The following is a 55,279-nucleotide window of genomic DNA, read 5'->3' as shown; positions in this document are numbered from 1 at the left end:
GCTCCCACCCCCAGAGGGAGTGGGAAAAAGAGGCTCGCCTTGCTCCCACCCCCAGAGGGAGAGGGAAAAAGAGGCTCGCCTTGCTCCCTCTCCCTCTGGGAGAGGGCAGGGGTGAGGGTGAGCGGCGCACAAGCAGCCGAGTAGTTACTTCTATGGATCAATTTCGGCCTCCAGCCCTTGCCGATCGAGCGCCACCAGCTATCAATTCTGTAGCAGATGGCGTTTTGGCCGCGGCCTCCATCGCACCGCTCCAGGCGCGGATCACCGCATAACTGCGCCAGGGTTTCCAGGCCTGCGAGGCCTGCTCCGCTTCTTTGGCCGGGTTTTTCAGGCCCTGCACGCCCAGCGCCTTGTGCAGCGCGACGTCGCCGGCCGGAAAGGCATCGGGCCAGCGCAGCGCGCGCATGGCGATGTATTGCGCAGTCCAGTCGCCAATGCCGGGCAGCGCTTTCAGCGCGGCGATGGTGGCGTTGACATCGGCGCCGCCATGCAGCTGCACGCGTTTTTCAGCCACGGCTTTGGCGATGCCGACAATCGCGGTCTGCCGCTGCCTGACGATGCCAAGCTGGCCCAGTGCGTCGCCACTGGCCTGCGCCAGCACGGCGGCCGGGGGGAAGAGTCGCGTGAGGCCGGGCCAGGGCGTTTCAATCGGCTCACCCAGTTTGTCCACCATGCGCTGCGCCAGCGTGCGCGCCGCAGCTACCGTGATCTGCTGGCCCAGCACGGCGCGCACCGCCAGCTCGTAGCCGTCCATCGCGCCGGGCACACGCAGGCCGTCGCCAGCCGGAAAGCTGTGGTGCAGCACGCTGTTGATGGCCTGCGGGTCGGCGTCAAGGTCCAGCATGGCGCGCACCCGGCGTATCACCAGCGGCAGCACCTCACGCAGCGAGTCGCTGACGCGCAGCGCCACATGGCAGCGGCTGGGGTCAAAGCTGGCAAGCAGCCACCCGGCGTGGACTTTGCCGACGGTTTCAACGCGAAAGGTGCGGCCCATGCGGAGGCTGCCAGCGCGGTCGTCCACAAATTCAATCGCATGGATCTGGCGCTTTTTGAAGAAGCCGGTTATGGCGGCCACGTCGTAAGGCGGGCGGTAACCCAGCTTGACGGTGATGCCCTGGTCCGCTGGCGTGGTGCCCTGGCGCCGGAGCCCGGTCGGATTCAGTCCGTAGTGCTGGACAAAAGCGGCGTTGAAGCGCCGCACGCTGGCATAACCGCTGATCAGCGCCACCTGCGTGATGGGCAACGCCGTGTCGGCCAGCAGTTGCTTGGCCGTCAGCAGGCGGCGGGTTTGCAGGTACTGCATGGGCGAGACGCCGAACTGGGCTTCGAAAATACGGCGCACATGGCGATCGCTGATGCCCATTTTTGCGGCCAGCAGTTCGACGGAAGGTGCTTCGTCACCCCATGCCTCAGATTCATCGAGCAAACGCGCCGCCTGGTGCGCCAGGATGTAGCTGGCGTCCTGAATGGACCACACCACCGAGTGCGGCGCCAGCTCAGGCCGGCAGCGCAGGCAGGGCCTGAAGCCCGCGTTTTCGGCTTGGGCGGCGTGGCCGAAGAAGCGGCAGTTTTCGCGTTTGGGTGTCTTGACGCTGCAGACCGGCCGGCAATAGATGCCGGTGGAGGTTACGCCGGTAAAAAAGCTGCCGTCAAACCGTGCGTCCCGCGTCTTCAGCGCGAGGTAACAGGCGTCATCGGCGAGCAGGGTGTTATCAGCAGTCATGGGGGGGATGATACGGCGCAGCTCACTTGAGACTAGCCGTTTTCGGACATCTTCCCTGCAGGCCCCGCGCCTACAATAAGCGCCGTACTCAACCCCAGGAAGGCCCCGTTCCATGCAGGTAAACCCCTCAATTCTCAAGGCTTACGACATTCGCGGTGTTGTGCCTGCCACCATTGACGAATCCGTGGCCGAAGCGCTGGGACACGCTTTTGGCAGCAGCGCGCTGGCACAAGGCGAGGCCACGGTGGCCGTGGGCCGCGACGGCCGCGACAGCGGGCCAGCGCTCAGTGCGGCGCTGATCCGTGGCTTGCTTGCCAGTGGGGTCGATGTGATCGACGTCGGCATGGTCACCACGCCCATGCTTTATTTTGCAGCCAGCAAGCTGGCCGGCTCGGGCATCCAGATCACCGGCAGCCACAACCCCAAGGACTACAACGGCTTCAAGATGGTGATGGGCGGCCGCGCGATTTATGGGGACGAGATTCAGGCGCTCGGCCAGGCCATGGTGCAGGAAAACTGGCCCGTGCCGACCCGCAGTGGCAATGTGCGCAACATCAATGTGCTGGCCCCATACCGCGACCGTATCGTCTCCGACATCAAATTGGCGCGGCCCATGAAAGTTGTCATCGATTCTGGCAACGGCGCTGCAGGCGCGTCGGCGCCTGGCATCTTCCGCGCGCTGGGTTGTGAGGTGACCGAACTGTTCAGCGAGGTGGACGGCAGCTTCCCCAACCACCACCCTGACCCGAGCAAGCCCGAAAACCTCAAGGACCTGATCACTGCGCTGCAGGCCGGCGACGCCGAACTCGGCCTGGCTTTCGACGGCGACGGCGACCGGTTGGGCATCGTCACGCGGGACGGCCAGAACATTTACCCGGACCGCCAGATGATGCTGTTTGCGCGTGATGTATTGTCGCGCGTGCCGGGCGGCACCATCGTGTACGACGTCAAATGTTCGCAGCGCCTGGCGCCTGATATCGAGGCTGCCGGCGGCGTGCCCATGATGTACAAGACCGGCCACTCGCTGATCAAGGCGAAGATGAAAGAGGTCAACTCCCCGCTGGGCGGCGAGATGAGCGGCCACATCTTCTTCAAGGAGCGCTGGTTTGGTTTTGACGACGGCACTTATGCCGGCGCGCGCCTGCTGGAGATCCTCAGCAAGGTGACCGATGTGGGCGCAATGCTCAACGGCCTGCCCACCAGTTTCAGCACGCCCGAACTCAACGTGGCCTGCAAGGAAGGCGAGCCGCACACGGTGGTGGCCAGGCTGGTTGAACTTGCCGATGAGGCCGTGCGCGGCGTGGGGGAACACGGTGCCTTGCGCGAAGCGATCACTGCGGGGGCAAAAATTTCGACCATCGACGGCGTGCGTGTGGACTGGTCCGATGGCTTTGGCCTGATCCGCGCGTCCAACACCACGCCCGTGCTGGTGCTGCGTTTCGAAGGGCACACCGAGGCGGCGCTCAAACGCATCCAGACCGACATGCTTGGGCTGCTGCACGGCGTCAAACCTGACGCGAGCTTCGCCGCGGCTTTACATTGAGCCAGTGGATTGTCGTCCCGGGCTCGACCCGGGATCCATGTTTCGAACGCCCGGCAGCGCCGCCATGGATTGCGGGTCAAGCCCGCAATGACAGACCATGAAAATACTTCTGGTCAAGCTCTCGTCCCTGGGTGACGTGGTGCACACCTTGCCTGTGGTGCAGGACATCCTGGCCGCGCGCCCCGATGCGCAGATCGACTGGGTAGTGGAGGCATCGTTTGCGCCGCTGCTGACGCCCTTGCTGGGCAGCGGGTTACGCAACGTTATTCCTTGCGAACTTCGCCGCTGGCGTAAATCGCCCTTCAGCCCGGCCACGCGCATGGCCTGGCGCGCGTTTATGCGCGAGTTGCAAAGCCAGCACTACGATGCTGTCATCGACCTCCAGGGCCTGACGAAATCGGCGCTGGTCGCCTGGCTGGCGCGGCTGGCCCCCGGCGGGCAACGCTACGCCATGGCCAACCAGACCGAAGGCTCGGGTTACGAGGCGCCGACGCGCTGGGTCGCCGACGTGGCCGTCACGCTGGCGCCGCATAGCCACGCTGTGCAGCGCGGCCGTGCGTTGTGCGCGCGCGCCTTGGGCTATACCCCGGCCGCGCTGCCGGACTATGGGTTAAATCGGGCTCCAGCCCTTGCTGGACAGGCGCCAGCAGCTCCTGAAATCATAGCGTTTGTACACGGCAGCTCACGCGCCGACAAGTTGTGGCCGCTCGAAAACTGGCTGGCGCTGGGCCGGCAACTGATGGCGCAGGGTTATCACATTGCGCTGCCGCACGGCAGCGACGCCGAGCTGGCGATGAGCCAGGCGATTGCCGCCGGGCTGAATGGCGAAGAGGGCGACGCCCGCGCAACGGTTTGGCCGCGCTTGCCGCTGGATACGCTGACCCGGCAACTGGCGCAGTGCGCCGGTGTCATTGGCGTGGACAGCGGCCTGAGCCACATCGCCGTGGCGCTTGACCTGCCGCATGTGCAGATCTACAACTTCGACACCGCCTGGCGCACCGGGCCGCTGCCGGCTGCACCTGATGCAAGCGTCGCGCGCCAGCTCAGCGTGTTTGCGCAGCCAACGCCGACGGTGCAGGCCGTGGTGAGGGCCTGGCAGCGCTGCAGCTCCGTGCCCTCGGACAAGGCGGCGTGATGGAGGCATTTATCCGCAAGCTCTACGCGCTGCTGATGTGGGGCGCCCAGCCTTTTTTGCGGCGCAAGCTGATGCGTCGCGGCCAGACAGAGGCTGGCTACCTGGAGGCGGTGGACGAGCGCTTCGGCTTTTACACGCAGCCGCCAGAGCCGCGCTCCGAGCTGGTGTGGGTCCACGCCGTGTCTCTGGGCGAAACCCGCACCGCCAGCGTTTTGCTTGACGCACTGCGCGCGCGCTGGCCCGGCTTGCGCGTGCTGCTGACGCATGGCACGGCCACCGGGCGCGCTGAGGGCAGCGGCCTGCTTCGCGCGGGCGACGTACAGGTCTGGCAGCCCTGGGACAGTGACGCCGCCGTGGGCCGCTTCTTTGCCCACTTCCAACCACGGCTGGGCCTGCTGCTGGAGACCGAGGTCTGGCCCAACACCGTGGCCGGCGCGCGGGCGCGCGGTGTGCCGCTGGCGCTGGTCAACGCCCGGCTGTCCGACAAGTCGCTGCAGCAGGCGGCGCGCATGGCGCCACTGTCACGGCCCGCGTATGCCGGTCTGGCAGCGGTGTATGCACAAACCGAAAGTGATGCCGCGCGCCTGCGGGAACTGGGGGCCACGGTGCAAGGCGTGTTTGGCAACCTCAAGTTTGACGCCGCGCCCGACGCGGCCCAGCAGGCGCAGGGCAGGCGCTGGCGCGAGGCGCTGGCCCAGCCGGTGTTGATGCTGGCCAGCTCCCGCGAGGGCGAAGAGGCTGACTTTTTAAGACAAATAGTGGCTCTGGCCCTTTCAGAACGTGCGCTACTAGCTATGAACAAGATAGCGGGCAAGAGCTTTCAGGTGCTCATCGTGCCGCGCCACCCGCAGCGCTTTGACGAGGTGCAGGCGCTTGCTGAAAAACACGGTCTCACGGTCTCGCGCCGCTCGGCCTGGAAAGGCGAGCCGCAGGCGGCCGATGTCTGGCTGGGCGATTCGCTCGGTGAGATGGCCCTGTATTACGCGATGAGCGACGTTGCCTTGCTGGGCGGCAGTTTTGCGCCGCTTGGCGGGCAGAACCTGATCGAGGCGGCCGCCTGCGCGTGCCCCGTGATCATGGGGCCGCACACCTTCAACTTTGCTGATGTCTCGGATCTGGCGCAAGCGGCGGGCGCCGCGCGCCGGGTGGCGGACATGGCCGAAGCGGTGCGCAGTGCCCGCGCCCTGTTGTCGCGTCCGGACACCCAGCAGGCGGGCGCAGCGGCGAGTTTGCGCTTTGCAGCGCAGCACCGCGGCACGGCCGCCAGCACGGTCGCGGCGCTTGCGCACTTTCTGGATGGCTGAGCGCGGTGGCCGAACCCCTGGTCAATCAATACGGCGCAGACGTGCCCCAAGCCATTGCGCGCATGGTCAGCGCCGTTCACCCGGCTTTTGATTCACGCGAATTTGTCGCTGATGTGCTGCAGGGGTATGACCACTACCGGGAGGACCTGGCACTCGCCCCGACCTCGACTGGCGGGATATGGCAGTTAGCGGGCGCTCCCAGTTTGGCCGGCTATGCCCGCTGCGGGCCACTTCCGGTCATTTGAACGCACAAGAAATTCGCGTCGCCAACGTCCGGTCTCAAAGTACAGACGTCACTGGATTTCCTCTATCCAGAGGGCTGACTGAAATGCACGCGAGCACGGAGTAAACAATGACGATGTCGCCAGTACAAGGCCCCGGCGATGGCAAATGGTTCGCGTATTACCCCAGTTCAACGCTTGGCTCTATCCTCCTTCTGACGCAGTTCTATCTCGACACGCCCGAGCCTGCGTTTCTCGGCGATGCCGGCCTTGAGCGCGGCCCCCCGATCGCGAACGTTGGCAACGTGGTTGATCGTGTTCGTGGCATGTTCCTCAAGCCGCGCTTCTAGTCCGTCGCGCGTGTGCCGCCAGCCTACACAGGCCGCGTTCGCATGGCGGTCGTGCTTGGCGCCGCAGCCGCCACAGCGTCCGCGCAGACTTGTCTCCAGTGACGGTGTCACACCGACCCTTGCGCAAACAGCGCATGTGCTGGTCGTCAGCCCCTTGAGTTCGAAGATGGCCGTGCCGCAGCGTGCGCAGGCCCATCGAATGGCTTGCTCCAACTCGTAGATTGCGACCACAACGCGGCCGGCGCGGGCATGGTGCGAAAACGCACTCCATCGACCTGTCGATTCAATGAAAGCCCTGCTGGCCGCCATCAGGTCCAGCGGTTCCATAACAACGGCACGGTGCTGGCGCGCGAGGTTTAGCGCGGCGCATCGATAGAAGTCTCGCCGCCGGCCACGGGCGCGCCGGGCCAGCATCCCCGCAGCTTGCCATTGCTTGCGGTCCTCGCGCACCCAGGTATCGAGTCGGGCCCAGCGCCGGCCTGTATCGGCCAGCGCCTTTTGCAGCAGGTAGATACGAGCGATCGCGACACGCTGCGCTGGCAAGGCCGCGATGCTGTCGAGTTCGGTCAGGAGGGGTACGGGCAGATCGACCTCCCCAATCGCTGGCGCGCAAATGCGGCAGCAATGCAGTTTTGGCCAGGGCGCGCTGCCCTTGCAAGGATGCGCAGTGTGTCAGGTCGGTCTCGATGGACGCAGGCATGACGAGTGTCTGAACAGCAGCGGGATCGGCTGATCGTGCGATCGTCACGACCCGGCGGCCCCCTCCACCGCAACCCAGCCGAAATGCACAGCAGCCAGATCGACTGGGTGCTCGCATTCAATGTGGATTGGTACTTCCAGCCGCAGCACGAGTTGCAGCGTCCATCAATCCTTGTCGGCCAAGCGCCGTCGGATCAGACGTGCGCCCGATACGTGCGCGCCTGTCGGAAATGGTCGGTGGTATTGCCGTGTGCCGGTGGCGTAGACCCCTTCGCGCGCCAGTCCGAGCCTGAACCGGAACTGTCCGCAGGCACGTCGATCTGCTGCGGCAGATGGCGTCAAGTGAACTTCCAGGCTGGAGCCATCGAATACACGCTCGGCCGGCAAGCCATTTTTGATCGTGAACTGCAGGAACAGGGAGTCCTGGTCCTTGCGGTCACCCACTGCAAACTTCGGCGCGCGACCCAGATCCAGGGACTTCTTCCAAGCTAGCAGTGCGCTGTCGAGCACGGCGTTTGCGGTCGCCCAGCCCAATCCGTCGTCGACGGCCTGACACCGAAGGCGATAGGTCAGCGTGGCTGTGGTGTTGCCGACCCGTGAGAAGAACAGGCTGCGGATATCGGTCCGGTGTGCCTGACGCACGGGGCGCAGCTGCGCGGTCAGTTCGGTACCCAGTGCGATCCGCTGCGGTGCGAGTTGGCGCAGAATCCCACCGTCGGCCGCCGTCCTGGCGGCAGCGATCACGTGTTCGAGCGCGGTGAGTTGATCATGCAATACCTGCGCGCGCGGTCCTGCACGCTCTAGCACCCAGGCATTCATTTGGCCGTGAACAGTCCGGATACTGCCGATCAGCGTGTTGTAGAGGGCGGGCCTTGTCAATCTGCTCGGTGGCTGCTGCGCGGCAATTGGCGTCCAGGCGAGCACCGTATTCGTAGACCACAAGGTCCGCAGGGCCGGCGATCCTGGCTTGGATCACCCAGGGCCGAGCGGCGGCGGCCTTCCCCTGGTTGGCGCCGGACCGGGTTTCGTTCAGGAAGTTGTCGACGACCTGCATGGTGGCAAAGTTGGTCCCTTGCGACTCAGCGTCTCGCCACCATCAGGTCGTCAATGACTGGCGCCGCGGTTATGACGGCCAGCGTGATGGCGAACGGCAGGATGGCCGCGAAGCCCACCTGCTCAAAGCCCAGCCATCCAACTGCGAGACCCAGAAAGAAATACAGCGCCAGCAAATTCAGCAATGCGAGGCGATCATTGCTAGGCGGGGGTTTGCTTTTCCCGGCTACCGCGTCGGTGTCGATGGCAATACGCTGGCCAAGCTCGGAGCCGATCGCGATGAGGAGCGGGAAGATGTTCGTGGTCCTGATCTCGGCGTTGGACATCAAGGTAACAGCCGCGTTTTGAATGCCCATCGAGAGACTCAGCACCATCAGCACAGCGAAGAGCTCAAACCCGTCGGCCGCAGTCCCCTGAGCATCAACGATACCGATCAATAGGAGCAGCAAGGCTTCAAGTAACAGCGGCAAGGCATATTCACTCTGCAACCTGCGATGCGCGCGATGCCTACCAGGCCAGTAGCAAGCACGGCCCCCGTCACGAAGCAAAACAGCCCGCCGGCGCACACGACGGCCAGGCCACCGAAAAAATCAGTCCGGGCGCCGCCAACGGTCGAGGCAGAGCCCGTTGCGTGATGGTTATATGCGAGCATCGCGGCAATGCCCAATGCGTGGACTGTGCCTGCAACGAAGCACAGGATGAAGCCCAGTTGCTGATTTGCATCAGCCGAACGCTTCGGTCCGACCAATCGTCTTGCGTAGTGGATGGGCATTAGGCTTTGCGAGCGCGTCGTCGTTGAGGTCAGCGTCCGGCCAGGGCCTGCGCGCGCTGGCGCACGGCACTCAGGATGCCGCGCAAAATGTCCATCGGCGGCGGCGGGCAGCCCGGCACGACTACATCGACTGGAATGACGTTTGAGACCCGCCCGCAACTGGCGTAGCTCTCGCCGAAGATACCGCCATCGCATCCGCAGTCCCCCACCGCGACCACCAGCTTGGGTTCCGGCGTGGCGTCGTAAGTGCGCTTCAACGCTTCTTCCATGTGCCGGGACACAGGGCCGGTCACCAGCAGCATATCGGCATGGCGCGGGCTGGCGACGAATCGGATGCCCAGGCCCTCGATGTTGTAGTACGGATTACCCAGCGCCTGGATCTCCAGCTCGCAACCGTTGCATGAGCCGGCATCTACTGCGCGGATGGCGAGTGCCTGGCCGAGAATTTCGAGTAGGCCGGCATGGATGCGATCAATCCGTGCGCGGTCGGCCTCCTCGATGCGCGGTGGCGGCTCGGTGAGAATACCGTGCCGTGCGACTTGTCTGAGGATATGCCACATCAGAGATCGTGCCCCGAGTAACTCAGGTTGAAGGACTTGTTGATTAACGGGAAGTCCGGAACGATGTTGCCCATCACCGCGTGCTCCAGCGCCGGCCAGTTTTGCCAGGACGGGTCGTGGCAATGGCAACGCACAATGTGGCCGGTGGCCGAAACTTCTAGTGCCACCTGCACCTCACCGCGCCAGCCTTCGACCCATCCGATCCCGACGCTTGGGACGCCCGGCGCCACCATGTCGACGCGAATCGCTCCGGCCGGTGCGCCTGCGCACAGCCTGCGCAGCAGCCGCAAGGATTCCAGAGTCTCGTCAAACCGGACCGCGACGCGGGCGGCAACATCACCATCACGCTGCGTGGCCATTTTGACTTCCAGTTGATCGTAGGGCGGCCAGACTTGGTCGCAGCGCAGGTCGAAAGCCTGGGCGCTGGCGCGCCCGGCGAGGCCGGTGAGGCCCAGTTGCGCCGCGAGTTCCGGAGACACGCGCCCAGTGGTCAGGAATCGATCCTGCAGTCCGGCGTGTTCGTCGTAGACCGTGCGCAAGGTGCGCACTTCACCCTCGATGGCATCGCATTGCTGGGTCAGGCGAAGTAGCAGGTCCGGCGTCGGATCAGTGGCAACGCCACCGGGCACCACGCTGTCCATCATGAACCGGTGGCCAAACGCCGCGCCAGACAGGCGTTGCCAGTCCTCGCGCAGCCGCGAGAACTGTGCCAGTCCGAAACCCAGTGCTGCATCGTTGCCAAGGGCGCCGAGGTCGCCGAGGTGATTGGCCACGCGCTCGCGCTCGAGCATCAATGCGCGCAGCCACACGGCCCGTTGCGGTATATCGCATTGCCAGGCGGATTCGAGCGCCATGCAGTAGGCCCAGGCAAATGCCACTGTCGAGTCGCCGGACACCCGCCCCGCCAGGCGGTATGCGTCCAACGGTGCCAGTTCGGTGAAGCGCCGCTCGATACCCTTGTGGGTGTAACCCAGGTGCTTTTCGAGCCGCAGCACTTTTTCTCCAACGACCGAGAAGCGGAAGTGGCCGGGCTCGATGATGCCGGCGTGCACGGGGCCAACGGCGATCTCGTGCACGCCGTCACCCTCGACGCGCACGAAGGGGTAGTCCGTTGGCAGCGTGCCGGGCGCGCTGCCCACTGGCAGCGTACCCGACTGCAGCGGTGCGCCGCCGGCCCACAGGCCATGGCTGAGCCAGGCGCGTGTGTCCGATTGGCCGTCAGCGCGCAGTCCCGACAGATCAGCGGCTGCACGTTGCATGCGACCGGCGCAGGGGAAGACACCCGACAGATCGGGGTAGGCGGCTGTGTGACCGACAGGAAGCTCCAGCCAGACCAGTCCTTCCAACACGCAATAGGTCGCGCAGACCACCATGCCGCCGCCAGATGCGCTGCGGTCGATGCCCCACAGGGAGATCAGCCGCCCACCCGACTCGGCTACAGTGTGTGCGGCGGCCAGCCACCGCGCCGCATCGACGCGTGCCCGCCATACGGGCAAGGGTGCCGGCAAACGCAACAAATCGAGCGTCAGTGTGCACAACGGGCGCAATTCTGGATCGGGAATTGGCATCGCCATGTCGTCAATTCCCAAGCATCGCGGCGGCCTGCCGGTACCAGGCATCCAGATAGGGCGGGATATACAGACCCAGCATGAGTCCGAGCGCAAGGTGGACGAACACCGGGATCAGTGCCGGGGGATGTGCCAGCGGCTTGACGTTGGTCTCGCCGAACACCATCGGCTGCACGCGACTGAATACCGAGGCAAAAGCCAGTCCCAGAGCCAGCAACAGGAACGGCGTGGCCCAGGGCTGCTCGCGCATCGCAGTGGTAACGATCAGGAACTCGCTGGCGAACACGCCGAACGGTGGCATGCCCAGAATGGCCAGTGAACCGAGCATCAGGCCCCACCCGACCATGGGGCTGACCTTGATGAGGCCGCGGATGTTCTCCATGACCTGTGTGCCTGCCTTCTGTGTGGCGTGCCCGACTGCAAAGAAGATAGCCGACTTGGTCAGCGAGTGCACGGTCATGTGCAGCAAGCCAGCGTAGGTGGCGATAGGCCCGCCCATGCCGAAGGCAAAGGTCATCATGCCCATGTGCTCGATCGACGAATACGCGAACATGCGCTTCACGTCTTTTTGTCGGATGATGAAGAATGTCGCAGCCACCACCGACAGCAGCCCGAAGCCCATCATCAGCTGACCCGACAGGTGGTTTTGCAGCGCACCGTCGGTCAGCACCTTGCAACGCAGGATGGCGTACAGCGCCACGTTGAGCAGCAGCCCGGAGAGTACCGCTGAGACCGGCGTGGGACCCTCCGCATGCGCATCGGGTAGCCAGTTGTGCACCGGCACCAAGCCGACCTTGGTGCCGTAGCCGATGAACAGGAAGGCAAAGGCCAGCGTGATGATGTTGGGGTCGAGCTGTGCCTTGACCGCATCAAGGTTGGTCCACAGCAGGGCGCCGCCCGAACCGCCACCGGGGCCGATGACCTTCTCTGCCGCCATGTACAGCAGCACGGTGCCGAATAGCGCCTGCGCAATGCCTACGCCGCACAGGATGAAGTATTTCCAGGCCGCCTCCAGGCTGGCGGCTGTGCGGTAGACGCTGACCAGCAGCACGGTGGTCAGTGTTGCGGCTTCCATGGCCACCCAGATGATGCCCATGTTGTTGGTGGTCAGCGCCAGCAGCATGGTGAAGCTGAACAGCTGGTACATGCTGTGGTAAAGCCGCATGCGCGGCGGCGTCATCTTGCCGTGGTCGCGCTCAATTTGCATGTAGGGCCGCGAGAAGATCGCCGTGGTCAGACCGACGAACGCTGTCAACGTCACGAGGAAGACGTTCAGCGCGTCGATGTAGAACTCCTTGCCCCAGACCAACATTGGCCCGCCGTCGATGATCTGCACGGTCAGGAAACACGCGGCGATGAAGGTGCCCGAACTGAAGGCGACATTGACGTCACGCGCCCGGTCGCGGTGGCCGATCAAACCCAGCACCATGCCGCCAAACAAGGGGATTGCAAGCAGGAAGGCCAGTGCAAACAATTCAGTCTTCTTTCAGTTTTTCGAGATTGCGGATATCCAGGCTGTCGAACTGCTCGCGAATCTGGAACATGAACACGCCCAGGATCAGAACACCGATCAACACGTCCAGCGCGATACCGAGTTCGACCACCATCGGCATGCCGTAGGTGGCCGAGGTGGCCGCAAAGAACAGACCGTTCTCCATTGCCAGGAAACCGATCACCTGCGGCACCGCCTTGGCGCGCGTGATCATCATCAGGAACGAGAGTAGCACGCAGGCCAGCGCAATGCCCAGCGTACCGCCCGCCAACGTGGTGGACAGCTGTGCGATGGGCTTGGCCAGGTTGAACGAGAAAATCACCACTCCGATGCCAATGAGCATGGTGGTGGGAATGTTGATGAGCGTCTCGACCTCTGAGCGGATGCCCAGGCGGTCGACCACGCGGTGCAGCAGGTAGGGAATCAACACGACCTTGAGCACGGCCGTCACTGCGGCCGACAGGTAGAGGTGGGGCTGGTTGGTGACATAGCCAACCACCGCCGTGGACAGTACCAGCGTCGCGCCCTGCAGCGTGAATAGGTAGATCAGCGTCAGGATGCGGCGCTGCGCAGTCATCGCGAAGGCCAGCATCAGCAGCACGGCGCCGAGCAGGTTGACGAACTGGGTGAGAAGTTCGGTCATATCAGTACCGCCCGGCCGTTCCGAAGGGACTGAACGCCCCAACGGGGGGCAGCGAACGCAGTGAGCGTGGGGGCCACATGCAGTAACGCCCGGCCGTTCCGAAGGTACTGGCGGCCCCCTCGGGGCTGAGTCCTGCGGCTCCGACTCTGCCTGCGCAGAGTCGGACAGGACGAAGAGCCGTGGCATCTGGCCGAGGCACGTACAGCGAAAGCATTGAGCGTGGGGGTTGTTTCATATCAGTGAGCCAGCAAAAGATGGACCAGCAATCCGATCACCGACAGCAGGAAAGCGGTGCCCAGGTACTCCGGCACACGGAAGATGCGCATCTTCGCGTTCAGTGTCTCCAGCAACGCCAGCAGAAAACCACCCAACGCGAGCTTGCCCATCAGCACCGGCAGCGCCAGCAGCATCTCCACCGGCGCCTGGGCCCTGGCCACGCCCCAAGGAAAGAACAACGCCAGGCCGATGCAGGAATAAGCGAACAGCTTCAGGCTCACTGCCCATTCAATCAGCGCCAGGTGGCGACCCGAATACTCCAGGATCAGCGCCTCGTGGATCATCGTCAGCTCAAGGTGTGTGGCTGGGTTGTCCACCGGCACCCGCGCGTTTTCGGCCAACGACACCATCGTGAACGCCACGCCGGCCAGGGCCAGCGCAGGGTAGATAGTGAATTCACGTTGAGCCAGAGTTTCGACGATGGTCGGCAACGAGGTCGACTGTGAGATCAGCGACGCCGAAAACAACACCATCAGCAATGCCGGCTCGGCCAGGAAGCCGATCAGCATTTCGCGACGTGCGCCCATGCTGCCAAAGGCCGTGCCGATATCCATCGCCGCCAGCGAGATGAATACACGCGCCAGGGCGAACAGGCCGACCAGCGCAATGGCGTCGGCTGCCGGTGCGAGCGGCAGGTCTGTGGACAGTGTCGGGATGATCGCGCAGGCCAGCAACATACAGCCGAACACCAGGTACGGCGCCGTACGGAACAGCGGCGACGCGTTGTTGGCGAGCACAGAGTCCTTGTTGAACAACTTGTGCAGCATGCGATAAGGCTGCAGCAGACTGGGCGCTGAGCGGTTCTGCAGCCAGGCACGCCATTGGTTGACCCAGCCAGACAGCAGCGGCGCCAGCGCGGCCGCGATGACGATCTCCAGGAACTGTGAGAGAAAGCCGGTCCAGGTCATGGCAGATTCATAGGGTGACCTTCGCACTCGACGCTGCGGTGCGAGCTTGCCTGGGACGGCCCGGCGCGGCGCTCATCGCATCACCACCAGCAGAGTGGCGACCAGCGTGACGAAGCTGTACATCAGATACACCGAGATGCGGCCCTGCTGCATCATGCTGGCCAGCCGGGCCAGATATGCCGAAAGTTCCATGATCGGCACGTAGACCCAGCGCCAGAAATGGTCCTCGACCACAACCCGATAGCGGGGCCGCTCGTCGAAGGGCGTGGGAAGTTCTCGCCGCATGACGAAAAACGGCTCGAAGATTTGCCGGATCGGTTGCCCGAATCCTTCGGCGGTATCCTGCATGCGGGCGGTGACCCAGGGGAAGCCACATGCCCAGGGCAAGCTGCGGCGCATCCGTCCGTGGTAAAGCAGCCGCACCAATAGGAAGGCCAGCGCAAAGCCGCCCAGGATGCCAAGCAGCAAGATGATCGGGCCGTAGCTTGCCTGCGCCACGCTGTTGGGCGCCAACAGCCAGCCGCTGCTCGCCACCTTCGGTCCCAGACCCGTACCGACCAGTTGCCGCGTCACCGGATCGATAAGCTGGATGAATAGCGTAGGCAGCAGGCCCAGAAGCACGCAGCCAATGGCCAGCCACACCATGCCAGCGCGTTCCCAATGACCCGCGTCATGCGCGTCGGCGAGCTTGGCTTCACGTGGCTGGCCAAGGAAGATGACACCAAAGAACTTGACCATGGTGTAACCGGCGAGCGCCGCGACGAGTGCGATCAATGCGGCCACCACGGGGATCAACATCGTCAGTAGTGGCAACGGCAGGCTGGGTGCGAACAGGAAGCTTTGCAGCAGCAGCCACTCGGAAACGAAGCCGCCCAGTGGCGGCAATCCGGCGCTGGCCAGCACACCAAGCAACGTCAACCAACCGACCCATGGCATGGCGCGGATCAGGCCGCCCAGTTTGCCCAGGTTGCGCTCGGATGTGGCGTGCAGCACGCTGCCCGTGCTCAGGAATAGCAGGCTCTTGAAGCAGGCGTGGCTGGCCACGTGATACAGCGTCGCGGTCAAGGCCAGAGCGGCCATCGGCAGCATGTTGAAGGATGAAAATATCAGCGTCAGGCCCACGCCGACGAATAGCAGGCCCATGTTTTCGATCGAGGAGTAGGCCAACAGCCGCTTCATGTCGGTCTGGATTGACGCGAACACGACGCCGAACAAGGCCGTGGCCATGCCAACTGCCAGCAGCAACCCGCCCCACCACCACAACCGCAGGTGCAGCAGGTCGTAAGAGATGCGCAACAACCCGTAGATGGCGGTGTTGAGCATCACCCCACTCATCAGCGCCGACACCGGCGAGGGCGCCGCCGGGTGCGCCTCGGGCAGCCAGACGTGCAGTGGAAGCACGCCGGCCTTGGCCCCGAAACCGAACACCGCGAGGAGGAATCCGGTGGAGGCCCAGAAAGTGCTGAGCTCCTGCGCGCGCATGTTGGCGAAGGTGTACAGCCCGGTGTTAGCCTGCAGCACACCGAAACAAAGCAAGATGGCGATGGCACCGATACGCGCCATTGTGATGTACAGGTAACCGGCGCTGCGCACTTCCGGCACGCGGTGATTGGTCGTGACCAGGAAGAACGACGACAGCGCCATCGTCTCCCACATCACCATGAAGGCGTAGGCGTCGTCGGCCAGGATGACACCCACCATGCTGGTCAGAAAGACGTGATACTCCAGGCACATCAGGCCGGGTGGCGTGCCCTCGCTCTTGCGGAAGTAACCGGCCGCAAAGGCCGAGATGCCGGCCGAGGCACCGCCGAGCACCATCAGGAAATAGGCCGACAAGCTGTCGAGTCGGAAGTGAAACGGCAGGTCCGGCAGGCCAATCGGCAGAACCGCCACTTCGGGCGTCCCCAGGATCGCGCCCAGTGCAATGCCAAAGAGTGCCAGACCCAGCAGGCCGCCGATCGGGAAGAGCACGTGGGCTACCAATGCCAGCCGGCGCAATGCGATGACGCCGACCACGCCGAGCACCAGCCAGAGCGCCATGACCACCAGCACCCAGTCCAGGTGCAACCATTGCGAGATGGGTGGCAAATAGTCCATGCCTTCAGGCCCGTTTGCGCTTCGGTGGTCTCGGCTTGAGGCGGGACGAGCGATCGGACCCCGCGCCTGGCATAGGAGGCGGGGTCATTTCCACAACGTCGGATAGCGCCTCCGGCACACCGCTGCCCACGTAATGCACGTCATGCTGGGCCAGGTAGTCCCGGGTCAGCTGCCGCACGATCTGCGACGGAGTCCGGTCCTGGCGCGCACACAGCCGCTCAAATGCCGCCTTTTTGTTAGGGTCAATGAGTAGCGTGAGGCGTGCCGTCTTGCGTTCCATGGTGTGGGCCTATGGTAATGCAATGATAACTCTTGGCGCATTCAGTGGGAATCCCTTCCGAGGGTCGCGCTATGTCTGAGTCGTTAGTTCTACCACCACCACTGATGCCGCCGCGCCGTAGCGATGCGCGAAAAAGCCGCCAGCAAATGGTCAGCCGCATTTGCATCCAGCCCCTTTGGCCGCCGGATCAACCCACCGCCCTTCTTGCGTAGCCGTTCGCCCTTGCAAGCAAAGACAATGCTGTTGCTCAATTCGTCGTCGTCCACAACCAGAAGCCTGCCTTGAAACGCTTGCTGGATGCGGTTCAGGTGCGCCTGATAGTGTGGGTGGCCATAGTGCAGGTTGGCCACCGTGACTCCGTCGGCGACCAAGGCCGCGTAACAATCGTCGTAGAACCGCTGCGAGGTCAACTCTCCAGGCAATCCATGTACATCGTATCCATCGACCAGCAGCACGTCATAGGCCGCATGTCGATTGCGGATGAACGAGGCTCCGTTGGCACATACCACTTGAAACCGATCATCATCGTCTGGAATGTGAAACTCTTCGCGCACGGCGATCACGTGCGGGTTGATTTCCACCACTTGGATCTGCGCATGTGGCAAGTAGCGATGGCAGAACTTGGCCAACGAACCGCCACCCAGTCCGACCATTCCAATACTGCGCGGTTCGGGAAGAAGCATCAGGAATCCCATCATCGTGCGCGTGTATTCCAGATCGAGCGCCAGCGGATCATCGAGTCGCATGCTGCTCTGTGTCTCGCCGGTGGAGAACAACAGGACCCTGGAGCTGATGCTTTCGTAGACAAGCGGCATGGTGCAAATGGCCAATTGGCGGTTATCGGGCATGGCAGCAGCTATCAGCTCGCGTTAATTTCGGCGACCGTCAACGCGGTCAGGTTGACAATTCGGCGCACAGTGGCAGAAGCCGTGAGGATGTGCACGGGCTTTGCCGCTCCCAACAGAATGGGGCCAATCGCAATGCCGCCTCCAGCGGCGGCCTTGAGCAGGTTGTACGCAATATTTGCGGCATCGATATTGGGCAGTACCAGCAGATTCGCCTCGCCTGTCAACGTGCTGGACGGCATCAATGACATGCGATAGTCAGCATCAAGGGCCGCATCGCCATGCATCTCCCCGTCCACCTCCAGCCAAGGGACCCGCCGCCGTACAGCGCTGAGCGCTTCACGCATCTTTTTCGCGGACGGTTGCTGGCTCGAACCGTAGCTTGAATGCGACAACAAAGCCGCCTTGGGGGTCAGTCCGATCCGTCGCATTTCCTGCGCGGCCAGTTCGGTGATCTCGGCCAGTTGTTCGGCACTGGGGTCGTAGTTGATGTGGGTGTCAACCAGGAAAACTTGCCGGTTTGGCAACATCAATCCGTTCATGCAGGCGTAGACACCTGCGCCAGGCTGGCGACCAATCACCTGGTCGATATAGTGAAGGTGCAATGCTGTCGTCCCCCACGTTCCACACAACATGCCATCCACCTCGCCTTTTCTGAGCAGCATGGCGCCGATCAGAGTCAGGCGCCGGCGCATTTCAATCTTTGCGATCTGCTCGGTGACGCCTTCGCGCGCCATCAATTGGAAATAGGTTCGCCAAAAGTCGCCGTATCGTTCGTCGTGCTCGGTATTCACGACGTCATAGTCACGACCCAATTCAAGGTGCAGGCCAAATCGCTCAATGCGTTGTTGAATGACGGCGGGCCGTCCAATCAGTGTCGGACGCGCCAGACCTTCATCCACAGCAATCTGGGCCGCCCGCAATACGCGCTCGTCTTCGCCTTCGGCAAACGCCACGCGCTTGCGCGTGGCGAGTCTGGCCAGACTGAAAATCGGCTTCATCGTCGTACCGGAGGCATAGACAAAGGTTTGCAGTTTGTCGCGGTAGGCGGCGAGATCGGCAATCGGGCGCGTTGCAACGCCCGACTCAGCCGCCGCCTGCGCCACTGCTGGCGCAATGCGCATCATCAATCGTTGATCGAATGGGCTCGGTATCAGATGCTCGGGACCGAAGCACGAGGCCGTGGCGCCATACGACTGCGAAAGCATATCGGTCTGTTCCGCCATAGCCAACTCGCGCAGGGCATGGACGGCGGCTACCTCCATCTCGGGCGTGATGGTGCTGGCGCCACAGTCCAGCGCGCCACGAAATATATACGGGAAACACAGGACGTTGTTGACCTGGTTCGGGTAGTCGCTGCGCCCGGTCGCGATCACCGCATCGTCGCGCACCGACTTGATCAGTTCAGGACTGATTTCAGGCGTCGGATTGGCGAGCGCAAAAATCAGCGGCCCGGCCGCCATTGTCGCCACCATTTCCGGCTTGAGCACACCACCGGCCGACAAGCCCAGAAAAATATCCGCATCAGTCACGACTTGCGCCAGTGTCCGCAGTTCGGTCTTTTGTGCAAAATGGACCTTCTCTTCGTCCATCAATTCCAGGCGGCCGTCATAAACGACGCCGGCCAAGTCGGTGACCCAGATGTTGCAACGCGGGAAGCCGAGTGTCACGAGCAGATTGAGACATGCCAGAGCCGCCGCGCCTGCCCCGGATGCCACCAGCTTCACTTTGGCAAGTTCCTTGCCAACCACCAGCAGGCCATTGAGGATAGCGGCAGCAACCACGATTGCAGTGCCATGTTGATCGTCATGAAATACTGGAATCTTCATCCGATTGCGCAGTCCGCGCTCCACCGTGAAGCAATCAGGTGCCTTGATGTCTTCCAGGTTGATCCCGCCAAACGTCGGCTCCAGAGCCGCGATGATCTCTATCAGCTTGAGTGGATCGGACTCGGATATTTCGATATCGAAGACGTCGATCCCTGCGAATTTCTTGAAAAGCACGGCCTTGCCTTCCATGACGGGCTTGGCGGCCAGTGGGCCGATATTGCCGAGCCCCAGTACGGCGGTACCGTTGGTGATGACCGCTACCAGATTGCCACGGGAGGTATAGCGAATGGCGTTGGCTGGATCCGCCACAATCTCCTCGCAGGCCGCCGCAACACCCGGGGAATAGGCCAATGCGAGGTCGCGCTGGTTGGTCAACTGCTTGGATGCCGCTACGGCGATCTTTCCAGGCGTAGGGTGTTCGTGGTAGTCCAGGGCCGCCTTGCGCAACGACTGCACCGCGAGTTCCTGGATCTGATCGTAAGATAAGGTGTTGGTCATGGTCGGTTCCGTGGTGGATTGCATTGATGTGAGAGCGCCCGCAGCGCGGCCCGGATCACCGACGCATGAAGGCTCGTGATGACCACGTGAGGGGTCAGGAAAATTGGGCTGCTCGCGGTGACTTGTGGCAGGACTACCATTTCCTGATGCCTGCCGCCGAGCGCTTTGACATACCGGTAGTGCGCGCGACAACCCTCGACAACTGCCTGACTCGGCGGGGTCTGGGATACGAGCGTCAGGCGCACACGGCAGATGGCGCCGAGGTGTACAACACCAACCTCGACTGATGCATCGCGCCGTCCTGGATCCGAAATATCGAAACGCTCGATTCCCAGTTCTGGGTCTGAGCTCGCCAAATATTTGACGATGGCAATCAGTTTCGGCTGTGGCGCTTTGGGGCCCATCATGGCAAGCTCAGCGCGACGAGGGCACGGGCCAGCACACCAAAATCCAGGTCAACGATGGCCACGTGCTGCGCAGGATACAACGGCTCGGCAAGAGACAGGTGCGGCAATACAAGCAGCAAGCGGTCACCTGGAATGCCATTTTCGCGAAGAAATTCGTTCGCCCATTGCGCCAGGGTCGTGGTGCTCGCGCGGTTGGCATTGGAATGTACAAGCAGTCGCACACGGTAGGCGCCGGCAACGTCGAGCTGGCCGATTTCGACTGTGCCGTCGTGCACAGGCTGCAGACAGGTGCCCTGCAACGCTCCGTGCTGCCGCACCAATTTCGCTACCGACGCCAACACTGCGACGTGGATTGCGTCAATCGACACTTCGTCCCAGTCAGGGGCGGGGCACAACAGTGCCGCCAGGTCCGCGCCCCGGCGACTCCCCGCATATGGGAAACAACGCAGGCCCCACTCTGGCTCACGCTCGCAAGCAGATCGGACTTGTTCCGGGTCAGTGGCCGCGTAGCACATGGAGTCAAACCAGCCAAGCGCAGCGCGGAAACGCGACCAGTCATATTGAGCTGCCGGGAAGCGCAACATGAATGGCAGTGGATTGAAGATGCCTTCCAGGCGTCTTTGCAAGGGTGTTGCCCAATGCAAATGGGTATCGTCGCTCCAGACCGCGCCTATGGCGCTTGGCTGATCGCTCCCTGATGGCTGGTACCAGATCAAATGCTTTAACCGCGACACGGAAGAACCGGGCAATTGCGATCCATGCGACAGCCAGGAACGCTCTGATGGTGTCGCTAGACGAGGAATTGCGCTGTTCGAGTAGATACCCTGGGTCGACGCGTCGAAATCTTGCTCGTAGCTCGCAAACATCAATGCCACAATGATCCCCTCAATGACCTAGGTAGTTCAGGTCGGCCCGGCGATTCGCGATCCCGGCATATTCGTCGCGCGCCGTGCCCGATGAATTCTCATGGCCGAAGCTGATGCCCGCCATCTCGGATTGCGGTACGCCCAACAACAACGGCGACTTACTGCCGGCCTCAGCACGTTTCTGGCCTGGTATCAATGCGTACAGCCTCCCACCCCGCTGGTCTGCCCTGAGGACCGTCGCCAAGCGCTCAGCCCTGAGGCAGGTCGCGCGGGCGACCACCATGGGAAGCTGGCAGTCCTGAATCAAAACGCTGTCGGAGTTGTGGAATCTGCGTTTGGTCAGCCTTGAGTTCGCCTTGTCCATGGGTTGGGCCGCGACCGTCTCGACCATCGACTGCGCCCGCAGAACCGGTGCCACCGCCTTGTCAGCAGACGCATGGATAGTGATCAACGGCGCGACAGCCGCCGAAGGAACTAACGCCGGGGCACTTGGTGGCTTGGTCGAACTGCAGCTGGCCACTTTGGTGAGCAGCTTCGCAAATCGAAGGCGATTTCTGGACATGAAGGCAATCTCCAATCAATAACTGAACAGCCACTGGCGACTCAAAAACGCGCGAACCAGGAATTCAGGCGTATACTTTGAGACTAATGTAATGCAATTTCAATTAATTTAATATGTGTGTGTAATTAACATATCTACCACTTACCGCCAGCGACCTGCTTCAGCGCGAACCCGCTGTGTCGACCCTAGCGATCGCTGCCTATCAGTGCCAGATCGACCTCGCAGTGTCTCGGTCGACAAGAAAATTTTGTGAAACTGGACATCCACGAAATCCTGAATCGGTTGCCGCACCGCCACCCATTTGTGATGGTGGACCGCGTCACTAAGCTTGAGGTGGGCCGGCGCATTGAGGCACTGAAGAACGTGACGATCAGCGAGGGTTTCTTCCAGGGCCACTTCCCATCCCGTCCGGTGATGCCCGGCGTGCTCCTGCTCGAAGCCTTGGCGCAGGCGGCGGCGCTGCTGGCCTGCGAGACGCTACGTGAAATCCCAGGCGACAAGACGATGTACTACTTCGGGGGCATTGACGCGGCGCGTTTCAAGCGGCCAGTCGAGCCCGGGGACCAGTTGGTGATGGACGTGCGGCTCACGCGCCGCAAAGGCCCGGTCATGAAGTTCAAGGCGCACGGCCTGGTGGGTGGACAGCTTGCAGTCGAGGCGGTGTTGCTGTGCACGCGCGTGATCCTGAGCGAGGCTGCCCTATGAGGTCGGGCTCGTTTTACAAGTGGGAAGGTGACGTCCTGGTATTAAACATCCTGGGCACGCCGGGCGCCTCCAAGAACGCCATCGGCAAACCCAAGGGTCACCAACTGAAGGTCTGCGTCACTGCGGCGCCGCGCCTGGGCAAGGCGACCGACCACATGGTGCGTTTCCTGGCGGCCGAGTTTGGTGTGTCGCCGTCGGCCATCGAGGTAGTGTTCGGGCGCAAGAACGTCAACAAGCAGCTGCGCATTAAGGGGCCGTCCAAGTTGCCAGGGTGCATCGATCCGCACGCGCCGGTTTCGCGGGACGCCACTTTGTCGCTCTGGCGATAGACAGGGCGCTACGCCGTCAAGGCGTGTCCCGAAACCCATGCCCGAAACAACCATCGACATCGTCGCCGCCGTCCTGTTTGCGGTGGCGCTCATTCATACCTTTTCCGCCAAGCAGTTCGAACGACTGGCCCACCGTTTCCCGCAGCATGCCGGGCTGTTCCACCTCGTCGGCGAGGTGGAGGTGGTCTTCGGCTTCTGGGCCATTGTGCTGGTGTTGTCGATGGCGTTCCTCGTTGGCGGCGGCGAGGCGCTCGCCTATGCGGAATCACGCAACTACACCGAACCCCTCTTCGTGTTCGTCGTGATGGTGATCGCAGGCTCCCGGCCGATCCTGCAGACCGTGCTGCGCACGGTGGCCGCCGTGGCCCGGGTGCTGCCCTTGCCGACCCCCCTGGCCAGTGCCTGGCTCGGGCTGGCCGTCGTGCCTTTGCTGGGCTCGCTGATCACGGAGCCAGCTGCGATGACAATCGCGGCATTGATGCTCGCACCACAGGTCTTCCGGTCAGACGTGCCGGAGTACGTCAAGTACCTGGCGCTCGGCGTGCTCTTTGTCAACGTCTCCATCGGTTCCACGCTCACTTCCTATGCCGCGCCACCGGTGCTGATGGTAGCGACAGCATGGCATTGGGACACCATGCACATGCTGTCCTATTTTGGTTGGAAGGCTGCGCTGGCGGTGATCGTCAACGCCACGTTGGCCGCGTTCGTGCTGCGACCGCACCTGGCGCGCCTAAGGGGCTCGACCACCGCGCCGGTGCTGCAGCAACGCGTGCCCCTGGCTCTCGTGATCGTGCATCTGGCGTTGCTGGCAGCCGTGGTCGTGATGGCCCACCATCCGGTCGCCTTCCTGGCCTTGTTCCTGCTGTTTCTGGGTTTTGCCCAAGCCTATGAACGCCAACAGGACGCCTTGCTCATCAAGGAGGCGCTGCTGGTCGCGTTCTTCCTCGCGGGCCTGGTCGTACTCGGGGGCATGCAGCGCTGGTGGCTCCAACCGATTGTTTCCGGCCTGGAGCCGCTGGCGCTGTTCTTCGTTGCGCTCGGATTGACCGCCGTTACCGACAACGCCGGGCTGACCTACCTGGGGTCATTGATCTCTGGTATGCCCGATATGTCCAAGTACATGCTGGTTGCCGGCGCCGTGGCGGGCGGTGGCTTGACGGTAATCGCCAATGCACCAAACCCGGCCGGCGTGGCGCTGCTCAGGCGTGGTTTCGCAGATGAATCGGTGGGGGCCGGCGGCCTCTTGTTGGGCACCCTCGTGCCGACAGCGATCGCGACGTCCGCGTTGCTGCTGCTTTGAGGCCAAGGCGCTGCCGCGTCACACGGACTTTTCCCATTCATCCATTGGCAATGCGGCTCACCAGCGCCTGCGTGAAGGTTCCGGTTGTCGCTGTGCCGCCCAGGTCACCGGTGCGAACCTTGTCGATGTTGAGCGTCGCATCGATGGCCTGACGCAGCCGCGTAGCCATCTCGGTGAGCCGGCAGTGGTCCAGCATCATCGCGGCAGCCAGCAGCAGCGCCGTGGGGTTGGCCAGGCCCTTACCAGCGATGTCGGGGGCCGACCCGTGCACGGCCTCGAAGATGGCCGCGTCGGCACCAATGTTCGCGCCCGGTGCCATGCCCAGGCCGCCCACCAGCCCGGCCACCAGGTCCGACAGGATGTCGCCGAAAAGGTTGGTGGTGACAAGCATGTCGAACTGCCAGGGGTTGAGCACCAGTTTCATCGCGCAGGCGTCGATGATCACCGTGTCCAGTTCGAACCGGCCCTTGTACTTGCGCTCGTAGAGGTCGAGTCCGGTCTCCAGGAAGATGCCGGTCAGCGCCTTCATGATGTTGGCCTTGTGTACGATCGTCACTTTCTTGCGGCCCGTGGTCACCGCGTGTTCGAACGCGAATTCCAGCAGCCGGCGGCTGCCTGCGCGGGTGTTGATGCCTGTGGCCATCGCGACCGCGTGCGGGTCGTCGTCGATCTGCACGAAGTGCTCGTGGCCGATGTACAGGCCCTCCAGGTTCTCGCGCACCACGACCAGGTCGATCTTGTCGAAGCGCCCACCCGGGATGATGGTTCGCGCCGGTCGCAGGTTCGCGTAGAGCTGGAACTCTTCGCGCAGCCGCACGTTCGACGAACGGTAGCCGCCGCCAGAGGGGGTTTCCAGCGGACCCTTCAAGGCCAGCCGCGTGCGGCGGATGCTCTCCAGTGTGGCCTTCGGCAACGGGTCGCCGGCTGCGGTGACACCGGCCAGGCCAGCGATCTGGCGGTCCCACGCAAACGGGGCGCCCAGCGCGTCCAAGGCGGCGAGCGTCGCATCGACGATCTCGGGGCCGATGCCGTCGCCGGGGATCAAGGTGGCAGGGATGGTTGAGGACATGGCAGCCTTTCGGGGTGGACGGGGAAGTGTGGATCGAAACCGAAGCCGCGCAGCTCAAATGCGCCGGAAAACGACGGTCGCGTTGGTGCCACCGAAGCCGAAGGAATTGGACATCGCCACGTCGATCCTCATGTCCCGCGCTACATTGGCGCAGTAGTCGAGGTCACAGGCCTCATCCTGCTTGAAGATGTTGATTGTCGGCGGTGAGATCTGCTGATGAATAGCCAGGACTGAAAAGACGGCTTCGATGCCGCCTGCCGCACCCAGCAGGTGGCCCGTCATCGACTTGGTGGAATTGACCACCAAGTTCTTCGCATGCTCACCGAACGCGCGCTTGATGGCCACGGTCTCGGCTTGGTCGCCCAGCGGCGTCGAGGTGCCATGCGCGTTGAGGTACTGCACTTCATCGGCATTGACGCGGGCGTTGCGCAGCGCGTTGGCCACGCACAGGGCTGCGCCTTCGCCGTCCTCGCGCGGGGCAGTCATGTGATGCGCATCGGCACTCATGCCGAAACCGGCCAGTTCGGCATAGATCCGCGCGCCACGCGCCTTCGCGTGTTCGAACTCCTCGAGAACGACCACCCCTGCACCTTCGCCCAGCACGAAGCCGTCGCGGTCCTGGTCCCATGGGCGACTGGCGGTCTGCGGGTCATCGTTGCGCGTAGAGAGTGCACGGGCGGCGCAAAAGCCGCCCATTCCCAGCGGGGACACACTGCTCTCGGCACCCCCCGCAACCATGATGTCGGCATCGCCGTATTCGATGAAACGGCCGGCATCACCAATGCTGTGGGTGCCCGTCGAGCAGGCGCTGACCAAGGCGACGTTGGGGCCCTTGAATCCATACAGGATGGACAGGTTGCCAGAGATCATGTTGATGATGGAGCCCGGGACAAAGAAAGGCGAGATCTTGCGCGGACCACCGGCCAGATAGTCGTCGTGTGTGGCTTCGATGTACGGCAGTCCACCGATGCCCGACCCGATGGACACGCCGATGCGTTGTGCTTCGGCGGGATGGGCTTCGAGCCCCGCATCCTTGATCGCCTGGATCGCTGCGGCCATGCCATAGTGGATGAAGGTGTCCATGCGCCGGGCCTCCTTTGCCGGCAGATAGGCGGAAACATCGAAGTCCTTCACCTCGCCGGCAAAACGCACCGGCAGATTGGACGCGTCGAAGCGCGAGATGTGGTCGATACCAGAGCGCCCGACGACGATGTTGTCCCAGGCTTGCTGGATGTTGTTGCCAACAGGCGATACGATTCCCAATCCAGTGATAACAACGCGGCGACGGGTCAATTTGCTCTCCTTGTGGGGCTGACGTGTCCGCAGGGCGGGGACACAGGGTGGGTATTCTAGAACTGCAGCAGGACGGCATCCCAGGTGAAGCCACCGCCAATACCTTCCAGCAGGAGCTTGTGCCCGCGCTGTACACGGCCATCCAGAACGGCAGCGCCCAGCGCCAGGGGAATCGAGGCGGCCGAACTATTGCCGTGCCGTTCAACGGTTGCGATGGTCTTGGCCATCGCCCCTCGGTCGCCCAGCTTGGCTTGCAAAAGGCATGCGGTGCTGGGAAATATGGCATCGGGGGTTGAGGTGGCCACAATGATCAGGTCGATGTCAGAAGCGGCTTTGCCGGCCGATGCCAGCGCCCTGCGGCAGGCCTCGAAGGCCAGATCACTTGATGTGACTCCGGCTTGCGCGAAGTGTCGGGTCTTAATGCCGGTGCAGCAGATCACCCAGTCGTCGTTGGTGTCCACACCGCGCGCTACCAGGTCGGCGTTGCTGACGGGGGATCCAGGCAGATAGCTGCCGACGCCTGCGATGCGTGCAAACATGGGCTGAACGCTCATGGGTTGGGCTGGTTGCGGCGGATACGGCTGATGGCACGCCGGCTGCCGGCCCAGCCGCAGACCGTGTCCACCAGGGCGTGCATGTTCTCCAGGCTTGCCTGCGGCGTGATGCCATGGCCCAGGTTGACAATGTGGCCCCTGGCGCCGCGCATGTGAACGAGCAGTCGCGTGGCCTCGCGCGCAACGATTTGCGGCGTGGTTTGCATGATCACCGGATCCAGATTGCCTTGCAGTGCCACTTTGGGCGGCAGCGCCCGGCGCGCACGGGCCAGTTCGCAGGTCCAGTCGATGCTCAGCACCTTGATGCCGCTGGCCGCCTGTTCGGCCATGTGCACCGCCGTTCCCTTGGCGTACAGAATGACCGGGAATTCCTGCGGGAGCGCGGCGACGATGCGGCGTATCCACTTCAGCGAGGCCTCTTCGTAGTCAGCCCCGGCGATGATCCCTCCCCAGGAATCGAAGATCTGGATCGCATCGGCGCCGGCGGCAATCTGCATCCTGAAGTACACGATCAGCGCCTCGGTCAGCTTCTCCAGTAGAGCTTCAAAGGTGGCACGGTCTGAATAGAAAAGCAACTTGATCTTTTCAAAGTCCTTGGAACTGCCGCCCTCGACCATGTAGGTCGCCAGGGTCCAGGGCGAGCCGCCAAAACCCAGCAATGCCTTGGAGCCATCGAGTTCCTTCTTCACCAGCGCAAGCGCCTCGGCCACATAGCTCAGCCGGTCCGGGATGCTGTCGGAGCCGGCCAGCGCATCGACCTGCGCGCGCGTCTCGATGCGATGGTCCATCGCGATGCCCCCGCCGTCACGAAACGCGTAGGGCTGCCCCAGCGCCTCCGGAATCACGAGGATGTCGGAGAACAGGATCGCGGCGTCGATGCCCGGAAAGCGCCGGATTGGCTGCAGCGTCACCTCGGCCGCCAGAGCCGGCGTCCTGACCATCTCCAGGAAGGACGAGCGCGCCTTCAGTTCGCGGTATTCGGGTAGATAGCGGCCGGCTTGCCGCATCACCCAGATCGGCGGGCGGTCGAGCACCTCGCAGGCCACTGCAGCAAGAAATCGTTCGCGGGAATTCATGGGGGTCCTAGCTGTCGGGGAAAGAGAACGGGGACGCATTCAATCGCCGATTGCGGTCAGTACGCCAGCTTGATCTTGTCCAATTGCTCCTTTGCGACTGCCGGCACATCGCCCCGCTTGGACCAGCGGTTGAGATTCCACGCGCCCTCACCAACCCAGGCCTTGATGATCTTGAGATTGGCGGCGCGCTCCTGCTCGCTGGCACCGAGGCGTTCATACATGTTGCCTGGCTTGCCACCCGCGTAGGGGCTGCGTCCATCGTCCAGGCGGCGCATCAAAGCACCGGTGTCAGGCCAGGCGACGAAGGCGATGAAACGTTCGTACGTGTCCATTCGCGGGCCCTGGGACTTGGCCGTGTAGCCCTTCTCGTCAAGCAGGAAATCAGAGCGCTCCGGCGATTGGGCGCCGTGGCAAGCGATGCAGTGAGCTTTCCACATTGGCGCGATCTGGTTGCGATAGGTGACATCCTGTGCCATCGAGTTGCCAGCGGCAATGGCCAGTATGGATGCTGCCAGTGCGACTCGTGTGATCAAGGTAACTTTCATCTTCGTCTCCTTCAGAGATTTTGGCAAAAAGGCCTCTTGCCGGGGCTTTGATCAAGGGAATCGAACCTAACTGGAGATCCCTAGCAGGTCCAGCACGCCGCGTACGAAAGTCAGCGGGTGTGGCGGACAGCCGGGCACATAAAGTGTTGGCGCAAAGCGATTCAGAAAGGCGCGATCAACAGCGCTCGAGCCTTCAAAGGGGCTGCCGGAGATCGCGCAGGCGCCGACGGCGATGACGAGCTTGGGTTCCGGCATGGCATCCCAGCACAGTTGCAGGGCCTGGGCCATGTTGCGGGTGATCGCACCGGTCAGCACCAGACCGTCGGCATGGCGCGGCGAGGCCACGATGTCGATGCCGTATCGGCCGATGTCGAAGTTGACATTGGTGAGCGCATTGACCTCCAGCTCGCAGCCATTGCAGCCACCGGCCGAGACCGAGCGCAGCTTGAGCGAGCGGCCGAAGCGCTGGCGCAGGGCCTGGTTCACCTTGATCGGATCGAGCTCGGGTCGTGGCTGGCTGACTGTCAGCGCCTGTCGATCTGTGGCGGCCATGCGCACGTCGTTGCTGAAAGAAATCAGCGCGCTCGGGCAGACCGGCTCGCAGTCGCCACACAACACGCAGCGGCCCAGATCGATGGCCACTGGATTCAAGGTGATCGCAGCTGTGGGACAAGAGGCGACACACGCGTCGCAGCCGCTGGCACAGTCGGCGGCGGCGATCAGCGGCCTGCCGCGGAAACCGGCCGGGCTCGCCTGACGCGGATCGGGGATGAACTGCGAGCCTTGTGAGACCCTGACGGCAATTGACTTGAGCATGGTGAATTCCTACAGGTCGTTACCGCAATACGAGAGGTCGAAGCTCTTGTTGCAGATCGGGAAGTCCGAGATTTCGTTGTTGCGCACCGCCAGCGCCTCGCCAAACCAGTTGACCAGTGACGGATCCTGCACCTTGTAGTGCAACAGGCTGCCGTCGGACGCGGTCTCCAAGGCCTGCACCACCGGCCCGCGGAAGCCCTCACGCACGGAAACGCACAGCGTGTCCGGCCACAGCTTGCCCACCGGCAGGATGCTGGTCAGCGCCAGGTCGGCCTGGGGCGCTTGCAGCACCTCGCGTACCCAGCGTACCGATTCATCGATCTCGCGCATGCGCAGTGTCAACCGTGCCCAGCAGTCACCGCTTTCCTCGTGCAGAATGTTTACCGGATACGCCGTATAAAGGCGCCCTGGCAGGCTGGCACGGGTGTCGAAGCTAACGCCACAGGCGCGCGCGGATAAACCCACCAAACCGAGATCCTGCGCCGCCTTGAGGCTGACGGTGCCCACGCCCTGCAGTCGCGATTGCACACTGCGCGCACTGCGCATCAGGTCGTTGACCAGGGCGATGTCTTTGGAGAACGCCGCCAATGTGATGAGAAGGTCTTGCCGCAGCGCCGGCGTGAGGCCGAATCGCACGCCCCCGGGCCGTAGCCAGCCGCGGCCAAATCGGCTGCCGCACACACGCATCGTGGCATTGATGATCGCGGTGCGCAGCCGACCGTAGGTGGCACCGCCCTGAAGGAAAGCAATGTCGGTCGCCATACCCGTGAGTGTGCCCAGGTGCATGGCCACGCGTTCGAGCTCCAGCGCCACACCACGGACGATCTCGGATTCGAAATTGACTTGCATACCCGCCAGCGCTTCCACCGCGGCGCAATAGCCCCAGGCATACGCGATGCTGCTGTCGCCGGCGATTGATTCGACCAGTGAGCTCAAACCCAGCGGCGGCCGCTGCAGAAGTAGTGCTTCGACACCCCGGTGCTGGTAGCCCAGCTGGATCTCCAGGTGGTGGACCTGCTCGCCATGGCACATGAAGCGGAAGTGCCCGGGCTCGATCACGCTGGCGTGGATGGGGCCGACACCAACCTCATGGACCTCCTGCCCGCGCACCGAGAAGAACGGGTAGTTGGCCATGTGCTGCTGGCGTGCGCCCTCGAAGCGTACCGGCTTGAGCCAGGGGTGCCCGGTGGGCTGCAGGCCCGTTTGCTCCCACAGTTCACGCTCGAACATTTGTGCGGCCGGGTAATTCGTGGTCAGCGATTCGAATGCGTCGCCACGCCGCCCGCAGCCGCGCAGTACGTTGAGGCGGCTCTCACCGTCCTCGTGGCCCAGCGTCACGGCCGTGGTGACCACGCCGTCGGCCCCATCGGGCCGCCCGAACAGCGTCAACAGACGTTCGCCAGCGGCCATGGCCTGCGCGCATGCCGAGGCCCAGGCGTCCAGCTCCAGAGGCCGGACGTCCTGGGTCAACGCCATAACGACAGACTTGGCCGGTCCCATCATTGCCCTCCGATCGATTGCGCCACGGCAACCAGCAGCGCGCTGATCGGCGGTGGCGTATACACGCCCAGCAGCACCAGCGCCGTGACGAAGCCGAGTTTGGGCAAGGCGGTAACCCAGGTCTCAACGATGGCGGGCCCCTGACGCTCCGAGGGCCCCCACAACATGGGGAAGATTGAGCGACCGGTGGCCACGAAAATGATGGTGAGCATCGTGCACATCAATGCAAAGGCGATCAGGTTGCCTGCCTGCACGATGCCCGACAGGATCAGCATCTCGGCCATGAAGCTGCCGAAGGGCGGAAAGCCCAGCAGTGCAAAGATGCCCACGGCGAAAAGCAGACCCGAGAACGGCAGCACGCGGATCACGCCGCTGAGTGCCTCCACCTGGTTGGTGCCATAAACCCCGCGCAGGCGGCCGGCAGTCAGGAACAGTAACGCCTTCACGAACGCGTTGCTGACGACGTAAAGCACCACGCCGTAGGCCGCCGCCTTGCCCACCGACAGGCCGATGGCGATGACCCCCGACGAACTGACGCAGGCATAGGCGATCAAGCGCTTGTAGTTGCGCGCCGCCATCACCTGCACGGCCGCTACCGTCAGCGACAGGCAACCCATGATCAACAGTTCGTGCGAGACGGAGCTGGTCTGGTGAACGCCAAACACCTGGAAGATGCGGAACACGGCCACAACGCTGATATTGAACTGCACCGCTGCCAGCAGCGCACTGGTGCTGGTGGGTGCGGCTTCGTAGGTCTCCGGCATCCAGCCGTACAGCGGCGCCAGGCCGAGCTTGCTGCCCAGGCCAAAGAGCATCAGCGCAAGGCCCATGCGTTGCCAGCTGTCGCCGCTACCGCCCTGGGCGGGCAGCGTCGCCGCCAGCTGGTCGAGCGCGAACGACAGCTCCTGTCCTTGAAGCGCCGCACTGCGCGTCAGGCACATGAAGCCCAGAAAGGTCAGTGCCAACGACATGCTGGAGTACAGCAGGTAGTGCCAGGCGACGCGGCGCGCATTCTTGCCTTCGCCCTGTGCGACCAGCGGGGCCAGGCACAGTGTGGTGAGCTCGATGAAGGCCCACAGCACCAGCAGGTTGTTGGACAGAACACCCAGGTTCATGGCGACCATGAAGGCCAGCGACAGCGCGGCGCGAAACTTGATTTTTCCGGCCAGGTGGGCTGACGTGCTGACACGCGACGACATGTAAACGCTGATGCCCAGGAACACGGCGTTGATGACCAGCAGGAACAGCATCGACGTGGCGTCGAGCACAAAGTATCTGGCGCCGAAATACACCGGCATCGTGGCCAGCGGCGTGCGCAGAAAGACCACGATCCAGGTCACTAAGCTGACCAACGCGATGGTGACCAGGGACGGTCCGACCCAGGCATGGCCGCTGGTGGCTGTGCGCGTCCGCTGGCTCACCGGCGCTGCAGCGGGTCCGATGACGTTCAAGGGGCTTCTCCTCGGGTGGTACCGGCTTCGATAGTTGCCTGGTCAGTTGGCGTGCCGATCAACCAGCCGCCGACACCCACCGTGACCAGGTAGACCGCGGTCAAGGTACCGTGCACCGGCCATGCCCAAGGCTCGGGCAGCAGCGACTCGAATACCGCGATGCCGTTTTCCATGAAGAGCACGGCCACCAGCTGGGCTGGCGGTGAATTGTTGGTGGACAGCAGCAGCAGCGCGATGGCCACCATGCCGCCCACGACACCCAGCGCAAGTGCCGGCACGTCCGCCATCGCAGCACCACCGAAGTCGAACGCCAGCACGATGAGCGCGACACCGATGGCCCAGGCGAACAGGTTCGAAGGCATCAGGTCGGTATTGGGCTCGCCGCGCAGGCGGATCGCGCGCCGCAGCAGCAAGGGGGCGATCACCGCGCGCACAGCGATGACTTCGACCAGGGCCACTAAGCCATGCACGGTCCAGCCTTCTTGGTGCGCCGCGCCGTTCCAGGCCAGGGCGAAGGCCTGCACGGACAACCAGAACGGCGCCGAGCGAATCTTGCCGAAGAAGACAGGAACCACTGCGGCCAGCAGGAAAAGGATCAGCGGCAGCCGCATCAGGAGTTCCAGGTGCTGGCTACAGCGGCAAGGCAAAGGCCGCCACCGATGGACGCCAGCAGCAGGTAACGCGGCACCAGGCGCATGCGCAGACGGGCGCTCAAAGACTCGACAAATCCCACGGCTACTGCCACGAGCGCCATGATCGCGAGCGTCGTGACCGTTGCGGCGAGCGGTGCAATTACAGGATCGAAAGGATTCAGCAGCGCTGCGATCAGTCCGGCATAGGTGGTTAGCTTCAGCGCACCGGCAAACTGCATTGCGGCCAGCTCTGGACCGCTGTGGTCGAGGATCATGACCTCGTGGATCATCGTCAGCTCGAGGTGGGTGAGCGGGTCGTCTACCGGAACGCGCGAGGCCTCGGCCTGCAGCAGGATGAACAACACCGCCACCGCAGGGATCACCAGCACCGGGAACGCGGGCGCACTGTGTAAGTGGCCGATCAGGCCGGCGAAGCTGGTATGGCCAGTGGCGATGCTGGCCGAACCGATCAGCAGGAAAAGCGCCGGTTCGACGAAGGCGGAGAACGACGCTTCGCGTGCGGCGCCCATGCCTTCGAAGGCACTTCCGACGTCCATCGCCGAAAGCATCAGGAACAGTCGCGCAAGGCCCAGCGTGTAGGCGAAGACGATGAAGTCATGATTGAACTGAAGTGGGGCGAAGGTGCCCAGGACGGGCGCAATCAATGCCGCCAGAATGGCCGAGCCCAACACCACCCAGGCACCGGCGCGGAACAGGGGTGTGGCCACCGCGCTGTAGACCGGCCGCTTGCGCAGCAAGCGCAACAGGTCCCAGCCAGATTGCAGCAGGCCCGGACCCTTGCGCCCAGCCCACAGCGACTTGGTACGGTTCACGATGCCAACCAGCAGTATCGGCAAGGTCAGCACGATGGCCACGTGGATCGCGCCCAGCCAGGTGGCGATTTCAGCCGTCATTGCAGCGGACCTGCGGACAGCACGACGAGCCCTGCGATGAGTACCAGGGCCAGGAGCGCCGCCGCAAACGCGATCCGCGGGTCGTCCTCGCGCAGGTGGCCCGACAGTTCGCCCGCAGACACGTCGCCATGCTTGATGACCGAGAACAGGCGGCGCTCGACCGCGTCGACACAATCAGTGATCAGGTAGGCGTCGGTCGGGAAGTAGCCCGCAGGGGCCTTTTGCCGCCGCAGCATGACGATCACACTGCGAAAGCGCTGCGCAAAGTCCGACGAGAAGCTGGAGCCGGTGTACTGCATACGGGCGTTTGGTTGGCCGTAGCCACAACCCCAGGTGACGTGGCTGGCCACCGGCGGCCTTACCAACCTGGAGCGAAGCCACAAAAGCAGCAAAACGCCCGCCACCAGCGCACCCGAGACAAGGCCGATGTTCGAGAGCGTGTGGGCGATCGGGTCGAGCACGCCGGCGCTCGTGCCCGGCAGCGCCCCGGGCAACACGGCCAGCGCGATCTCGGTCGGGCCGCGCACCAGCATGAAACCGAGCACGGGCAACACGCCGAGAACGACGACGCCAAGCCCGTGCAGCGCCATGGGAATGCGCATCCACAGGCTCACCTCGACGGGCGGCACCACGTTGGCATCGCGCGCCACGCCAAGGAACACGACGCCGAAGGCACGGGTGATGCTCAAGGCCGACACCGCGCCCACGAAGGCCAGCACTGCGCCGGCAAGGCCGAGCGCCACCTTGGCCCCCAGCGCGATCGCCTCGGCACCGGACGAAGCGGCTGCGCCCGGGAACAGCCCGGAATAGATCACGAACTCGCTGGTGAAACCGTTGAGCGGCGGCAGCGCGGAGATCGCGACGCCGCCGATCAGGAAGCTCACCGTCGTCCATGGCATCAGCCGTGCAAGCCCACCGAGTTTTTCCATGTCGACCGTGTGCGTGGCCTGGTAAACCGCACCTGCCGCATAAAACAACTGGCACTTGAAGAACGCATGGTTCAGCACATGCAGCAGGCCACCGGCAAAGCCGATCGCCACCAGCGCCGGGTTGTGCCAGGATAAGCCCAGGCAGCCGACACCGAAGCCGATGCCGGCGATGCCGACGTTCTCGGTCGATGAGTAGCCGAGCAAGCGCTTGAGGTCACGCTGGCCCACCGTATACAGCGCGCCGACCACGGCTGAGCAGGCCGAGAACGCGATCAGAAACCAGCCCATCCACTCGTCGGGCGTGCCGATCAGCCAGACGAAACGTACCAGTGCGTACAGGCCCGCCTTGTGAATGACCCCAGACATCAGCGCCGACACATGGGCCGGCGCCGCCGCATGGGCGCGTGGCAGCCAGGAGTGAAACGGGAAGAAGGCCGACTTCAAGCCGAAGCTGGTGACCAACAGCAGGAACACCGCGTTGCGCTCGGAGCCTGGGTTACGCCTCAACCAGTCACCGAAACTGCCCAGTTCCCAAGACCCGGTGTGCGTGTAAAGGATCATGAAGCCGGCGACCAGAAAGATCAGCCCGACGTGCGTAGAGACCAGGTAGTTGAAGCCGGCAAACCGCACCCTCTGGTTGGTGTAATCCCAGATTACCAGTAACCAGGCGGCGAGCGCGGCGATCTCCCAGCCGAGCAGGAACACCAGCGCGTGGTCGCCGGTGTAGACCAGCAAGAACGACAGCGAGGTCAGGTTGAGCAAGGCGTAGTGCAGCCCCAGATGTCGACCCGTATTGAAGTACGGCCGCAGATACCCGGCCGCGTAGACGCTACCGAGCAACGTCATCGGCAGGGACCAAACGAGGAAGAACGCGCCCAGGGCATCAAGCCGGATGCGCAACGTTCCCACCGGGTAGGCCCAGGCGAGGTCGCCGATGATGGCCGATCCGCCGAGCAACACCGGCACGACCGAGAACCAGACCAGGCCGGTCGCCAGCGCCTGGCTGGCAATGCCAAAGCCGACCCGCACGGCATTGCGCAACGGCAGCAGGCATGCCCCAGCACCGAGGAGCAGGACCAGGAAGGCTGCGGTGAGCAGTGTCATGAAGCGACGAAGACGAATCGCGGGGACGTAAACCGAGGCCGCGTACCAAGTGGACTAACGCATCGGCACGCGAACACCTGAAGCACCGCGATGGAAGGGGCTAGGTCAGAGAGTCGTCGATGACAATGCACGATGTCGGTTCTAGAAGTCCAGAGATATCTTTGAGGAATGTTGCGCTTTTATTATCATCCAGATTGCTCTGAATGATACTACAATGTCATCTCGACTGACATACGGATACCCTATGGAACTCAAGACGGCACGACTAACAGTTTTGGTCGATCCGGCCAAGAAAAAGGCCTTCGAAGTGCTTTGCGCCAAGCAGGATGTGACCCCATCGCAGGTGACCCGTCGGTTGATCCGCGACTATCTGGTGCACCACGGAGTCACATTTGTGCCGAGCGGCGCGGAGGATGAGGAAGAGGCGACGCCAAAGGCTTGATCTGGCGCATGGGCTGCCGGTTCGGCAGCGGCTCGCTGGCCGATTGCCATGTCAAGGTGCTGCCGACGACGGACCAGGGCGTCCAATGGGGGGGGGCTATGGCGGCTTCCAAGGTGGAGCAGTCAGTCTCCCCTACAAGCTGCCATAGGCTCCTTTGGGTCGGTTCCGGAAATCTAGTCTGCCAGACTGACCGGCGGGTATCACAGCATTGCAGACATTGGCGGCCAAGCAGCGATTACCCGCAAAGGTCGACAGAAACCATAGGTTGGCTATCGTCAATAAAGCGTATTCACCAGCCAGCACTGTTTGGTAGCTATGGCCTACCTTCGCATTGCAAGTCGATCCAGACTATGGATAGAGGTGAAGCCGCGCCCTGGTCAAGTCGGCCATGAACAATTCTGACGACGATTTACAGTCGCTCGATTGACTGTCGATTGCAGTGATAACCTTTCGTCTGAACGACTGCACCAGCAACGAGTTTATGAGCAGAAAATCTTCCGGCGTCAACGTGCCGTTGGCCTGGCGCAGGCGCAAGCCGCCCAGCAACACGTTGTAGCGGGCCACGGCCAGGTCGCGCTTGGTCTGGAAAAACTGGCTTTGTGCGTTCAGCGCGTCGATGTTGACGCGCACGCCGCGTTTGGCGCCTTCCAGGTCGGTGCGTGCCTTTTCTTCCAGCGACAGGGCTTCGCGGATGCGGTTCTGTGTGGCAAAGCCGGCAAACAGCGGCAGGTTCAGCGCCAGCCGATGGTGGGGCTGTTGCTGCGTGAGCTCAGTGTGCTGACGGTGCTACCTTGCGGGTTGCGTTGCATGCCGTAGCTGGCGGTCAGGTCAATGTTGGGCTTGTGGCATTCGGGTTTGGCAAGCAATTTGGGCTGAGCGAAAAAGGTGAATTGTCGAATATATTCGACAACTCGCTGCGAGGGCATTAAATTATGGTTATGTCCGCTCTTAATGAACTCAGCTCGGCAGTCCAGCAACGCCGTTCCGACATGGGGATCTCCCAAACCCACTTGGCAAAGCTCAGTGGGCTTTCCCGTGCAACTGTGAATGAGCTCGAAAATGGAAAGATCAATGACCTCAGCATCAGGCGGACCGCGCAGCTATTGGGCGTGCTGGGACTGTCTCTAAACATTTCAGCCCCACGACCAAAAAGTCGTCAAAGCGAAGGTAAATCACCGGCACTGGATCTAGCCGTCCGCATGGCGAGCGTGAGCTATCGGGAAAGCATCAGCGCGCACGAGCTGCAGCAGGCGCTACTGACGGGTGATTATCCCGACAAATTCACGCCCCATGTACGGACGTTTCTCGATGAGGCCTCGGTCACGATGCTGGCTGGTGTTGTTGAGCAATTACATCAGGAAAATGGCGTTGACCGAGTGGAGGCATGGCAACGCATGCGGGAGATGGCCCGAGCCCTGAAAACCATTCGAGCCATTTGGCAATGAGCGTCCCAGACATGAAGCGTCCAGGTGTCTGGACCAGAGCAGTCAATCTAAGACTGCCTGCGTAAAGTTACTGCACCAACAACGAATTGATCAGCAGCAAATCTTCCGGCGTCAGCGTGCCGTTGGCCTGGCGCAGGCGCAGGCCGCCGAGCAGCACGTTGTAACGGGCCACGGCCAGGTCGCGTTTGGTCTGGAATAGCTGGCTTTGTGCGTTCAGCACGTCGATGTTGATGCGCACGCCGACCTGGTAGCCCAACTTGTTGGCGTCCAGCGCGCTTTGGCTTGACGCTTCTGCCGCTTCCAGCGCCTTGACCTGGCCCTGGCCTGACAACACGCCGAAGAAGGCGGTACGTGTGGACTGCGCCACCGTCCGGCGTGCCGCGTCCAGGTCGGCCTGCGCTTTGTCTTCCAGCGCCAGCGTTTCGCGCAGGCGGTTCTGGGTGGCAAAGCCGGCAAACAGGGGCAGGTTGAACTGCAGGCCGACCGTGGCATTGTCAATGCGCGTGCCAACCTGGTTGGACGACGTGGTGGAGATGCTGCCGTTGGGGTTGCGGCTGATGGTATAGGCGGCCGTGAGGTCGAGCGTGGGCTTGTGGCCCGCTTTGGCGCGCTCGGTCTCGAGCCGGGCGATCTCCAGGGCCGAGCGTGACTGACGCACCGCCGGGTTGTTGTCCTCGGACTGCCGGACCCAAGTGTTGATGTCATTGGGCAGCAGCTCGGGCAGCGCTGCGGGCAGCGCCAGCGGTTTCGGGTTGACGCTTGACTTGCCCACCAGCTGGTCGATTGCAGACTGTTTGACGCGGAGGTCATTCTCGGCGGCGATTTCCTGTGCAGTCACCAGGTCGTAGCGCGCCTGCGCTTCCCGGGAGTCGGTGATGGTGGAGGTGCCCACCTCGAAGTTGCGCTTGGCCGACGCCAGCTGCTCGGCCACGGCGGCTTTTTGCGCCCGCACGAAGGCCAGTGTGTCCTGCGCGGTCAGCACATCAAAGTAGGTCTGACTGGTGCGCACAATCAGGTCCTGCTCGGCCGCGTTCAGCACCTCGCGCGCCACGTCCAGCTGCTTGCGGCTTTGCTCCCATACCGCCAGGTTGGCGGGCCGGTAGAGCGGCTGCGACACGCTCAGATTCAGATTCTGGTTGTTCAGGTAGCGTTCGACGTTGACCGGGCCGAAGGTCGCGTCCGACTGCGTGCGCGACACGCCCACGGTCAGGCCGGCCTGGGGCAGAAGACCGGCACGCGACTGTTCGGCACGAAACTGGGTGCTGTCGTACTGGGCGCGTGCCGACTGGTAGCTGGCATCAAACCCCCGAGCTGCGTCGTACAGTTCGACCAGACTCTGCGCCTGCACCGGCCCGGCAAAGGCTGCGCCGAGCCACAGGGCCAGGGCGGACAGTCGGAAGGTGGGCCAAGTCGTGTTCATGGAAGTCCTTGAAAAATTCAGCATGGGTTGATAGGGAGCGCATAGCGTCAACGATGCGACAGGATCGGCTCAATAGCGTGGCACCGCCGGGTCCAGGTCGCCGGACCAGGCATCGATGCCGCCATGCAGGTTGACGACGTCGGTGAAGCCGTTTTGCGCCAGGTAGTTGGCCACCTGCAGGCTGCGCATGCCGTGGTGGCACAGGCAGGCGATCGGCTGGTCGGCACCAAACTGTTCCTTGAGCTGTTCAACACGGGCCGGTACTTCGCGCATGGGAATACACACCAGCGTGAAGCCGTCTTCGGTGACCGAGGCGGTTTGCACTTCCCAGGGCTCACGCACGTCCAGCACCACCGGCGCGGATGCGTCGGCCCCCAGGCTGTCGCGCCAGGCGCTGAAATCGGCGGGGGTAAGCTGGGCAATCATGGTTAATGGCTCAGGAATCAGAAGTTGAATCTGGAAGGCTCGGGAAAGTTGACCAGGCGCGGCGCCACGGTGTCCCAGCCCTGGGTGGTGCGGAAAGCCGCTTCACCCACACAGGTCACCAGCGTGGCGCGCATCATGGGCTCAAAGCCGACGATGGCGCTAAGGCGGCCGCCGGTTTTCAGCATGGCCAGCAGCGCGGGCGGCACGTCGGCGACCGAACCGCTGAGCACGATCACGTCGAAAGGCCCGCTGAGCGGGTCGTTGCTGGAGACGGCCTGGCTGAGTTTGGCGGCGCCGTCGCCGGTGCGCACCTCGGCGTTGTAGATGCCGGCTTTTTTAAGGTTGTTGCGTGCCAGCTGCGCCAGGTCGGCGTCGATTTCCAGCGTGATCACCTGCTGCGCGCGGTGCGCCAGCAAGGCCGCCATGTAGCCGGAGCCGGCGCCGATTTCCAGCACCTTTTCATGTTTTTGCACGGCCAGATCCTGGAGGATGCGTGCCTCGACCTTGGGCGCCAGCATGCATTGCCCGGGTTTGCCGGTCAGCGGAATCTCCATGTCGGCAAAGGCCAGCGCCTTTTTGGAAGCAGGCACAAAGTCCTCGCGCCGGACCAGGGCCAGCAGAGAGAGGACCTGGCTGTCCAGCACTTCCCAGGGGCGGATCTGCTGCTCGATCATGTTGAAACGGGCTTGTTCGTAGTTCATGGTGTGGCCTGTGAAATAGCGGTGGGGGCTGTGGATCAACCTTTGATTTTAGCGGGGGACCACGGGGTCGACGGGGGCAACGGCGGGGGCGCGCTTGCCGGTGAAGCGGCGTTTGAGCCACTGCGCCAGGTCGTCGAGGTAGCAATAGGTGACGGGCACCACCACCAGCGTCAGCAGCGACGAGGTGATGACACCACCAATGACGGCCTGGCCCATGGGTGCGCGCTGCTCTGAACCTTCGGTCAGCGCAAAAGCCAGCGGCACCATGCCGAAAATCATGGCCAGCGTGGTCATCAGGATGGGGCGCAGCCGCACCCGCGCAGCCATCAGCAGGGCTTCGCTGCGCTCCATGCCTGCATCGCGCATACGGATGGCGAAATCGACCAGCAGGATGGCGTTTTTGGTGACCAGCCCCATCAGCATCACCACACCGATGATGGAAAACATCGACAGCGTCGAGCGGAACAGCATCAGTGCCAGCACCACGCCGATCAATGTCAGCGGCAGCGAGGTCATCAGCGCCAGCGGCTGCAAAAAGCTCTTGAACTGGCTGGCCAGGATCATGTAGATGAAAAGGATGGCCATGACCAAGGCCGAGATGGCGTAACCAAACGACTCGGCCATGTTTTTAGTCGAGCCGCCGAACTGGTAGCGGTAACCCGGCGGGAAACTGATGCCGTCGAGTGCTTTGCGGATGTCGCCGGAGACCTCGCCGGCTGAGCGGTTGTACACGTTGGCATTGATCGCGACTTCGCGCGTGAGGTCGCGCCGGTTGATCTGGTTCGGTCCGGTGGTTTCTTTCACCGTGGCCAGCTGACCAAGGCGAACGGTGCGTGCCGAGCCATCGGCGTTGCTGCCAATCGCGCTGCTCAAAAAGGGCAGGCGTTCCAGGTCTTGTGGGGCATTGCGGGCTTCGGGCGCCAGGCGCACGTTCACGTCATAGGTCTGGTCGTCCGGCGCGCGCCAGTTGCCGACGGTCTGCCCGGCCACCAGGGTGCGCAGCGAGGTGGCAATCTGCGACACCGTCAGGCCCAGGTCAGAGGCAGCATCGCGCTTGACGTTGATCTCCAGGGTCGGCTTGTCGGGCTTGAGGCTGGAGTCCAGGTCCACCAGGCCGGGGATGGTGCTGATGCGCTCCGTAGCCAGCCGGGTCAGGCGCTCCAGCTCCTTGAGGTCGGGCCCCTGCAGTGAAAACTCCACCTGTTTGTTGCCACCCACCGAGTCGAGCAGGCCTACATGGGTCACCGTGATGCCGGCCACTTGCCTGAGCCGCTCGCGCAACACGCTGGACAGCTCGTCCACGCTGCGGCTGCGTGCCTTGCGATCCACCAGACGCACATAAATGCTGGCGTACATCTTGCCCTGGGCATTGCCCGAGTTGATGGTGGCGACGGTGTACCTGACTTCGGGCAGCTCCCGCAGGATGGATTCGACCTGCGCGGCCTTGGCCTCGGTGGCTTCAAGCGACGAGCCCACCGGGGTGTAGAAGGTCAGCGAGGTTTCCGAGAAGTCGGCCTTGGGCACAAACTCCGTTCCCAGCAGCGGCACCATGAAAATGCTGGTGATGAAAATGACCACGGCCAGCCCGACGGTGGCGAGCTTGTGCACCAGCGACCAGCGCAGGATGCGCTGGTAGGTTTCGGCCAGCGAGTCGGTGGCGCGATCAAACCAGGCCGTCACGCGGCCTATGGTTTTGTCGTAAAAAGTCACGGGCGCATGGTGCTTGCCATGGGTCTCAATGCTGGGGTCGTGCCAGATGCTCGACAACATGGGGTCCAGCGTGAAGCTGACAAACATCGATATCAGCACCGCCGCGACGATGGTGATGCCGAACTCATGAAAAAACTTGCCGATGATGCCGCCCATGAAACCGATGGGCAGGAACACTGCGACGATGGAAAAAGTGGTGGCAAGCACCGCCAGGCCAATCTCCTGCGTGCCGTCCAGCGAGGCCTGGTAGGGCAACTTGCCCATCTGCACATGCCGCACGATGTTCTCACGCACCACGATCGCGTCGTCGATCAGCAGGCCGACGCACAGGCTCAGTGCCATCAGCGTGATCATGTTGATGGTGAAGCCGAACATGTTCATGAACAGAAAGGTGCCGATGATGGAGATCGGCAGCGTCAGGCCGGTGATCACCGTCGAGCGCCAGGAGTTCAGGAACAGGAAGACGATCAGTACCGTCAGCAGCGCGCCTTCGATCAGCGTTCGGCGCACGTTTTCAACAGCCACACGAATCGGGCGGGAGCCATCGGAAACCAGCTCCAGCCGGATGCCTGCCGGTAAGCGGGTCTTGAGCTCCGCAATGGCCTGGTTGAGCCCATCCACGACGGCGATGGTGTTTTCGTCCTGCGCTTTCTGCACCGTCAGCAGCAGGGTGCGCTGGCCGTTGTACAGCGCCAGGCTGTCGACTTCCTGCGAGCCGTCGCGCACTGTGGCCACTTGCGCTACCGTCACCGCCGTGGCTGAACCCGTGGCAGACGGCTTGCGCGCGACGATGATCCGGCCAAAGTCTTCGGGCCGCTTCATGCGGGCGTCGATCTTGACGATACGTTCCTGCGCCAGCGAGCGGATGGTGCCTACTGGCAGATCCTGGTTTTCGCTGCGCACCGCATTGGCGACCTGGTCGGCCGTGATACCCAGCGCCTCCATGGCCTGCGGGTTCAGGTAGATGTTGATCTCGCGCTTGCTGCCGCCCACCAGATTGACCGCGCCGACGCCGCGCACGTTCTCCAACCGCTTTTTGAGTACCTGGTCAGCCCAGTTGGTCAGTTCAACAGCAGTAGGTGAGACCGTTGCTGTGGTACCGCTCCCCGCAACCGGCAGCACAGCCACTGACCAGATGGCCCGGCTGGCCGGGTCGAATCGCAGCACACGCGGTTCTTTCACTTCGTCGCGCAGCAGTGGGCGCAGCGAGGCGATCTTTTCGCGCACGTCTTCTGCTGCCTTGCGCCCGTCGATGTGCAACTGGAACTCGATGATGACGACCGACATGCCTTCGTAGCTGCGCGAGGTCAGGGCGCTGATGCCGGCAATCGAGTTGACGCCTTCCTCGATCTTTTTGGTGACTTCGCTTTCGATAATCTCGGGCGAAGCGCCCGGGTATTCGGTGGTGACCACGACGACCGGGAAATCAATGTTCGGGAACTGGTCCACCTGCAGCCGCTGGTAGGAAAACAGGCCCAGCACCACGATGGCCAGCATGACCATGGTGGCGAATACCGGGTTCTTCAGACTGACGCGGGTGAACCACATGGCGGGGTCTTCTCTTTTTAGAAGGCTTTGGGCGATGGCGCCGCGGGTGCCGCCGGCAAAGCCCAGGCGGGGGCCTGCGTGAATTTCACGGCCGTGCCTTCACGCAGGCTGCCGACTGCCCCCCGAAGTACCACGGCGTTCTCAGCCAGTCCCTTGACGGCCACCATGGTTTCACCGGCGGCGCTGCCGCTTGCTGTGTCCTGGCCGCGGGCACCCAGCTCGACCGGCTTGTGCGCCACCTGCTGGTTTTCCACCACCTGCACATAGGATGCAGGTTTGTCCGTGCGCACCGCGCTGACCGGTACGGCGAGGGCTGACACCTTTGTTGTGCCCAGCGTGCCCTGCGCAAACAGGCCCTGGCGCAGGCCCAGGGTGCTGTTGTCGATGCTCAGGTAAACCAGCACGCTGCGGCTGCCGGCCTGCGCACTGGGGTTGATACGCGCCACGGTGGCGGTGACGTTTTGCGCCGTGCCTTCGATCTGCAGCACGGCGCTCTGGCCCGGTCGCACGGCCAGGACATCAGCGGCGCTGAGGCTGGCTTCGAGCTCAAGTCGGCTCAGGTCCACGATCTCCAGCACCCTGGCGTCGATGCCGACACGTTCGCCCGGCTGCGCCAGCCGCTGCGCGACCTGGCCCGAGAGCGGCGCGCGCAGCACCGTGTCGTCCAGTGATTTTTTTGCCACAGCCACCGCCGCCAGCGCCGCGTTGTGGTTGGCCTTGCCAGCGTTGAGGTTGGCCTGCGACGCGTCCAGCGCGGTTTTGGAGATAAAGCCCTGGTTGACCAGCGCCTGGTTGTTGTCGAACTGGCGCTGCACGATGTCGACCTGCGCCCTGGCCGATTCGGCCTGCTGCTGCGCCTGCTGCACCCGTGACTGGTATTCGCTGGCGTCGACCCGCGCGACCACCTGGCCGGCCTTGACCGTGTCCCCTTCACGCAGGCTCAAACCCTGCAGCTCGCCGGCCACGCGCGCCTTGACAAAGACCGAGTTGAAGGCCTTGAGCGGCCCGGACAGCGCCAGCCCCTGGCTGAGTTGGCGGGTTTTCGCCTGCACCACATCACTCGCGGCCAGCTCGACCACGGCCGGCGCCTTGCCGGCCGTGCTGATGGCCAGCGCCTGTTGCTGGGTCTTGCGCGCAGACAGCGCCCCCAGCACGGCGGCCGCCAGGGCCAGTAGAACCAGGGCAACAACCGCCCATTTGATCCAGCGTTTCATGCCTTGCCTTTTCCGGTTTGTTTGCCCGGTGCTTGAGTGGAGATGCCGTGAAGAAGGGTGTCGACCTGGGCAGCGATGTATTTTTCGGCATTGCCCGGCAGCGTAGGGTCGCCGCAGGTGCCTGCCGAGTGTTTGCTGAGGATCAGGAAAATCATGGGGGCAATCACGCTGTAGATGGCGTAGTCCAGGTCCATGGGCCGGAACTCGCCACGGTCGATGCCGCGCTGCATGATGCGGCGGATCAGGGTCTGGCCAGGCTGGATGACCTCTTGCTGATAAAAGGCGGTGATCTCGGGGAAGTTGCCAGCCTCGCTCATCATGAGTTTGGTGATGCCGGAGGCGCGGGTGACGCCCACACGCTCCCACCAGACCGTCATGCAATAGGCCAGCATCTCGGCGGCCGTGCCTTCAAAGGTCTCGAACTCCTCGTTCCATTCCTTGAAGCGGCCGGAGATGTTCTCGCGCACCACAGCCTTGAACAGCTCTTCCTTGCTCTGGAAATAAAGGAACAGCGTGCCCTTGGAGACGCCGGCGCGCGCCGCCACTTCTTCGGCGCGGGTGGCGGTAAAGCCTTTTTCGACGAACAGGTCCAGCGCGGCGTCGAGCAGTTCACCGGGGCGGGCTTCCTTGCGCCGTTCGCGTTTGGCGGACAGGGTCGCGGTCTGTTCAGAGATGAATTTGGAGAGGGACATTTTTAATGACTGACTGGTTATTAATGTAGCGACTCACCCCGAGTCCGTCAAGCCGCGTCGGCGCGGGTTGCGAGGTAAAGCTCAGGTAAACCGCTGCGCCCAAAGGCCCAGCCATTCCTTCAGCACCGTGCGCGACGCCTCCAGGCCATCGGACGACGGCAGCCATTCCAGCAAGCCGCTGCGGCTGGGCAGGATGAAGCCCATGGGCGCGGGGACCACCGTGAAGCCCGCATCTTCGAAAGCCCTGACCGCACGCGGCATGTGCGACGCGTGGGTGACCAGCGCAATCCGCTGAACACCGTCTTTTTGCAGCAGCGGGCGCAACTGGCGCGCGTTTTCGGCGGTGTCACGCGACTGGCTGTCCACCCAGCGCAGGGTCAGCCCGTAGTCCTGCAAGGCAGCGCGGCGCACCACTTCGCCTTCGGACAGGGCTTGCGCCTGCGCGGCACCCCATCCGGGGCCACCGGCAAAAGCCACTGGCAAACCGCTTTGCCGCGCCAGCCAGGCGCCATAACGCAAGCGCATGGCGGCTGCCGGTGCGGCCTGCGGCCCAGCGTATTCGGGCGCCACTGGGTGCACCCCACCGCCCAGCACCACGATGGCCTGGGCGTCACTGCTTTTGAGCGCGGCCACCGACAGGGCGGTCTGCTGCGGCAGCAGGTTCAGCGCCAGCCACACCGCCACGGCGTGGCAGCTCAGCAGCCAAAGCAGCGTGGCGCCCAGCCAGACCAGGGCCAGGCCGGACGCCCTCCTGCGTGCTGCCAGCACCAGCCCCAGGCCGATCAACAGCAGCAGCGAGGCGGGCGGCAGCGCCAAGGTGGTCAGGACCGGTTTGAGTTCACCTGGTGCAATCATTGAATGCTCTCAAATTAATAGCTGCTTGCGCTTGTTTGGAAAGGGCTGGAGCCTGATTTGACCACTAAAAACCGGAGCCCGGACACCGCGCAGGGGGTTTTTCGGCCACCCGGAGAGCGACTGGACATTTTCCCGGATGATGGGCCTCTTGATCGTTGACGTAAAAAAAGGACAACTTATGGAACAAAACCCCATCACGGGCGGCGCCCTGGAAACCATCACGCTGGGTGGCGGCTGCTTCTGGTGCACCGAGGCGGTGTTTGTGCAGGTGCGCGGCATTGTGGATGTCGAATCGGGTTACAGCAACGGCCACGTCGACAAGCCGAGTTATGAGCAGGTGTGTACCGGCACCACCGGGCACAACGAGGTGGTCAAGCTGGTGTACGGCCCGTCGGAGATCAGCTTGCGGGCGATTCTTGAAATCTTCTACGTCATCCATGACCCGACCACGCTGAACCGTCAGGGCAATGACAGCGGCACACAGTACCGCAGCGGCATCTATTATTCGACGCCTGAACAAAAGCAGGTGGCCGAAGACATGGTCAACACCTTGAACCGCGACAACCTGTTTGGCAAGCCAGTGGTGACCGAGGTGCTGCCGCTGAGCAACTATTCCGCCGCCGAGGAATACCACCAGGACTTCTTCGAGAAAAACCCGGATCAGGGCTACTGCATGGCGGTGGCTGGCCCCAAGGTTGCCAAGTTTCGCAAGACATTTTCGGAATACGCCAAGGCTTGAGCCGGGTTGAAGGGCATCGCCCCGGCATGCCTTCGGATGGTGTGATGGAGTAATTGACAACATTCTTGGGTGTTGTCATACTCTCCAACATGAAGGCATTGCTGCTGGCGCGCACACGGATCGTTTATTCGGACAGGTCTTTTGCCGAGCTGGTTCTCTGGCGGGTCCCGACCGCCGTGGCAGGTTCGCCCCATGACTACAAGTACCGACTGGCCTACGTCGTGGACGCGGTTTGCGTGGTGCGGTATGACAACGAAATCGGCAAAGGTGACCATCGCCATTTCGGTGCAAGCAAGAGCAGGTACAGATTCAATACGTCCGGAAAATTAATAGCCGATTTTCAAACTGACATAGCGAGGTGGAACGATGAAAACAGTGGTTCTTGAGGTTCGATCCCCTGAAGCGTCCATGGAAAACTTTGTGCAGTCCTGGAAGACTGGCAAGCCTGAACGCTCGGCGCGGATTGGTTTTGCGACGCCAGAGCTTCTCTGGCAAGTTCTGACGGCAAAGCGCTGGGAGTTGTTGAAAATTTTGTGTGGTGCCGGCCCGGTGTCCATTCGTGAAGCGGCTCGCCGCGTGCAGCGCGATGTCAAAGCGGTTCACTCTGACATTACTGCATTGCTGAATGCAGGCGTTCTAGACCGTGCGGAAGGTGGTGGCGTTGTGTTTCCGTTTGAGGCTGTCAAAGTAGAGTTTTTGTTGCAGGCAGCGTGATTCATACCAATGGCCCTGCCCGCCCTTCAATGGCGTGCGCCGGGCCAATAACATAAGCCTGCCTGGCCAAGTTTCGCAAAGCTTTCGTGGAATACGCGAGGGCTGAGGAGTGAAACGGCTCAGCGGCGTTTGTCAGGGCCTGCGCCGCGCCATGTAAAACCATTCCTGCCCCGGCTCGGCGCGCGGATTCGGAAACACCACAAAGCCGTCGTGCGGCGCCTTCACCTGAAAGCCGCTGTGGCGCACGCCAATCAGCTCGCCGGCCTTCACCGCGTCAAAGCTGCGCCACTCGCGGCTGAAGCTGTCACCCGCGTGTTCACGGTCGGTCACATCGACCAGGCGCAGGATTTCGCGGTCTGCCGGTACCGGCTCCGGCGGAACGGATGCCATGTCCAGCAGCGCCAGTGTCTGCAAAATTGCCCGGCGCGCGACCTGCACCGCCTGGGGGTCGTCATGCTGGCCGCACTCCAGCGTCACGCCGTAACCGCCGCGTGAGCGCATGTATTCGGTCGTGCCCACGCCGTAGTTGGGGTTGGTCACCAGCGTCTGCGCACGGGCGGTGCCGGTGGCGGTGGGCGCCGCAGCGCGCCGCGACACACCACGCGCATAGGTGTCCAGCCAGCCTTCCACAATACGCGGCGCACCGGTGCACACGGCCAGCCGCATTTCTGCCTCGGCGTGCGTGAAAGGCTCCAGCGTGCCGCTGTTGTCCTGCGGGCCAATCATCACGAAAGGCGCGCCACCGGTGTGGAAAGAATGCAGGTCCAGCAGCACGTCGTGCGCATCCAGCAACGGGCACAGCACATTCGCAATGCGGTCTTCAAAATCTTGCGGAATCGCACTGGGCGCCATATTGCGGTTCAGGTTGCGGTCGCCGATGCGCAGCTGCAACTGGTGGGCCAGCGGGTTGGTGACGGGCACAAAGGTCACGCTGCCGCGTTCGATGTTGAGCTGCCCGCTGTCGATGTCTTGCAGCAGCTGTGTGATGGCCTTGGCGCCGCACACTTCATTGCCGTGCACAGCGCCCAGGACCAGCAACTTGGGGCCGGGCGCTAAGCCGTGGAAGGTGTGGGTATGCAGGTGGGTGGGACGTTGGGAAACGGCTGGCGCTTCAACTTTGGGTTTGTCTGTCATGGTGGCTTGTTTATACAGCGCCAAGCGTGGGTGAGCTTGCCCCCGTTGTCCGCACTCCCTAGAAGCCCGTAGTCTCTGGCATCATCGTCGAACCTGGAGCTCCCCGCTATGACCACATTTGAACTCAAAATCCCCCCGCCCGCGGTAGCGTTGGTCATCGCGCTGCTGATGTGGCTCACGTCTTTTCTGTTTGGTTCCATCCCGATACCGCTGGTCTATCGCCTGAGCGCGGCGCTGGTTTTGCTGGTCATCGGTCAAGGCATCAGCATCTCCGGCATCGTTTCATTTCGGCGTGCCAGAACAACCCTCAACCCGTTCAAGCCGGCTACCTCATCGGCGCTGGTGACAGGCGGCATTTTTTCTTTCACGCGCAACCCCATGTACCTTGGCCTGCTGCTCACGCTGCTGGGCTGGGCGGCTTTCCTGGCCAGCCCGCCGACGCTGGTCTTTCTGTTTCTTTATGTGGTGTATATCAATCGTTTCCAGATTGACCCGGAGGAGCGCGTGCTGTCGTCCATCTTCGGCGACGGTTATGCGGCATATAAAACGCGCGTTCGCCGCTGGGTGTGAAGCGCCGTAAATTCCGCGCTGAATAGCCTCTTTGGCCTGCTGCGCTGGCGGCGCGGTGAAGCGGCGTTTGCCAGGTTCTGGCTGAAAAAAAGAAGGGCCTGCCTGCGTCGGTACGGCCAATCGGGCCCAAGAGTCGGTGATAATGCAACCAAATTGCGTTAACGTGCGTGGTCACTCTGGCTACGCACAAATTCCCAAAGCAAATGGCCTCCAACCTTTCCGACAACGCCATAGACCCCATAGATGCCCTGCTGTCCGCCCATGGACTTCGGCGCACCCATGCTGCGCGCCGTGTGCTGGGCTGGCTGCTGGCGCATCCGGACACCAGTTACACCCATGCCCAGTTGCAGGCGGCGCTGGCCACAGGGGAAGAACAGCCTGGATTGCGGATTCCCGGACCCAGTCCGGGACAGGCTCTGTCAGCAATGACCTGGAAGGGCGAGGGGGAGAGCCTGGATCGCGTCACGCTTTACCGCCTGATCGACCGCCTCACACAAGTTGGCCTGCTGCTATGCCGCGTGGACGCCAACCGGGTGCGGCGTTACCAGGCGATGCCGGCTGGTGTGCATGCAATGCCGCACTTTGAATGCCAGAGCTGCCACCGCGACAGCCCACTGGAAACTGCGTTGCAGGCCAGCGCGGACGATCTGGAGCGGGCGGCGCAAACAGCGCTGGAGGCGCTCAAGGCGTTGGGTTATGAGGGCATGAGCCTGGACTTTGCGGTGCGCGGCGTGTGCGCCGAATGCGCGACGGCAAGTCCGGACGGCCCTCACCAGCGGAGCGCGGCTTCATGATCAGCACGCGTCAACTCGCCTATGGCTACGCCGGTGGTTCGGCGCTGCGTTTTGAGGACATCGACGTGGCGCAGGGCGGGGTGTTGCTGCTGCGCGGTGCATCCGGCGCGGGCAAGTCGACCTGGCTGGCACTGGCTGCGGGGCTGCTGGCGCCGACGGCGGGCGACATCAGCGTCGCCGGGCAGTCGATGCAGGCCCTGGGCAAGGTCGCCGGTGACGCCTGGCGTGCCAGAACGATTGGTTTTCTGCCGCAGAAACTGCATTTGAGCGACGCGCTGACGGTGCACGCCAATCTGGCGATGGCACAGTGGGCGGCCGGTTTGCCCCAGGACGACCCACGCATCCACGAGGCGCTGACGGCGCTCGGTGTGGACGAGCTGGCGCAACGCAAGCCGTCCCAGCTCTCGGGCGGTCAGGCGCAGCGCGTGGCACTGGCGCGTGCTGTCTTGATGCAGCCCAAGGTGATCCTGGCGGACGAGCCGACGGCCAGCCTGGACGACGACGCGGCCGCGAAGGCCGTGCAACTGTTGCAGACGACGGCCAGGCGCCACGGTGCCACGCTGGTGATCGCCACGCACGATGCACGGGTGGCGGCCAATCTTGATAGTCAAATCGGCTTCCAGCCCTTATCCCTTAGGCGTCAATAGCTATGAAAACAGTAGCATTCGCCTGGCGATTTTTGTGGTCGCGGCCGCTGGCGGCGGGCCTGAACCTGCTGTTGCTGAGCCTGGGGTTGGCGTCGCTGAGTTTTGTGCTGCTGGTCAGCCATCAGATCGACAAGGCGTTCGAGCGCGATTTGGCTGGCATCGACGTGGTGGTGGGCGCCAAGGGCAGCCCGATGCAACTGATTCTGTCTGGCGTGTTTCACCTGGACGTGCCAACCGGCAATGTGCCGCTTGCGGCGGTCAAAGCCTTGGAGCAGCACCCGCAGGTGGCCAAGCTGATTCCCCTGAGCCTGGGCGACAGCATCAGCGGGTTCCGCATCGTCGGTACCATTCCAGCCTACATCGCGCATTACCAGGCCAGCTTTGCGCAGGGCAGCGTCTGGGCCGCGCCGCTGCAGGCGGTGATAGGCGCGCAGGTGGCGGCGCAGACCGGCCTGAAAACCGGCGACCGGTTTGTTGGCAGCCACGGCCTGGGCAGCGGCGGCGCCAGCCACGACCAGGCGCCTTATGTGGTCAGCGGCGTGCTGGCTGCCAGCGGCTCGGTGCTGGACCGGCTGGTGCTGACCGCGCAGGAATCGGTCTGGCAGGTGCACGAAAAAATGCACGAGGGCGATACCGCGCTGGATGCGGAAGACAAACAGGCGCTGGAAGAAGAGCGCGAGGTCACGCTGGCGCTGATTCAATACCGCACGCCGCTGGCGGCGGTGACGTTTCCGCGCTTTGTGAACACCACTACCGAGATGCAGGCTGCCGCACCGGCGCTGGAAATCACCCGCCTGCTGAATCTGATCGGCGTGGGCACCGACGTGTTGCGCGCGTTGGCCGGCGTGTTGCTGCTGACCGCCGGGCTCAGTGTTTTCATTGCGCTGTGGAGCGCGGTGCGCGAGCGCCGCGCCGACCTGGCGCTGCTGCGCATGCTGGGCGCGCCGCCGCGCAAGGTGGCCGCGCTGCTGCTGTGCGAGGCGCTGTGGCTGGCACTGCTGGCGACGCTGATCGGTATGCTGGCGGGGCAGGGCCTGATGGCGCTGCTGGGCTGGCTGCTGCAGCTTGAAAAATCTGTTCTGGTCGGCGCCTTGTCGTGGCCGCCCGGGCTGTGGGGGGTGCCGGCGCTGGCCGTGGGTGTGGCGCTGCTGTCCGCGCTGCTGCCCGCGTACGAGGCCTACCGGGTCAATGTGTTTGAACTTTTGCAGTCAAGGTGAAATCATGAAAAAATTTGTATCAAAAATGCTTGCAGCCCTTGCCACGATTGCGCTGACAGCTACGGTTTCGATAGCGAATGCGCAGCACAGCGACAAGGAGGCCAAAGAAGACATCCAGCGCCACCGCGCCATGGCCGCTGCGCACGAGGCTGCTGCCAGGTGCCTGGAGTCCGGCAAGAAGGAGGACATCTGCATGAAAGACCTGCAGGCCTCTTGCAAGGGGCTGGCGGTCGGCAAATACTGCGGAATGAAACACGCGCATTGAACCTAGCCCGGCACCCTGGAGAAATCATGACCCCTTCTGCACGCATTGTTCCCAAGCTTCAGCCGCTGTTGCTGGGCCTGCTGCTCACCGCCGGTGCTGCGCACGCGCAGCTGAGTTCTCCCCTGCCGCCGGGCGCCAGCAAGCCGCCCGCGCCTGGCACCTCCATCCTGCCGGGCAGCATCGACGGTGTGGCTGGGAAGGGCGCCGGCGTGCATGGCGCCAACAGCCCGTTCGCGCCGCTGACCCCGCGCGAGGACGTGGTGGCCTGGTCAATGCTCACCGACGTCAAGACCAAAAACGAGAAGAACCGCATCCTGCCGGTGTTCACTGCCAGCCAGCTCGGCATGAACGGCAAGACGCAGCGTATCCAGGGCTTCATGATGCCGCTGGAGCCGGGTGAAAAGCAGCGCCACTTTCTGCTCTCGTCGGTGCCGCTGACCTGCTCCTTCTGTCTGCCGGGTGGGCCTGAAAGCATGGTCGAGGTCAAGACCAAAACGCCGGTCAAATACAGCATGGAGCCGGTGGTGGTGGAAGGCCGGCTGCAGGTTCTGCACGATGACCCCTACGGCCTCTACTACCGCATCAACGATGCGGTGACGGTGAAGTAAACGGGGCGTGCAGGCATGTTGATCAGGCGCATGGCACAGCGGGCTGTCTGGAGCTTTCTTGCCCTGGTGCTGCTGCTCGCGCCCATGCTGGGTCTGATGCACGGGCTGGTGCATGGCACTGGCGGCGTCGCGCAGGTAGCGCATGCCGCCGCGTTGGACGCGAGCGACCATGCGCACGGTCACGCCGATGACCACGGCTGGCTGGACGAACTTTTCTCGGCGCATGCCGATGCGTCCGATTGCCGTGTGTACGACCAGCTTGGCCACAGCGATGTGCTGCCGGCCCTGCCCCTGATGGCACTTCCCATGGTGCTGGCCTCTTTCCTCTTTTACTTTCTTGAGGGCGAGGCACTCGCCCGCCGGGCCGCGTTTTTTGAAGCACGCGGCCCACCCCTGGCTTTCTGAATCCCCCCGAATTTGCTGACCGCGCCGCCTGCATGGCTGCCCGTTGGCGTGTCCTCCCCGATTCAGTGAGCCCTCATGAAAAAATCATTTCCCCGCAGTGCCATCGGCACCGCCACCCTGACCCTGTTTGCGCTGGCTGGCCAGGCTGCGCACGCGCAGACTTCCCCGCCCAGCCTCCAGCAAATCACCGTCACCGGCAACCCGCTCGGTGCGGCTGACCTGATCGCACCGGCTACGCAGTACTCGGGCGACGGCCTGCTGCTGCGCTCCAAAACCACACTGGGCGGGACGCTGGACGGCACGCCCGGCGTCAGCAGCACCTACTTCGGCCCCAACGCCAGCCGGCCCATCATCCGCGGGCTGGACGGCGACCGCATCCGTATCCTGGCAAACGGTGGGGGCTCGCTCGATGCCTCCAGCCTCAGCTACGACCATGCGGTGACCATCGACCCCTTGAGCACCGAGCGCATCGAGGTTTTGCGCGGGCCCGGTGCCTTGCTGTACGGCGGCAGCGCGGTTGGCGGCGTGGTCAATGTGATCGACAACCGCATTCCGCGCGAGCCTCAGTTTGACGAAAAGGGTGGCATCAGCGGCAAGCTGCATGTCAATGCCGCCAGCGGCAATTCAGAGCGGGGCAAGGGCGTGCTGCTGGAAGGTGGCAACCAGCGCTACAGCCTGCATGTTGATGCTTTTGACCGCCAGACCAGTGACGTGAATGTGCCGCGCGACCTCAGTTGCACCAAGGCTGGTGTCACGACGACGGCGCGGCGCATCTGCAATTCCGCCAGCGACGTAAACGGCGGCGCGGTCGGCGGCTCGGTGTTTTTCGACAACGGCTACCTCGGTGCATCGGCCAGCAACTACCGCAGCACCTATGGCACCGTGGCCGAAGACGAAGTCACCATCGGAATGAAGTCCGACCGGTACGCGATTGAAGGCGAATTGCGCAACCTGGGCGGGCCGTTTCAAAGCATCAAGGGCCAGTACAGCCAGACCGACTACCGGCACATCGAGTTCGAAGGCGCCACGGTCGGCACCGTGTTCAAGAACAGGGGCAGCGATTTCCGGCTGGAGGCGCGCCACGCGAAGCTCGGCAACATCGACGGCGTGCTGGGTTTGCAGACCGACTTCAACCGCTTTTCTGCCGATGGCACCGAGGCTTTTGCCCCCTTCAGCAAAACCTCCCAGTCGGCCGTGTTTGCCTATGAAGAGCTGGGCACCGGCTGGGGCAAACTGAGCTTGGGCGGGCGGCTGGAGTCGGTGAAAGTTGAGTCCTTCGGCAACCCTTTGGTGGCGCGCTTCACCCCTGCTGTGAAAGACTTCAAACCCGGTAGTTATGCCTTTGGCGCGTTGTGGAATGCCGCGCCGGGCTGGCAGCTCACCGGCAACCTGGCCTACACCGAGCGTGCGCCAAAGGACTATGAGCTGTTTGCCGACGGCCCGCACCTCGCCACTGCAGCTTATGAAGTGGGCAACGCCAACCTGGCGAAAGAGCAGTCGAACAACATCGACCTGGGCGCCGCCTGGAAGTGGGGCGGTCACAGCTTCAAGGTCAACACCTATGTGAGCCGCTTCAAGAACTACATCGCGCTGAACCAGACAACCGGGGTCACACGCAATGCCGAAGACGGCGAGCTCAACCCGGTAGAAGATGCAGGCAACCCGGGCTTCACCGCATCGGGTGCCGAGTTCAACGCGCTCGCACAGTTCCGCTACGAGCAGGTGAGGGCGCGTTTCACGGGCGTTGAGGCCAGCGGCAACATCCGTTTGCTGGAGGGGGCCTCGCAGCTGGACCTGGCACTGCGAGGTGATGCGGTACGCGCTACCAACCTGAGCAATGGTCAGCCGCTGCCGCGTATTGCGCCGTGGCGCGTCGGTGCGTCGC

General features: G+C 63.1%; 54 protein-coding genes and 2 pseudogenes. 21 read left to right on the top strand and 35 right to left on the bottom strand.

The features are described from left to right. Positions 1–157 precede the first annotated feature (157 nt). Positions 158–1,723, bottom strand: coding sequence for a DNA-3-methyladenine glycosylase 2 family protein (locus tag ACESMT_RS17470; protein WP_372827871.1), 1,566 nt, complete (start codon positions 1,721–1,723; stop codon positions 158–160). Between the two features lie 112 nt (positions 1,724–1,835). Between ACESMT_RS17470 and ACESMT_RS17465 the strand changes: the two genes are divergently transcribed. From ACESMT_RS17465 to ACESMT_RS17450, 4 genes are all read left to right on the top strand, one after another. Then, complete coding sequence (locus tag ACESMT_RS17465) at positions 1,836–3,266, top strand: phosphomannomutase/phosphoglucomutase (RefSeq protein ID WP_372827870.1); 1,431 nt, start codon at positions 1,836–1,838, stop codon at positions 3,264–3,266. A 97-nt stretch (positions 3,267–3,363) separates the two neighbouring features. Beyond that, complete coding sequence (waaC, locus tag ACESMT_RS17460) at positions 3,364–4,401, top strand: lipopolysaccharide heptosyltransferase I (protein WP_372827869.1); 1,038 nt, start codon at positions 3,364–3,366, stop codon at positions 4,399–4,401. Beyond that, positions 4,401–5,705, top strand: a complete 1,305-nt coding sequence (locus ACESMT_RS17455; protein ID WP_372827868.1) for a 3-deoxy-D-manno-octulosonic acid transferase — start codon at positions 4,401–4,403, stop codon at positions 5,703–5,705. Before waaC ends, ACESMT_RS17455 begins: the two co-directional genes overlap by 1 nt. 5 nt (positions 5,706–5,710) lie before the next feature. Next, positions 5,711–5,950 (top strand): hypothetical protein, encoded by a 240-nt coding sequence (locus ACESMT_RS17450; protein WP_372827867.1) that lies wholly within the window; start codon positions 5,711–5,713, stop codon positions 5,948–5,950. A gap of 167 nt (positions 5,951–6,117) precedes the next feature. Here the strand turns inward: ACESMT_RS17450 and ACESMT_RS17445 are convergent, their stop codons facing one another. From ACESMT_RS17445 to ACESMT_RS17390, 12 genes and pseudogenes are all read right to left on the bottom strand, one after another. Beyond that, on the bottom strand, positions 6,118–6,819 hold the full coding sequence (locus ACESMT_RS17445) for a hypothetical protein (protein ID WP_372827866.1): 702 nt from the start codon (positions 6,817–6,819) through the stop codon (positions 6,118–6,120). A gap of 321 nt (positions 6,820–7,140) precedes the next feature. After that, the gene (locus ACESMT_RS17440; protein ID WP_372827865.1) at positions 7,141–7,794 is read right to left on the bottom strand and encodes a hypothetical protein; all 654 of its coding nucleotides are present in this window, start codon (positions 7,792–7,794) and stop codon (positions 7,141–7,143) included. Between the two features lie 260 nt (positions 7,795–8,054). Beyond that, complete coding sequence (locus tag ACESMT_RS17435; protein ID WP_372827864.1) at positions 8,055–8,594, bottom strand: DUF1275 family protein; 540 nt, start codon at positions 8,592–8,594, stop codon at positions 8,055–8,057. Between the two features lie 235 nt (positions 8,595–8,829). Next, entirely contained in the window at positions 8,830–9,360 is a 531-nt protein-coding gene (locus tag ACESMT_RS17430) for an NADH-quinone oxidoreductase subunit B family protein (RefSeq protein WP_372827863.1), read from the bottom strand. Beyond that, complete coding sequence (locus ACESMT_RS17425; protein WP_372827862.1) at positions 9,360–10,928, bottom strand: NADH-quinone oxidoreductase subunit C; 1,569 nt, start codon at positions 10,926–10,928, stop codon at positions 9,360–9,362. Before ACESMT_RS17425 ends, ACESMT_RS17430 begins: the two co-directional genes overlap by 1 nt. A 10-nt stretch (positions 10,929–10,938) precedes the next feature. Further along, positions 10,939–12,402, bottom strand: a complete 1,464-nt coding sequence (locus ACESMT_RS17420; RefSeq protein WP_372827861.1) for a hydrogenase 4 subunit F — start codon at positions 12,400–12,402, stop codon at positions 10,939–10,941. A 1-nt stretch (position 12,403) separates the two neighbouring features. Beyond that, on the bottom strand, positions 12,404–13,063 hold the full coding sequence (locus ACESMT_RS17415; RefSeq protein ID WP_372827860.1) for a formate hydrogenlyase: 660 nt from the start codon (positions 13,061–13,063) through the stop codon (positions 12,404–12,406). A 236-nt stretch (positions 13,064–13,299) separates the two neighbouring features. Further along, positions 13,300–14,247 (bottom strand): respiratory chain complex I subunit 1 family protein, encoded by a 948-nt coding sequence (locus ACESMT_RS17410; RefSeq protein ID WP_372827859.1) that lies wholly within the window; start codon positions 14,245–14,247, stop codon positions 13,300–13,302. 72 nt (positions 14,248–14,319) lie between these two features. Then, complete coding sequence (gene hyfB, locus ACESMT_RS17405) at positions 14,320–16,344, bottom strand: hydrogenase 4 subunit B (RefSeq protein WP_372827858.1); 2,025 nt, start codon at positions 16,342–16,344, stop codon at positions 14,320–14,322. Between the two features lie 130 nt (positions 16,345–16,474). After that, positions 16,475–16,624, bottom strand: a pseudogene (locus ACESMT_RS17400) (CopG family transcriptional regulator); the annotation flags it as partial. A gap of 89 nt (positions 16,625–16,713) precedes the next feature. Beyond that, positions 16,714–17,472 carry a transferase gene (locus ACESMT_RS17395; RefSeq protein WP_372827857.1) on the bottom strand — a complete coding sequence of 253 codons (759 nt, stop codon included), beginning with the start codon at positions 17,470–17,472 and terminating at the stop codon, positions 16,714–16,716. An 11-nt stretch (positions 17,473–17,483) separates the two neighbouring features. Beyond that, the gene (locus tag ACESMT_RS17390) at positions 17,484–19,796 is read right to left on the bottom strand and encodes an NADP-dependent malic enzyme (RefSeq protein ID WP_372827856.1); all 2,313 of its coding nucleotides are present in this window, start codon (positions 19,794–19,796) and stop codon (positions 17,484–17,486) included. Positions 19,797–19,861: 65 nt separating this feature from the next. Here ACESMT_RS17390 and ACESMT_RS17385 point away from each other — a divergent pair, with 65 nt between their 5' ends. Beyond that, positions 19,862–20,083: a hypothetical protein gene (locus ACESMT_RS17385; RefSeq protein WP_372827855.1), complete on the top strand. Its 222-nt coding sequence runs from the start codon at positions 19,862–19,864 to the stop codon at positions 20,081–20,083. Between the two features lie 116 nt (positions 20,084–20,199). Here the strand turns inward: ACESMT_RS17385 and ACESMT_RS17380 are convergent, their stop codons facing one another. Further along, a complete protein-coding gene (locus tag ACESMT_RS17380; protein ID WP_372827854.1) occupies positions 20,200–21,078 on the bottom strand; it encodes a hypothetical protein in 879 nt (292 codons plus the stop codon). Positions 21,079–21,088: 10 nt separating this feature from the next. Beyond that, positions 21,089–21,631, bottom strand: a complete 543-nt coding sequence (locus tag ACESMT_RS17375; protein WP_372827853.1) for a hypothetical protein — start codon at positions 21,629–21,631, stop codon at positions 21,089–21,091. A 255-nt stretch (positions 21,632–21,886) separates the two neighbouring features. On the opposite strand from ACESMT_RS17375, the gene fabZ reads away from it, so the two are divergent. The 3 genes from fabZ to ACESMT_RS17360 are packed head-to-tail and all read left to right on the top strand — an operon-like array spanning position 21,887 to position 23,965. Next, positions 21,887–22,336, top strand: coding sequence for a 3-hydroxyacyl-ACP dehydratase FabZ (fabZ, locus tag ACESMT_RS17370; protein ID WP_372827880.1), 450 nt, complete (start codon positions 21,887–21,889; stop codon positions 22,334–22,336). After that, positions 22,333–22,665, top strand: coding sequence for a DUF167 domain-containing protein (locus tag ACESMT_RS17365; RefSeq protein ID WP_372827852.1), 333 nt, complete (start codon positions 22,333–22,335; stop codon positions 22,663–22,665). The genes fabZ and ACESMT_RS17365 overlap by 4 nt, the downstream gene beginning before the upstream one ends. A gap of 37 nt (positions 22,666–22,702) precedes the next feature. Beyond that, positions 22,703–23,965, top strand: a complete 1,263-nt coding sequence (locus ACESMT_RS17360) for a putative Na+/H+ antiporter (protein ID WP_372827851.1) — start codon at positions 22,703–22,705, stop codon at positions 23,963–23,965. A gap of 37 nt (positions 23,966–24,002) precedes the next feature. On the opposite strand, the gene ACESMT_RS17355 is transcribed toward ACESMT_RS17360, so the two are convergent. The 11 genes from ACESMT_RS17355 to ACESMT_RS17305 all read right to left on the bottom strand — a co-directional run bounded on the left by ACESMT_RS17355 (position 24,003) and on the right by ACESMT_RS17305 (position 35,848). Then, the gene (locus ACESMT_RS17355; protein WP_372827850.1) at positions 24,003–25,034 is read right to left on the bottom strand and encodes an isocitrate/isopropylmalate dehydrogenase family protein; all 1,032 of its coding nucleotides are present in this window, start codon (positions 25,032–25,034) and stop codon (positions 24,003–24,005) included. Between the two features lie 54 nt (positions 25,035–25,088). Continuing rightward, positions 25,089–26,327 carry a beta-ketoacyl-ACP synthase II gene (gene fabF, locus ACESMT_RS17350; RefSeq protein WP_372827849.1) on the bottom strand — a complete coding sequence of 413 codons (1,239 nt, stop codon included), beginning with the start codon at positions 26,325–26,327 and terminating at the stop codon, positions 25,089–25,091. Between the two features lie 56 nt (positions 26,328–26,383). Beyond that, on the bottom strand, positions 26,384–26,881 hold the full coding sequence (locus ACESMT_RS17345) for a 3-oxoacyl-[acyl-carrier-protein] synthase III C-terminal domain-containing protein (RefSeq protein WP_372827848.1): 498 nt from the start codon (positions 26,879–26,881) through the stop codon (positions 26,384–26,386). Next, positions 26,878–27,957, bottom strand: a complete 1,080-nt coding sequence (gene hemE / locus ACESMT_RS17340) for a uroporphyrinogen decarboxylase (protein ID WP_372827847.1) — start codon at positions 27,955–27,957, stop codon at positions 26,878–26,880. The genes ACESMT_RS17345 and hemE overlap by 4 nt, the downstream gene beginning before the upstream one ends. A gap of 56 nt (positions 27,958–28,013) precedes the next feature. Further along, on the bottom strand, positions 28,014–28,502 hold the full coding sequence (locus ACESMT_RS17335; protein ID WP_372827846.1) for a cytochrome C: 489 nt from the start codon (positions 28,500–28,502) through the stop codon (positions 28,014–28,016). Between the two features lie 66 nt (positions 28,503–28,568). Next, positions 28,569–29,318 carry a 4Fe-4S dicluster domain-containing protein gene (locus ACESMT_RS17330; RefSeq protein ID WP_372827845.1) on the bottom strand — a complete coding sequence of 250 codons (750 nt, stop codon included), beginning with the start codon at positions 29,316–29,318 and terminating at the stop codon, positions 28,569–28,571. A gap of 9 nt (positions 29,319–29,327) precedes the next feature. After that, the gene (locus tag ACESMT_RS17325) at positions 29,328–30,818 is read right to left on the bottom strand and encodes an NADH-quinone oxidoreductase subunit C (protein ID WP_372827844.1); all 1,491 of its coding nucleotides are present in this window, start codon (positions 30,816–30,818) and stop codon (positions 29,328–29,330) included. Next, complete coding sequence (locus tag ACESMT_RS17320) at positions 30,818–32,269, bottom strand: complex I subunit 5 family protein (RefSeq protein ID WP_372827843.1); 1,452 nt, start codon at positions 32,267–32,269, stop codon at positions 30,818–30,820. Before ACESMT_RS17320 ends, ACESMT_RS17325 begins: the two co-directional genes overlap by 1 nt. Beyond that, positions 32,266–32,880 carry a hypothetical protein gene (locus ACESMT_RS17315; protein ID WP_372827842.1) on the bottom strand — a complete coding sequence of 205 codons (615 nt, stop codon included), beginning with the start codon at positions 32,878–32,880 and terminating at the stop codon, positions 32,266–32,268. Before ACESMT_RS17315 ends, ACESMT_RS17320 begins: the two co-directional genes overlap by 4 nt. Further along, positions 32,880–33,815: a respiratory chain complex I subunit 1 family protein gene (locus ACESMT_RS17310; protein WP_372827841.1), complete on the bottom strand. Its 936-nt coding sequence runs from the start codon at positions 33,813–33,815 to the stop codon at positions 32,880–32,882. Before ACESMT_RS17310 ends, ACESMT_RS17315 begins: the two co-directional genes overlap by 1 nt. Further along, entirely contained in the window at positions 33,812–35,848 is a 2,037-nt protein-coding gene (locus tag ACESMT_RS17305) for a proton-conducting transporter membrane subunit (protein ID WP_372827840.1), read from the bottom strand. The genes ACESMT_RS17310 and ACESMT_RS17305 overlap by 4 nt, the downstream gene beginning before the upstream one ends. 244 nt (positions 35,849–36,092) lie before the next feature. Here ACESMT_RS17305 and ACESMT_RS17300 point away from each other — a divergent pair, with 244 nt between their 5' ends. Then, the gene (locus ACESMT_RS17300) at positions 36,093–36,290 is read left to right on the top strand and encodes a CopG family transcriptional regulator (protein ID WP_372827839.1); all 198 of its coding nucleotides are present in this window, start codon (positions 36,093–36,095) and stop codon (positions 36,288–36,290) included. Between the two features lie 462 nt (positions 36,291–36,752). Here ACESMT_RS17300 and ACESMT_RS17295 read toward each other — a convergent pair. Continuing rightward, positions 36,753–37,135 (bottom strand): annotated as a pseudogene (locus ACESMT_RS17295) (TolC family protein); the annotation flags it as partial. A gap of 93 nt (positions 37,136–37,228) precedes the next feature. Here ACESMT_RS17295 and ACESMT_RS17290 point away from each other — a divergent pair. Beyond that, positions 37,229–37,735, top strand: a complete 507-nt coding sequence (locus tag ACESMT_RS17290; protein ID WP_372827838.1) for an XRE family transcriptional regulator — start codon at positions 37,229–37,231, stop codon at positions 37,733–37,735. 67 nt (positions 37,736–37,802) lie between these two features. Here ACESMT_RS17290 and ACESMT_RS17285 read toward each other — a convergent pair whose 3' ends face one another. The 7 genes from ACESMT_RS17285 to ACESMT_RS17255 form a co-directional block, all read right to left on the bottom strand. Further along, positions 37,803–39,155, bottom strand: a complete 1,353-nt coding sequence (locus ACESMT_RS17285; RefSeq protein ID WP_372827837.1) for a TolC family outer membrane protein — start codon at positions 39,153–39,155, stop codon at positions 37,803–37,805. A 69-nt stretch (positions 39,156–39,224) separates the two neighbouring features. Further along, complete coding sequence (locus ACESMT_RS17280; protein WP_372827836.1) at positions 39,225–39,581, bottom strand: rhodanese-like domain-containing protein; 357 nt, start codon at positions 39,579–39,581, stop codon at positions 39,225–39,227. A 17-nt stretch (positions 39,582–39,598) separates the two neighbouring features. Beyond that, entirely contained in the window at positions 39,599–40,282 is a 684-nt protein-coding gene (locus ACESMT_RS17275) for a protein-L-isoaspartate O-methyltransferase (protein WP_372827835.1), read from the bottom strand. Between the two features lie 48 nt (positions 40,283–40,330). Further along, on the bottom strand, positions 40,331–43,540 hold the full coding sequence (locus ACESMT_RS17270) for an efflux RND transporter permease subunit (protein ID WP_372827834.1): 3,210 nt from the start codon (positions 43,538–43,540) through the stop codon (positions 40,331–40,333). Between the two features lie 17 nt (positions 43,541–43,557). Beyond that, positions 43,558–44,754: an efflux RND transporter periplasmic adaptor subunit gene (locus ACESMT_RS17265; RefSeq protein ID WP_372827833.1), complete on the bottom strand. Its 1,197-nt coding sequence runs from the start codon at positions 44,752–44,754 to the stop codon at positions 43,558–43,560. After that, a complete protein-coding gene (locus tag ACESMT_RS17260; protein ID WP_372827832.1) occupies positions 44,751–45,446 on the bottom strand; it encodes a TetR/AcrR family transcriptional regulator in 696 nt (231 codons plus the stop codon). The genes ACESMT_RS17265 and ACESMT_RS17260 overlap by 4 nt, the downstream gene beginning before the upstream one ends. An 81-nt stretch (positions 45,447–45,527) precedes the next feature. Beyond that, a complete protein-coding gene (locus ACESMT_RS17255; protein WP_372827831.1) occupies positions 45,528–46,301 on the bottom strand; it encodes a YdcF family protein in 774 nt (257 codons plus the stop codon). 178 nt (positions 46,302–46,479) lie between these two features. Between ACESMT_RS17255 and msrA the strand changes: the two genes are divergently transcribed. From msrA to ACESMT_RS17240, 3 genes are all read left to right on the top strand, one after another. Then, positions 46,480–47,040 (top strand): peptide-methionine (S)-S-oxide reductase MsrA, encoded by a 561-nt coding sequence (msrA, locus tag ACESMT_RS17250; RefSeq protein ID WP_372827830.1) that lies wholly within the window; start codon positions 46,480–46,482, stop codon positions 47,038–47,040. Positions 47,041–47,129: 89 nt separating this feature from the next. After that, positions 47,130–47,426, top strand: a complete 297-nt coding sequence (locus ACESMT_RS17245; protein WP_372827829.1) for a DUF6516 family protein — start codon at positions 47,130–47,132, stop codon at positions 47,424–47,426. Further along, positions 47,407–47,754 carry a DNA-binding protein gene (locus ACESMT_RS17240; protein ID WP_372827828.1) on the top strand — a complete coding sequence of 116 codons (348 nt, stop codon included), beginning with the start codon at positions 47,407–47,409 and terminating at the stop codon, positions 47,752–47,754. The genes ACESMT_RS17245 and ACESMT_RS17240 overlap by 20 nt, the downstream gene beginning before the upstream one ends. Positions 47,755–47,886: 132 nt before the next feature. Here ACESMT_RS17240 and ACESMT_RS17235 read toward each other — a convergent pair whose 3' ends face one another. Further along, positions 47,887–48,888 (bottom strand): succinylglutamate desuccinylase/aspartoacylase family protein, encoded by a 1,002-nt coding sequence (locus ACESMT_RS17235; protein ID WP_372827827.1) that lies wholly within the window; start codon positions 48,886–48,888, stop codon positions 47,887–47,889. A gap of 108 nt (positions 48,889–48,996) precedes the next feature. Here ACESMT_RS17235 and ACESMT_RS17230 point away from each other — a divergent pair, with 108 nt between their 5' ends. From ACESMT_RS17230 to ACESMT_RS17195, 8 genes are all read left to right on the top strand, one after another. Then, positions 48,997–49,458: an isoprenylcysteine carboxylmethyltransferase family protein gene (locus ACESMT_RS17230; protein WP_372827826.1), complete on the top strand. Its 462-nt coding sequence runs from the start codon at positions 48,997–48,999 to the stop codon at positions 49,456–49,458. Positions 49,459–49,661: 203 nt separating this feature from the next. Continuing rightward, positions 49,662–50,252, top strand: coding sequence for a Fur family transcriptional regulator (locus tag ACESMT_RS17225; RefSeq protein ID WP_372827825.1), 591 nt, complete (start codon positions 49,662–49,664; stop codon positions 50,250–50,252). Then, the gene (locus tag ACESMT_RS17220; protein ID WP_372827824.1) at positions 50,249–50,899 is read left to right on the top strand and encodes an ABC transporter ATP-binding protein; all 651 of its coding nucleotides are present in this window, start codon (positions 50,249–50,251) and stop codon (positions 50,897–50,899) included. Before ACESMT_RS17225 ends, ACESMT_RS17220 begins: the two co-directional genes overlap by 4 nt. A gap of 2 nt (positions 50,900–50,901) precedes the next feature. Next, the gene (locus ACESMT_RS17215) at positions 50,902–52,116 is read left to right on the top strand and encodes an ABC transporter permease (protein ID WP_372827823.1); all 1,215 of its coding nucleotides are present in this window, start codon (positions 50,902–50,904) and stop codon (positions 52,114–52,116) included. A gap of 4 nt (positions 52,117–52,120) precedes the next feature. Continuing rightward, positions 52,121–52,381 (top strand): hypothetical protein, encoded by a 261-nt coding sequence (locus ACESMT_RS17210; protein WP_372827822.1) that lies wholly within the window; start codon positions 52,121–52,123, stop codon positions 52,379–52,381. 26 nt (positions 52,382–52,407) lie between these two features. Continuing rightward, a complete protein-coding gene (locus ACESMT_RS17205; protein ID WP_372827821.1) occupies positions 52,408–52,989 on the top strand; it encodes a DUF3299 domain-containing protein in 582 nt (193 codons plus the stop codon). A gap of 30 nt (positions 52,990–53,019) precedes the next feature. After that, positions 53,020–53,394 carry a hypothetical protein gene (locus ACESMT_RS17200; protein ID WP_372827820.1) on the top strand — a complete coding sequence of 125 codons (375 nt, stop codon included), beginning with the start codon at positions 53,020–53,022 and terminating at the stop codon, positions 53,392–53,394. 75 nt (positions 53,395–53,469) lie between these two features. Next, positions 53,470–55,279 (top strand): TonB-dependent receptor (locus ACESMT_RS17195; protein WP_372827819.1); only part of this gene is annotated, 1,810 nt, incomplete at its 3' end.

It is taken from the genome of Polaromonas sp. (genome assembly GCF_041689105.1).
Classification (GTDB): Bacteria; Pseudomonadota; Gammaproteobacteria; order Burkholderiales; family Burkholderiaceae_C; genus Polaromonas.
This window is presented reverse-complemented; position numbering and strand designations above follow the sequence as displayed.

What these genes read in the sequence shown, in the direction of transcription:
- ACESMT_RS17275 (WP_372827835.1), bottom strand. Translation starts at nt 40,282, where the DNA reads ATGAACTACGAACAAGCCCGTTTCAACATGATCGAGCAGCAGATCCGC.
- ACESMT_RS17225 (WP_372827825.1), top strand. Translation starts at nt 49,662, where the DNA reads ATGGCCTCCAACCTTTCCGACAACGCCATAGACCCCATAGATGCCCTG.
- ACESMT_RS17305 (WP_372827840.1), bottom strand. Translation starts at nt 35,848, where the DNA reads ATGACACTGCTCACCGCAGCCTTCCTGGTCCTGCTCCTCGGTGCTGGG.
- ACESMT_RS17375 (WP_372827853.1), bottom strand. Translation starts at nt 21,631, where the DNA reads ATGTCCAGAAATCGCCTTCGATTTGCGAAGCTGCTCACCAAAGTGGCC.
- ACESMT_RS17390 (WP_372827856.1), bottom strand. Translation starts at nt 19,796, where the DNA reads ATGACCAACACCTTATCTTACGATCAGATCCAGGAACTCGCGGTGCAG.
- ACESMT_RS17345 (WP_372827848.1), bottom strand. Translation starts at nt 26,881, where the DNA reads ATGAGCGTTCAGCCCATGTTTGCACGCATCGCAGGCGTCGGCAGCTAT.
- ACESMT_RS17365 (WP_372827852.1), top strand. Translation starts at nt 22,333, where the DNA reads ATGAGGTCGGGCTCGTTTTACAAGTGGGAAGGTGACGTCCTGGTATTA.
- ACESMT_RS17205 (WP_372827821.1), top strand. Translation starts at nt 52,408, where the DNA reads ATGACCCCTTCTGCACGCATTGTTCCCAAGCTTCAGCCGCTGTTGCTG.
- ACESMT_RS17200 (WP_372827820.1), top strand. Translation starts at nt 53,020, where the DNA reads ATGGCACAGCGGGCTGTCTGGAGCTTTCTTGCCCTGGTGCTGCTGCTC.
- ACESMT_RS17215 (WP_372827823.1), top strand. Translation starts at nt 50,902, where the DNA reads ATGAAAACAGTAGCATTCGCCTGGCGATTTTTGTGGTCGCGGCCGCTG.
- hyfB (WP_372827858.1), bottom strand. Translation starts at nt 16,344, where the DNA reads ATGGACTATTTGCCACCCATCTCGCAATGGTTGCACCTGGACTGGGTG.
- ACESMT_RS17335 (WP_372827846.1), bottom strand. Translation starts at nt 28,502, where the DNA reads ATGAAAGTTACCTTGATCACACGAGTCGCACTGGCAGCATCCATACTG.
- msrA (WP_372827830.1), top strand. Translation starts at nt 46,480, where the DNA reads ATGGAACAAAACCCCATCACGGGCGGCGCCCTGGAAACCATCACGCTG.
- ACESMT_RS17270 (WP_372827834.1), bottom strand. Translation starts at nt 43,540, where the DNA reads ATGTGGTTCACCCGCGTCAGTCTGAAGAACCCGGTATTCGCCACCATG.
- ACESMT_RS17220 (WP_372827824.1), top strand. Translation starts at nt 50,249, where the DNA reads ATGATCAGCACGCGTCAACTCGCCTATGGCTACGCCGGTGGTTCGGCG.
- ACESMT_RS17395 (WP_372827857.1), bottom strand. Translation starts at nt 17,472, where the DNA reads ATGCCCGATAACCGCCAATTGGCCATTTGCACCATGCCGCTTGTCTAC.
- ACESMT_RS17425 (WP_372827862.1), bottom strand. Translation starts at nt 10,928, where the DNA reads ATGCCAATTCCCGATCCAGAATTGCGCCCGTTGTGCACACTGACGCTC.
- ACESMT_RS17285 (WP_372827837.1), bottom strand. Translation starts at nt 39,155, where the DNA reads ATGAACACGACTTGGCCCACCTTCCGACTGTCCGCCCTGGCCCTGTGG.
- ACESMT_RS17280 (WP_372827836.1), bottom strand. Translation starts at nt 39,581, where the DNA reads ATGATTGCCCAGCTTACCCCCGCCGATTTCAGCGCCTGGCGCGACAGC.
- ACESMT_RS17310 (WP_372827841.1), bottom strand. Translation starts at nt 33,815, where the DNA reads ATGACGGCTGAAATCGCCACCTGGCTGGGCGCGATCCACGTGGCCATC.
- hemE (WP_372827847.1), bottom strand. Translation starts at nt 27,957, where the DNA reads ATGAATTCCCGCGAACGATTTCTTGCTGCAGTGGCCTGCGAGGTGCTC.
- ACESMT_RS17430 (WP_372827863.1), bottom strand. Translation starts at nt 9,360, where the DNA reads ATGTGGCATATCCTCAGACAAGTCGCACGGCACGGTATTCTCACCGAG.
- ACESMT_RS17385 (WP_372827855.1), top strand. Translation starts at nt 19,862, where the DNA reads ATGAAGGCTCGTGATGACCACGTGAGGGGTCAGGAAAATTGGGCTGCT.
- ACESMT_RS17255 (WP_372827831.1), bottom strand. Translation starts at nt 46,301, where the DNA reads ATGATTGCACCAGGTGAACTCAAACCGGTCCTGACCACCTTGGCGCTG.
- ACESMT_RS17360 (WP_372827851.1), top strand. Translation starts at nt 22,703, where the DNA reads ATGCCCGAAACAACCATCGACATCGTCGCCGCCGTCCTGTTTGCGGTG.
- ACESMT_RS17315 (WP_372827842.1), bottom strand. Translation starts at nt 32,880, where the DNA reads ATGCGGCTGCCGCTGATCCTTTTCCTGCTGGCCGCAGTGGTTCCTGTC.
- ACESMT_RS17470 (WP_372827871.1), bottom strand. Translation starts at nt 1,723, where the DNA reads ATGACTGCTGATAACACCCTGCTCGCCGATGACGCCTGTTACCTCGCG.
- ACESMT_RS17355 (WP_372827850.1), bottom strand. Translation starts at nt 25,034, where the DNA reads ATGTCCTCAACCATCCCTGCCACCTTGATCCCCGGCGACGGCATCGGC.
- ACESMT_RS17265 (WP_372827833.1), bottom strand. Translation starts at nt 44,754, where the DNA reads ATGAAACGCTGGATCAAATGGGCGGTTGTTGCCCTGGTTCTACTGGCC.
- ACESMT_RS17240 (WP_372827828.1), top strand. Translation starts at nt 47,407, where the DNA reads ATGAAAACAGTGGTTCTTGAGGTTCGATCCCCTGAAGCGTCCATGGAA.
- ACESMT_RS17210 (WP_372827822.1), top strand. Translation starts at nt 52,121, where the DNA reads ATGAAAAAATTTGTATCAAAAATGCTTGCAGCCCTTGCCACGATTGCG.
- ACESMT_RS17235 (WP_372827827.1), bottom strand. Translation starts at nt 48,888, where the DNA reads ATGACAGACAAACCCAAAGTTGAAGCGCCAGCCGTTTCCCAACGTCCC.
- ACESMT_RS17230 (WP_372827826.1), top strand. Translation starts at nt 48,997, where the DNA reads ATGACCACATTTGAACTCAAAATCCCCCCGCCCGCGGTAGCGTTGGTC.
- ACESMT_RS17465 (WP_372827870.1), top strand. Translation starts at nt 1,836, where the DNA reads ATGCAGGTAAACCCCTCAATTCTCAAGGCTTACGACATTCGCGGTGTT.
- ACESMT_RS17300 (WP_372827839.1), top strand. Translation starts at nt 36,093, where the DNA reads ATGGAACTCAAGACGGCACGACTAACAGTTTTGGTCGATCCGGCCAAG.
- ACESMT_RS17455 (WP_372827868.1), top strand. Translation starts at nt 4,401, where the DNA reads ATGGAGGCATTTATCCGCAAGCTCTACGCGCTGCTGATGTGGGGCGCC.
- ACESMT_RS17330 (WP_372827845.1), bottom strand. Translation starts at nt 29,318, where the DNA reads ATGCTCAAGTCAATTGCCGTCAGGGTCTCACAAGGCTCGCAGTTCATC.
- ACESMT_RS17415 (WP_372827860.1), bottom strand. Translation starts at nt 13,063, where the DNA reads ATGACCGAACTTCTCACCCAGTTCGTCAACCTGCTCGGCGCCGTGCTG.
- ACESMT_RS17260 (WP_372827832.1), bottom strand. Translation starts at nt 45,446, where the DNA reads ATGTCCCTCTCCAAATTCATCTCTGAACAGACCGCGACCCTGTCCGCC.
- ACESMT_RS17325 (WP_372827844.1), bottom strand. Translation starts at nt 30,818, where the DNA reads ATGGGACCGGCCAAGTCTGTCGTTATGGCGTTGACCCAGGACGTCCGG.
- ACESMT_RS17290 (WP_372827838.1), top strand. Translation starts at nt 37,229, where the DNA reads ATGTCCGCTCTTAATGAACTCAGCTCGGCAGTCCAGCAACGCCGTTCC.
- ACESMT_RS17245 (WP_372827829.1), top strand. Translation starts at nt 47,130, where the DNA reads ATGAAGGCATTGCTGCTGGCGCGCACACGGATCGTTTATTCGGACAGG.
- ACESMT_RS17410 (WP_372827859.1), bottom strand. Translation starts at nt 14,247, where the DNA reads ATGACCTGGACCGGCTTTCTCTCACAGTTCCTGGAGATCGTCATCGCG.
- ACESMT_RS17440 (WP_372827865.1), bottom strand. Translation starts at nt 7,794, where the DNA reads ATGAATGCCTGGGTGCTAGAGCGTGCAGGACCGCGCGCGCAGGTATTG.
- waaC (WP_372827869.1), top strand. Translation starts at nt 3,364, where the DNA reads ATGAAAATACTTCTGGTCAAGCTCTCGTCCCTGGGTGACGTGGTGCAC.